The organism is Moraxella sp. HMSC061H09, assembly GCF_001809255.1.
GTDB classification, from domain to species: Bacteria; Pseudomonadota; Gammaproteobacteria; order Pseudomonadales; family Moraxellaceae; genus Moraxella; species Moraxella catarrhalis.
The window spans coordinates 41,590-85,785 of record NZ_KV796839.1; the positions used below are offsets into that span (position 1 = coordinate 41,590).

37 protein-coding genes, 1 tRNA gene and 3 pseudogenes are annotated in these 44,196 nt (G+C 41.4%); 24 read left to right on the plus strand and 17 right to left on the minus strand.

The window, feature by feature from the left end; translation table 11 throughout:
• The 3 genes and pseudogenes from HMPREF2573_RS02905 to aroC form a co-directional block, all read left to right on the plus strand.
• A pseudogene (locus HMPREF2573_RS02905) lies at nt 1-573 on the plus strand (RNA degradosome polyphosphate kinase); the annotation flags it as partial.
• Between the two features lie 6 nt (nt 574-579).
• Nucleotides 580-1,068 (plus strand): YchJ family protein, encoded by a 489-nt coding sequence (locus tag HMPREF2573_RS02910; RefSeq protein ID WP_003660143.1) that lies wholly within the window; start codon nt 580-582, stop codon nt 1,066-1,068.
• A 116-nt stretch (nt 1,069-1,184) separates the two neighbouring features.
• Nucleotides 1,185-2,291, plus strand: a complete 1,107-nt coding sequence (gene aroC / locus HMPREF2573_RS02915; RefSeq protein WP_003660142.1) for a chorismate synthase — start codon at nt 1,185-1,187, stop codon at nt 2,289-2,291.
• Between the two features lie 119 nt (nt 2,292-2,410).
• Here aroC and HMPREF2573_RS02920 read toward each other — a convergent pair whose 3' ends face one another.
• Both HMPREF2573_RS02920 and lipB read right to left on the minus strand, forming a co-directional pair.
• Nucleotides 2,411-2,941 carry an inorganic diphosphatase gene (locus HMPREF2573_RS02920; RefSeq protein WP_003660140.1) on the minus strand — a complete coding sequence of 177 codons (531 nt, stop codon included), beginning with the start codon at nt 2,939-2,941 and terminating at the stop codon, nt 2,411-2,413.
• A gap of 40 nt (nt 2,942-2,981) precedes the next feature.
• Nucleotides 2,982-3,725 (minus strand): lipoyl(octanoyl) transferase LipB, encoded by a 744-nt coding sequence (gene lipB, locus HMPREF2573_RS02925; protein WP_070472507.1) that lies wholly within the window; start codon nt 3,723-3,725, stop codon nt 2,982-2,984.
• A gap of 212 nt (nt 3,726-3,937) precedes the next feature.
• Here lipB and pncB point away from each other — a divergent pair, with 212 nt between their 5' ends.
• A complete protein-coding gene (gene pncB, locus HMPREF2573_RS02930) occupies nt 3,938-5,170 on the plus strand; it encodes a nicotinate phosphoribosyltransferase (RefSeq protein WP_003662569.1) in 1,233 nt (410 codons plus the stop codon).
• Nucleotides 5,171-5,273: 103 nt separating this feature from the next.
• Here pncB and xseB read toward each other — a convergent pair whose 3' ends face one another.
• On the minus strand, nt 5,274-5,504 hold the full coding sequence (gene xseB, locus HMPREF2573_RS02935) for an exodeoxyribonuclease VII small subunit (RefSeq protein WP_003660134.1): 231 nt from the start codon (nt 5,502-5,504) through the stop codon (nt 5,274-5,276).
• A gap of 227 nt (nt 5,505-5,731) precedes the next feature.
• Between xseB and HMPREF2573_RS02940 the strand changes: the two genes are divergently transcribed.
• Nucleotides 5,732-7,177 carry an SLC13 family permease gene (locus HMPREF2573_RS02940; protein WP_003660133.1) on the plus strand — a complete coding sequence of 482 codons (1,446 nt, stop codon included), beginning with the start codon at nt 5,732-5,734 and terminating at the stop codon, nt 7,175-7,177.
• A 136-nt stretch (nt 7,178-7,313) separates the two neighbouring features.
• On the opposite strand, the gene HMPREF2573_RS02945 is transcribed toward HMPREF2573_RS02940, so the two are convergent.
• The gene (locus tag HMPREF2573_RS02945) at nt 7,314-8,258 is read right to left on the minus strand and encodes a LysR substrate-binding domain-containing protein (RefSeq protein ID WP_003660131.1); all 945 of its coding nucleotides are present in this window, start codon (nt 8,256-8,258) and stop codon (nt 7,314-7,316) included.
• 204 nt (nt 8,259-8,462) lie between these two features.
• On the opposite strand from HMPREF2573_RS02945, the gene HMPREF2573_RS02950 reads away from it, so the two are divergent.
• The 4 genes from HMPREF2573_RS02950 to HMPREF2573_RS02965 all read left to right on the plus strand — a co-directional run bounded on the left by HMPREF2573_RS02950 (nt 8,463) and on the right by HMPREF2573_RS02965 (nt 13,092).
• A complete protein-coding gene (locus HMPREF2573_RS02950; RefSeq protein ID WP_003673219.1) occupies nt 8,463-10,007 on the plus strand; it encodes an AmpG family muropeptide MFS transporter in 1,545 nt (514 codons plus the stop codon).
• A 3-nt stretch (nt 10,008-10,010) separates the two neighbouring features.
• Nucleotides 10,011-10,898, plus strand: coding sequence for a peptide chain release factor N(5)-glutamine methyltransferase (prmC, locus tag HMPREF2573_RS02955; protein WP_003664668.1), 888 nt, complete (start codon nt 10,011-10,013; stop codon nt 10,896-10,898).
• 23 nt (nt 10,899-10,921) lie between these two features.
• Nucleotides 10,922-11,683 carry a HesA/MoeB/ThiF family protein gene (locus tag HMPREF2573_RS02960; RefSeq protein ID WP_003660127.1) on the plus strand — a complete coding sequence of 254 codons (762 nt, stop codon included), beginning with the start codon at nt 10,922-10,924 and terminating at the stop codon, nt 11,681-11,683.
• An 83-nt stretch (nt 11,684-11,766) separates the two neighbouring features.
• The gene (locus tag HMPREF2573_RS02965) at nt 11,767-13,092 is read left to right on the plus strand and encodes an ABC1 kinase family protein (RefSeq protein WP_003662577.1); all 1,326 of its coding nucleotides are present in this window, start codon (nt 11,767-11,769) and stop codon (nt 13,090-13,092) included.
• A 79-nt stretch (nt 13,093-13,171) separates the two neighbouring features.
• On the opposite strand, the gene HMPREF2573_RS02970 is transcribed toward HMPREF2573_RS02965, so the two are convergent.
• The 5 genes from HMPREF2573_RS02970 to tusD are packed head-to-tail and all read right to left on the minus strand — an operon-like array spanning nt 13,172 to nt 16,105.
• The gene (locus HMPREF2573_RS02970) at nt 13,172-14,566 is read right to left on the minus strand and encodes a DUF3482 domain-containing protein (RefSeq protein ID WP_070472510.1); all 1,395 of its coding nucleotides are present in this window, start codon (nt 14,564-14,566) and stop codon (nt 13,172-13,174) included.
• Nucleotides 14,567-14,571: 5 nt separating this feature from the next.
• Complete coding sequence (locus HMPREF2573_RS02975) at nt 14,572-15,054, minus strand: acyl-CoA thioesterase (RefSeq protein ID WP_003660020.1); 483 nt, start codon at nt 15,052-15,054, stop codon at nt 14,572-14,574.
• 22 nt (nt 15,055-15,076) lie between these two features.
• Nucleotides 15,077-15,397 carry a TusE/DsrC/DsvC family sulfur relay protein gene (locus HMPREF2573_RS02980; protein WP_003673217.1) on the minus strand — a complete coding sequence of 107 codons (321 nt, stop codon included), beginning with the start codon at nt 15,395-15,397 and terminating at the stop codon, nt 15,077-15,079.
• Nucleotides 15,398-15,412: 15 nt separating this feature from the next.
• Entirely contained in the window at nt 15,413-15,718 is a 306-nt protein-coding gene (locus HMPREF2573_RS02985) for a hypothetical protein (protein ID WP_003673216.1), read from the minus strand.
• 9 nt (nt 15,719-15,727) lie between these two features.
• A complete protein-coding gene (tusD, locus tag HMPREF2573_RS02990; RefSeq protein WP_003660017.1) occupies nt 15,728-16,105 on the minus strand; it encodes a sulfurtransferase complex subunit TusD in 378 nt (125 codons plus the stop codon).
• Nucleotides 16,106-16,220: 115 nt separating this feature from the next.
• Between tusD and glnE the strand changes: the two genes are divergently transcribed.
• From glnE to HMPREF2573_RS03005, 3 genes are all read left to right on the plus strand, one after another.
• Entirely contained in the window at nt 16,221-19,034 is a 2,814-nt protein-coding gene (glnE, locus tag HMPREF2573_RS02995; RefSeq protein ID WP_003664504.1) for a bifunctional [glutamate--ammonia ligase]-adenylyl-L-tyrosine phosphorylase/[glutamate--ammonia-ligase] adenylyltransferase, read from the plus strand.
• A gap of 169 nt (nt 19,035-19,203) precedes the next feature.
• Nucleotides 19,204-20,136, plus strand: coding sequence for a branched-chain amino acid transaminase (locus tag HMPREF2573_RS03000; RefSeq protein ID WP_070472513.1), 933 nt, complete (start codon nt 19,204-19,206; stop codon nt 20,134-20,136).
• Between the two features lie 152 nt (nt 20,137-20,288).
• The gene (locus tag HMPREF2573_RS03005) at nt 20,289-20,474 is read left to right on the plus strand and encodes an oxidoreductase-like domain-containing protein (RefSeq protein WP_003666498.1); all 186 of its coding nucleotides are present in this window, start codon (nt 20,289-20,291) and stop codon (nt 20,472-20,474) included.
• A 22-nt stretch (nt 20,475-20,496) separates the two neighbouring features.
• On the opposite strand, the gene HMPREF2573_RS03010 is transcribed toward HMPREF2573_RS03005, so the two are convergent.
• Nucleotides 20,497-20,581 (minus strand) — tRNA-Leu (locus HMPREF2573_RS03010).
• A 327-nt stretch (nt 20,582-20,908) separates the two neighbouring features.
• Between HMPREF2573_RS03010 and HMPREF2573_RS03015 the strand changes: the two genes are divergently transcribed.
• A complete protein-coding gene (locus tag HMPREF2573_RS03015) occupies nt 20,909-21,985 on the plus strand; it encodes a DUF475 domain-containing protein (RefSeq protein ID WP_003660013.1) in 1,077 nt (358 codons plus the stop codon).
• 55 nt (nt 21,986-22,040) lie between these two features.
• Here the strand turns inward: HMPREF2573_RS03015 and maiA are convergent.
• The 5 genes and pseudogenes from maiA to HMPREF2573_RS03050 form a co-directional block, all read right to left on the minus strand.
• Nucleotides 22,041-22,541, minus strand: a pseudogene (gene maiA, locus HMPREF2573_RS03020) (maleylacetoacetate isomerase); the annotation flags it as partial.
• A gap of 109 nt (nt 22,542-22,650) precedes the next feature.
• A complete protein-coding gene (gene cysG / locus HMPREF2573_RS03030; protein WP_070472515.1) occupies nt 22,651-24,000 on the minus strand; it encodes a siroheme synthase CysG in 1,350 nt (449 codons plus the stop codon).
• Between the two features lie 24 nt (nt 24,001-24,024).
• The gene (locus HMPREF2573_RS03035; RefSeq protein ID WP_013108012.1) at nt 24,025-24,402 is read right to left on the minus strand and encodes a DUF934 domain-containing protein; all 378 of its coding nucleotides are present in this window, start codon (nt 24,400-24,402) and stop codon (nt 24,025-24,027) included.
• Nucleotides 24,403-24,463: 61 nt separating this feature from the next.
• Nucleotides 24,464-26,140 (minus strand): nitrite/sulfite reductase, encoded by a 1,677-nt coding sequence (locus HMPREF2573_RS03040; RefSeq protein WP_003660008.1) that lies wholly within the window; start codon nt 26,138-26,140, stop codon nt 24,464-24,466.
• Between the two features lie 175 nt (nt 26,141-26,315).
• Nucleotides 26,316-27,908 (minus strand): aminotransferase class I/II-fold pyridoxal phosphate-dependent enzyme, encoded by a 1,593-nt coding sequence (locus HMPREF2573_RS03050; protein ID WP_275297039.1) that lies wholly within the window; start codon nt 27,906-27,908, stop codon nt 26,316-26,318.
• A gap of 143 nt (nt 27,909-28,051) precedes the next feature.
• Here HMPREF2573_RS03050 and msrB point away from each other — a divergent pair, with 143 nt between their 5' ends.
• The 9 genes and pseudogenes from msrB to HMPREF2573_RS03095 all read left to right on the plus strand — a co-directional run bounded on the left by msrB (nt 28,052) and on the right by HMPREF2573_RS03095 (nt 37,762).
• Nucleotides 28,052-28,465 (plus strand): peptide-methionine (R)-S-oxide reductase MsrB, encoded by a 414-nt coding sequence (gene msrB / locus HMPREF2573_RS03055; protein ID WP_003669496.1) that lies wholly within the window; start codon nt 28,052-28,054, stop codon nt 28,463-28,465.
• A 348-nt stretch (nt 28,466-28,813) separates the two neighbouring features.
• A complete protein-coding gene (gene carA, locus HMPREF2573_RS03060; protein ID WP_036378783.1) occupies nt 28,814-30,034 on the plus strand; it encodes a glutamine-hydrolyzing carbamoyl-phosphate synthase small subunit in 1,221 nt (406 codons plus the stop codon).
• Nucleotides 30,035-30,182: 148 nt separating this feature from the next.
• Nucleotides 30,183-31,069: pseudogene (locus HMPREF2573_RS03065) on the plus strand (restriction endonuclease).
• A gap of 91 nt (nt 31,070-31,160) precedes the next feature.
• Complete coding sequence (locus tag HMPREF2573_RS03070; RefSeq protein ID WP_003659996.1) at nt 31,161-31,460, plus strand: hypothetical protein; 300 nt, start codon at nt 31,161-31,163, stop codon at nt 31,458-31,460.
• Between the two features lie 130 nt (nt 31,461-31,590).
• A complete protein-coding gene (locus tag HMPREF2573_RS03075) occupies nt 31,591-32,100 on the plus strand; it encodes an isoprenylcysteine carboxyl methyltransferase family protein (protein WP_003659995.1) in 510 nt (169 codons plus the stop codon).
• 54 nt (nt 32,101-32,154) lie between these two features.
• Complete coding sequence (gene carB, locus HMPREF2573_RS03080) at nt 32,155-35,391, plus strand: carbamoyl-phosphate synthase large subunit (RefSeq protein WP_003673201.1); 3,237 nt, start codon at nt 32,155-32,157, stop codon at nt 35,389-35,391.
• A gap of 280 nt (nt 35,392-35,671) precedes the next feature.
• The gene (gene greA / locus HMPREF2573_RS03085) at nt 35,672-36,148 is read left to right on the plus strand and encodes a transcription elongation factor GreA (RefSeq protein ID WP_003659991.1); all 477 of its coding nucleotides are present in this window, start codon (nt 35,672-35,674) and stop codon (nt 36,146-36,148) included.
• 15 nt (nt 36,149-36,163) lie between these two features.
• Nucleotides 36,164-36,526, plus strand: a complete 363-nt coding sequence (locus tag HMPREF2573_RS03090) for a SirB2 family protein (protein ID WP_003659989.1) — start codon at nt 36,164-36,166, stop codon at nt 36,524-36,526.
• A gap of 267 nt (nt 36,527-36,793) precedes the next feature.
• Nucleotides 36,794-37,762 (plus strand): M23 family metallopeptidase, encoded by a 969-nt coding sequence (locus tag HMPREF2573_RS03095; RefSeq protein WP_003659986.1) that lies wholly within the window; start codon nt 36,794-36,796, stop codon nt 37,760-37,762.
• A gap of 129 nt (nt 37,763-37,891) precedes the next feature.
• Here the strand turns inward: HMPREF2573_RS03095 and HMPREF2573_RS03100 are convergent, their stop codons facing one another.
• Both HMPREF2573_RS03100 and HMPREF2573_RS03105 read right to left on the minus strand, forming a co-directional pair.
• A complete protein-coding gene (locus HMPREF2573_RS03100) occupies nt 37,892-39,196 on the minus strand; it encodes a peptidylprolyl isomerase (RefSeq protein WP_004463026.1) in 1,305 nt (434 codons plus the stop codon).
• A 151-nt stretch (nt 39,197-39,347) separates the two neighbouring features.
• The gene (locus HMPREF2573_RS03105; protein WP_003659983.1) at nt 39,348-42,128 is read right to left on the minus strand and encodes an LPS-assembly protein LptD; all 2,781 of its coding nucleotides are present in this window, start codon (nt 42,126-42,128) and stop codon (nt 39,348-39,350) included.
• A gap of 289 nt (nt 42,129-42,417) precedes the next feature.
• Here HMPREF2573_RS03105 and HMPREF2573_RS03110 point away from each other — a divergent pair, with 289 nt between their 5' ends.
• Together HMPREF2573_RS03110 and murU are read left to right on the plus strand one after the other, a co-directional pair.
• On the plus strand, nt 42,418-43,458 hold the full coding sequence (locus HMPREF2573_RS03110) for an aminoglycoside phosphotransferase family protein (protein WP_070472518.1): 1,041 nt from the start codon (nt 42,418-42,420) through the stop codon (nt 43,456-43,458).
• Nucleotides 43,455-44,174 (plus strand): N-acetylmuramate alpha-1-phosphate uridylyltransferase MurU, encoded by a 720-nt coding sequence (gene murU / locus HMPREF2573_RS03115; RefSeq protein ID WP_003659980.1) that lies wholly within the window; start codon nt 43,455-43,457, stop codon nt 44,172-44,174. Before HMPREF2573_RS03110 ends, murU begins: the two co-directional genes overlap by 4 nt.
• Nucleotides 44,175-44,196: the final 22 nt, after the last annotated feature.

The window sequence follows — 44,196 nt, forward strand, 5'->3', positions numbered from 1 at the left end:
ATGGGTAGACCACTGCCATCAAAACAAATTTTACATGCACCATTTACGCTCCATGATACCTTGATGCGTTTGATTGATCATGAGATTGCCCATGTCAAAGCTGGCAAAAAAGGGCGTATCATCATGAAATTTAATGCACTCACCGAATGCAAAATCATTAATAAATTATATGAAGCAAGTATCGCAGGCGTTCAAATTGATTTGATCGTGCGTTCTATTTGCTGCCTTCGTCCGCAAGTGGTCGGTCTGTCTGAGAATATCCGTGTTCGCTCAATTGTCGGGCGTTTTCTTGAACATACCCGAGTATATTATTTTGCCAATGGTGGGGAAGAGCGTCTGTACTGTAGCTCAGCGGACTTAATGGATCGAAATTTATTGCATCGTGTTGAAGTGGCATTTCCTATACTTGATAAAAAGATATTTAAGAAAATCTATGAAGATGGCTTGATGAATTATCTAAAAGATGATGTACAGGCTTGGGAGCTGTTGGGTGATGGGAAGTGGCAACCGCTTTTAGTATCAGGTGGCACACACGATGCCCAAAAAACCTTACTTGAGAAAATCACCTTGTGAAAGTAGATGATAAAAGTAGATGATAACTGCCCGTGTGGCTCACTAAAATGCTATACTCACTGCTGCCATCGATATCATGGCGGTGATGAGTTTGCACCCACTGCCGAATGTTTGATGCGATCTCGCTACAGTGCGTTTGTCATTCAAAATATTGATTACATCGTACAAACCACTCTACCAGCTTTGCAACCGCTTTTGGATGTCGCTGCACTAAAGGCATGGGCAGAGCAAACTTGGTGGACTTATCTTAAGATAATATCTACTACGCCTAAAATTGGTAAGCGTCATGCCCAAGTGCATTTTTGTGCGTATTTTGAAGAGTTGGGCGTTCAAGGGTGTCATAATGAGTGTTCGGCATTTGTTAAAATCAATGAAAATGGACAAAATCGGTGGTATTTTCTTGATCCGACATTGCCAATCACTTTGAGTGGCAAGCAGCCATGTTTATGCGGTTCTGGCGAAAAATTCAAGGTCTGTTGCGGTAAATTTTTATAAATCATTGTTTATTAATCATCATGATATCTAAAAGGCAAGGTATCAATATCTTGCTTTTTAATTACCCAAAATATGCTAAAATAACGCATTTATATTAATCCGATAAAGGCAGCATCATGGCAGGTAATACCATTGGGCAACTATTTACTGTAACAACCTGTGGAGAGTCGCATGGCACAGGTTTGATGGCGATTGTGGACGGCGTGCCACCAGGGCTTAAGCTTGATGCTAAAGATTTACAATGTGAGCTCGATCGCCGAAAGCCTGGCACATCCAAATTTGCCACCCAGCGTAAAGAAGAAGATAAGGTTGAGATTATCTCTGGTGTCTTTGAGGGACATACAACAGGCACACCGATTGGGCTTTTGATTTATAATACTGATCAAAAATCCAAAGATTATGGCAATATTGCCAATACATTTCGCCCAAATCACGCCGATTATACTTATACCATGAAATATGGTTTTCGAGATTATCGTGGTGGCGGTCGTTCATCAGCTCGTGAAACAGCCATGCGTGTGGCAGCAGGTGCAATTGCCAAAAAGTACCTCAAAGAGCGTTTGGGCATCGTGATACGAGGGCATGTTACCCAAATTGGTACACAAAAAGCCCATGCACTTGATTGGGACTTGGTGAATACCAATCCGTTTTTTTGTGGTGATAAAGATGCCATTCCCAGATTTGAAGCACTGGTGACATCGCTGCGTGAACAAGGCACCAGTTGCGGTGCTAAGCTTGAGATATTTGCCGAAAATGTCCCTGTCGGGCTTGGTGAGCCTGTTTTTGATCGTCTGGATGCCGATATTGCTCATGCCATGATGTCAATCAATGCCGTTAAGGCGGTAGAAATTGGCGATGGTTTTGATGTGGTAGCTCAATTTGGGCATGAAAGCCGAGATGAGCTAACGCCTGATGGATTTACTGGCAATCATGCTGGCGGCATTTTGGGCGGTATCTCAAGCGGTCAACGCATTCGTGTTGCCATCGCTCTAAAGCCGACCGCCAGTATCACCACACCTGGTAAAACAATCAATTTGGCTGGTGAAGCGGTTGATGTGATTACCAAAGGTCGCCATGATCCTTGTGTGGGTGTGCGTGCCACACCAATCGCTGAGGCGATGCTTGCAATGGTGATTTTAGATCATTATTTGCGTCATCGTGCTCAAAATGCTGATGTTGTGCCACCAATTGAACCGATCAATAAGCCAGCAACATCCTATTAGTCAAACTTTGTAATATCAATGGGTAACAAATCAATAAAATGGCTAAAAACTCATCTTTTTTAGCCATTTTATTTATAATGATATTATTTAAAGAACAGTAATTTTTTTTAATGTATGACTTATTGCTCTGTCCAGCGTTTTTGGCTTTCTTTGATGACCTCTTTGGCAGTGTTGGCATCAAAAAAGCCCTCAACCACAGTTGAGCCTGGTTTTTTTAAGTCTTTATAATGACTAAAATGAAATTCAAGTTGCTTTATTAACTGTGGTGGTAGGTCGTCAAGACTATTATAGGCGTTGCCATTATTACGATCATCGGCAGGAACAACGATGACTTTATCGTCGACCTCGCCATCATCCACAAATTTCATTACCCCGATGACTTTGGCTTTAAGAAAAATACCCGTCGTCAAAGGCTGTTCTGTGATGATTAAGGCGTCTAATTCATCACCATCTTCATCTAAGGTTTGGGGAATAAAGCCATAGTTGCATGGTTTGGCAAAGGCAATTGGCTCAACACGATCAAGCTCAAAGCATGCCAAATGACGATTCCACTCAATTTTATGATTTGAGCCAGTCGGAATTTCAACAACCACATTGATGATACCATCATCAACATTGCCAGCATCTAGAATTTTATTAAAGTCAGCCATGATTTGCTCCATAAAGTAAATAAGATAATAAAAACCAAGCTCATTTTAGCGTATCTTGGGGTCGTAATTCAACCAAACCAGCGTGCCGACGAGCAATATTTTTAATCAACTGGGTGATAAATACCCCCATATCATCTGCTGTAAATTGCCCAAAACTTGATAATTTCGCCATTGGCATCCCTGCATAGCCACAAGGATTGATGGCATGAAAGGCACTTAAATCATTGATAAGATTAATGGCGATACCATGATAGCTAAAACCTTGCTTAATCTTAAATCCTAAGCTTGCAATCTTGCCAAGCATATCGCCTGTATGATTATAAATATATACACCGGGTGCATCACGGCGTGCTTTGACGGTGAGTGTTTTGGGTAAATAGTGTGCCATAATATCAATGATGGCTTGTTCGGCATGGCTGACCAAGTCTCTTACGCCAAAATTTAAACGATGTAAATCAAATAGCCAATACACGACCAATTGACCATCTCCATGCCAAGTGACCTGACCGCCTCGATCTGTTTGAATGATGGGCGTGTCTGTACGATATAAGATATGTTCAGGTTTGCTTGCTTGCCCAAGTGTGTAGACATTTTGATGCTCAACAATCCATAGCTCATCAGCATGATGCTGATTAATTTTCTTATTCTCAATGCGTTTTAATGTGTGGTTTAGCATGGATTCATGCACGGTCTGATAATCGGCATTATCCAAAAGACGCACCGTCAGCGTATCGGTGGACAAAGCAAGTAAATCAAGGTATGAAGATGGAGTGATTTTATTCATAATAAAGCGATTTGGTTTGTCAGATGGTTGATGTTATATTGCTTTTATTGATGATATTAGATTGGTGTCAAAGTTTGTGATAATATGCTAAAAACGAATGTAATTATGATAAGGTGTTTGGGATAAGAATGCAAGATGATTGATAAACTGATGCACAATCAATAGTTTTTGTGTATGATAGGCTGACATTTACCTAAACTTGGATAAAACTTATGAGCGTGATTTTAAATGATAATCAGCCCATCATCACCTCGCTGCTTGATAATGATTTGTATAAATTTACCATGCTACAAGCCATGTTACACCAATTCCCACAAACGCATGGCGTATATCGATTTCGTTGTCGTAATAATCATGAAACCGCCTTTGCTTTGGGTGAGATTAAAGCAGATCTTGAGCAGCAGCTGGATTATTTGTGTCAGCTAAAATTTACTCAAGACGAGCTTGATTATCTGCGTGGCTTAAGATTTATCAAATCAGATTTTGTGGATTATTTAGAATTATTTTCACTCAAACGCCGCTTTATCACCGTTTCAACTGATGAAAATCATTTTTTAAATATTGACATTGAAGGTCCAATGATCCAAGCGATGTTTTTTGAGATTTTTGTACTTTGTCTTGTTAGTGAGCTGTATTATCGCCGCTTGGCAACTGATGATATCATGGCAGAAGGTCAAAAACGACTGGATGCTAAGATTGCCTTATTGCATGAGTATCACGCCAAACAAAGCACGCAGCCAATGCCTGCCGATAACGCTTTTACGGTGGCTGATTTTGGGACACGCCGCCGATTTAGTAAAGCTTGGCAATATCATGTGGTCAAATCGCTTCATGAGGCTTGCCCTTTTATTGTTCGTGGGACTTCTAATGTTTATTTGGCAAAACAGCTTGGTATTACCCCAATTGGCACCATGGCACATGAATTTTTACAGGCATTTCAGGCATTGGATGTCCGCCTAAGAAATTCTCAAAAAGCCGCTCTTGAAAGTTGGGTGAGAGAATATCGAGGTGACTTGGGTATTGCATTGACCGATGTGGTTGGTATGGATGCGTTTTTGCGTGATTTTGATTTGTATTTTGCCAAGTTATTTGATGGTCTTCGCCATGATAGTGGCGACCCATACGAATGGGGTGATAAGGCGATCGCCCATTATCACCAACTAAAAATTGACCCAAAAACCAAAATCTTGACTTTTAGTGATGGTCTAACCCTACAAAAAGCATGGGATTTACATCAGTATTTTAAAGATAAAATCAAAACGGGATTTGGAATTGGTACAAATTTAACGAATGATTTGGGTGAAGTGCAGTTAAACATTGTTCTAAAACTGGTTGCTTGTAATGGCCAGCCTGTTGCCAAGTTGTCAGACAGCCCTGGTAAGACAATGATTGATGACGATACTTATTTGGCATATCTTAAGCAGGTCTTTGAAATCAAAGCATAAATATAAATATAAACATTAAACAGCCAAATACTGACTCAGTTTGCCATTTGGCTGTTTAAATTTTATGTATTGTTCAGTCAATCTATGAAATATGTATAAAAAATTATTCAGATGATTTATCTTGCGTGGCGACTTCTGCTTGTTCAAACGCTGATTGCAGTGCCTGCTCTACCGCTTCAATACGAGATTGACAAACACGGTATGCCGCCAAAGACTCCTCAACCAGTGTTACTAAGTTATCAATATCTAAATTATCATAGTGTTCAAGTTTATCGGCATTAGATTGTAAGATTTGGTAAGCGTCTTTAAAGTTTTTGGGGGTCGTGTGGCTCATAGTTTTTATCATTTGGTCAAAGTATTTTGGTTATTGTAACGAATTTTTGGGTTGATGTTAAGTTGTTTGTTCATTTAAACCAAAAAGATAAGGTTTATCAAAAAGATGGATAAACCTTATCTATTATTATCACAAAATCATTGCAAATTATAGTATTTTTGTTATTATATTTTTATTGGTAATTATTGAATTTTAAATTGATAAAAAATTATGGTCAAGGATTTGGTATGGCACAATCAGATCAATCAAAACAAACAGACTTTACGCTAAGAACGGATTTTCAGCATGATGATGATGGCGTACCACCATCAGGTGAGGTACGACCCGATGCCATCAAAGGCATCGTGATTACCGTTATTGCAGCCATCATCGCTTATGTGCTGTATGCTTTTTTACCATTTGAGCCTTTGGCAAATAAAGGCTTGGCACTACTTTCATTCATTGGTATTTTATGGCTTACCGAAGCGATCCATGTGACCGCAACAGCGATTTTGGTGCCGCTGCTTGCGTTGTTTATTGGTATTCCTGATTTTAATACCAAAGCGGCATTAACCAGTTTTGCCAATCCCATCATCTTTGTCTTTTTTGGGGGATTTGCATTAGCAGCTACCTTGCATGTCCAAAAGCTGGATAAAAAAATTGCCTATGGCTTGATTGGGCTGGCTGGTGGGCATTTGGGGCGTGCTGTGATGATGATGTTTGGTGTTACAGCAGCGTTGTCCATGTGGATTAGTAACACGGCGACAGCTGCCATGATGTTGCCTCTGGCAATTGGTTTGCTGGCCCAAGTAGATGCCAACAAAGATCGTAATACCTTTTTATTTGTACTTTTGGGCATTGCTTATTCTGCCTCTATCGGTGGTTTGGGTACATTGGTTGGCTCGCCGCCTAATACAATTGCCGCCAAAGAGCTTGGTATTGATTTTCGTGAATGGATGAGTTTTGGTTTACCAATGGCAATTGTGCTGATGCCGTTTTTGATTGGTGCGATGTATGCCATCTTACGCCCAAATTTAGGTCAGCGTGTTGAGCTGGGTACTCAAGAAGCCATTCCGATGACTTTGCCACGCATTTTAACAACGATTATCTTTATTGCCACAGCAGCTTGCTGGATTTTTGGTAAGCAGTTGGGTGCTGTTTTAGGCTTTAGTAATCCTGATACGGTCATCGCTTTATTTGCTGCAGTGGCGGTATTGCTGCTTGGTTTGGTCAGCTGGAAGCAAATCTCGGATAATACTGACTGGGGCGTATTAATGCTCTTTGGCGGTGGTATTGCTTTATCAGATGTGATGAAAGATACGGGTGCGTCTGCTGTCTTGGGTGAAAGTATTGCGACATTCTTGGGCAATTCATCAACTTTATTGGTTATTTTTGTGATTGCAGCATTCATCATCTTTTTGACGGAATTTACCAGCAATACCGCATCTGCTGCCTTACTTGTGCCACTGTTTGCACCAATTGGCGTTCAGCTTGGGCTGCCGCCTGAAGTTTTGATTATGGTTATCGGTATTGGTGCATCTTGTGCATTTATGATGCCAGTTGCCACACCGCCGAATGCCATCATTATGGGTTCGGGTCATGTCAAACAAAAAGATATGATGAAAGTTGGCTTTTGGCTAAACTTAGTTGCCATCGTGATTGTAACCGCATGGGCGTATCTATTCTTGGCTTAATGTGATTGTAACAACAAATCCCCAAATGAGATTTTGGGGATTTTAATCTTTTTGATTTTTTGTAAATTCTCATTGACCCTTAAAATCAAACAACCATCACTCAAAGGTGGCTTAAAAAGGTTTTTTGGGGCTTGAATTAGTTTTGGTCAAACTGTGCTTGGCATAATTTGATAAACTCATGACCAAATTTACGAATTTCGCTATCGTCACGCACCGCAATCCAGCTGGTAAATCGCCCAAAATGGTTCACAGGAATGGCAACCAAATCAGGATAATGCTTAGGCTGATATGCCATCTCGGCAATAATACCAACGCCAAGCCCTGATGATACATAAGTGCTGATGACATCTGAATCAAGTGCTGCCAAAACAATGTCAGGATAAAATCCTGCTTTTTCAAAGACCTTATCAATCGTGCCACGACCCGTAAAGCCGCCATGATAAGTGACAATCGGATAACTGGCTAAGGTCGGTAAATCAACACCATCAGGCACATCGGCAAATTCTGCCAGTTCATGTGTTTTTGGAACAATCACCACATGCGACCAATCATAATAGCGATGACAACGAAGCACGGCATTATTAAGTAGCGACTCGGTGGCAATACCAATATCGGCTTGACCACGAATCACCATTTGAGCAATCGTTTCAGGATCAGCCTGCTGTAATACTAAGTTGACTTTATCAAATTTTTCACGAAATTCTTTGACAATTTGGGGTAAGACATAGCGGGCTTGGGTGTGTGTGGTGGCAACAGTCAAAGTGCCTGCTTGAGCATTATTAAAATCAAGGCTTAAATTCTCAATGGTACGAATTTCAGCAAAAATCGCTTCAATGTGTGGCAAAAGTGCCCGACCGATAGGGGTTAGACCTGTTAAACGCTTACCTTGACGCGTAAATACATCTGCTTTTAGCTGATTTTCAAGTGCAGCGATTTGCTTAGATAGGCTGGATTGACTGGTGTGCAAAAGCTCAGCTGCTTGGCTAAGATTATAGCCATTCACCACAGTATGCCAAACAGTCTCAAGCTGTTTGAGCTGAATTTGTAGATGACGCTGGTTGATGACAATGTCGATAGCCATAAAATTCCTTGAGTAAATAAGTTGTCAAGATAAATTGGCTCATCATACCGAATTTTTACCCAAAAAGGTAAAAAAATTTACTAAAAAAACAAGAAAAGTATACAAAATTCAGCTAATTCAGGTAAAATGCAAAGAAAGATATCTCCTATTTTTACGCCATTTTGGCATTATTATTTGATACCATTAAAATTGGATGACATGATTATGAGCAGGATAACTCAATCTTACACAAAACCAAGTGCATGGCAAGCATTTTATCACGCATATTTTAATAAACATTCAGTTGCACTGTTATTTTTAGGATTTTCAGCAGGCATACCCATTTTATTAATTTTCTCAAGTTTGGGGCTTTGGCTTCGTGAAGCAGGCATTGACCGTGCGACAGTGACGATGTTTAGCTGGGCAGCACTGGGCTATTCATTTAAATTCATTTGGGCACCGCTGGTAGATGCACTGCCGCTGCCGATATTAACTCGGCTGCTTGGCAGACGCCGCAGCTGGTTGCTGTTCACCCAAATTTTGGTAATTACTGCTTTGGTTTTGATGGCGATGACCAACCCTCAAAGTGGTGAGGCGATGTTAAGCATCATGGCGGCAGGTGCAGTTTTGCTTGGATTTTCTTCAGCTTCCCAAGATATCGTGATTGATGCGTATCGTATTGAGAGTGCACCTGCTGATATGCAGCCTGCTTTATCGGCAACCTATGTTATGGGTTATCGCATTGGGATGATTGTATCGGGTGCAGGTGCGTTGTATTTGGCAGATTTTTTTGGTTCAATGATGGAGGCTTACTCTTATCTGGCATGGCAAAAAACCTATTTGATTATGGCAGCTGTCATGGGTATTGGTATTTTGACCACGCTGGTGATTTCAGAACCAAAAACAGTGGTTAAGCCCATCACCCAAACCTCAAAAAACGACCTGAGACTTGTTGTTGTCTTTATATTATCTGTATTGGCATTCATCTTGGTATTTCGTGGCATGGGTAGTATCCTACCTGAGACTGATGATGTTTTACTGCAATTTGTCTATGGAACAGTGAGATTTATGCTTAGTATCATCGCTTTTGGTTTGGCAAGTTTTGGATTGGTCCAAGCCAAAATCGCCCCCAAAGAGATGGTTATAAAAACTTGGGTTGATCCTATGGTGGATTTTTTTCATCGTTATGGTCAAAAGGCAGTGCTTTTATTGGTATTGATTGGCTTGTATCGCATCAGTGATATTATTGCTGGTAATATCTCAAACATTTTTTATCAAGATTTGGGCTTTAGTAAAACCCAAATTGCCGATGCTGTCAAAGTTGTGGGTGTGGTTGCTTCGATTGCTGGCGGATTTGTTGGTGGCTGGCTTGCCCAAAAGATAAATATCATCAAAGCGATGAGTCTTGGTGCGATTTTGGCTTGCACAACCAATCTGTTATTTATTTTTTTATTTTATACGCCAACTGTGCCGATGATGTACTTTGCTGTCATTACAGATAATTTGGCAGCAGGTTTGGCCAGTACCGTATTCATTGCGTTTTTATCAGCATTAACCTCCATTCGGTTTACTGCGGTGCAATATGCATTATTTTCATCATTAATGACTTTGTTGCCCAAATTAATTGGTGGCTATTCAGGTAGTATCGTTGATGCAACAAACTACGCATTTTTCTTTGGATTTACCTTTGTGATCGGTATTCCTGTGTTATTATTGATTTATTTGGTTAATAAGCATATTGATATCAACCAACCACAAATTGATGAATGAGCGATGCAAGTATCCAATCGGTTAGCCCTAACAGGTCTAACCATTAAACAAATTCGTGCAATCTTTAAGCAGCTTCAGTCTGATGTATTACCAATGCATTGGCTTGATGGTTGGTTGATGCATGTGCTTGATAAACCCTTTATATTTCTGATGACGGATGAAGATTATCAGCCAACTTTGGAGGAATCATCAAAAATTACCGCAGGTATTATGCAGCTGTCAGCAGGTAAGCCTTTGGCATATCTGACTGGGCAACAAAGCTTTTGGGGGCGTCATTTTTTGGTGAATGCCCATACGCTGATACCCAGAGCTGATACTGAAATTTTGGTTGAGATAATCTTAAATTATGCCAAAGCTCAACAAAAAATCCGCCAAACAGACAACAAAAATTTGGTTAATATTTTGGATTTGGGTACAGGTACAGGTTGCATTGGTATTACGCTGGCACTGGAGTTGGAATTTGCTCAGGTAGTTTTGGTAGATATCTCTTCTGAAGCACTTAAAGTTGCTGAGCAAAATAACCATCGCCTGAATGCACGGTGTCAACTTTTGCAATCACATTGGTTGCAGAAAGTCAGTGGTCAATTTGATATTATCGTCAGTAACCCCCCTTACATCAAAGAAAATGACGAGCATTTGGTAAATCTTAAGCATGAGCCAATCACGGCACTTGTGGCAGCTGAAGATGGTTTGACAGATATTCGCCATATTATTGAAACAGGTAGGGCGTATCTCAAAGATGGCGGATTGATGGCAATTGAGCATGGTTTTGACCAAGCGGAGGCAGTGCGTAACTTGTATTTGTCATCTGGTTATCTTGATGTATATACGATCCAAGATTATGGGGGTAATGACAGAGTAACGCTTGGGAGATATAAAAACTGTGGATAAACTGCGGATCAATAAGGTGTGTTATGGACAGTCATACAGTTGATGGTCATCTTACTGATGATGAAATGATGCGATATGCTCGTCAAATCTTGCTAGATGATTGGGATGTCACATCACAAATTCGCCTAAAAAATAGCCATGCGATTATTGTGGGTATGGGCGGCTTAGGCTGTCCTATCGCACAAATCTTGGTGCGAGCAGGGATTGGCTCAATAGATATCATTGATCATGATGTTGTTGATGTCAGTAATTTGCAGCGACAGATTTTATACACTGCGTTGGATGTCGGTAAATCTAAAGCGATGGCAGCCAAAGATGCACTACAAAAGCAAAACGAATGGGTGAGTATCACCGCCATCACTGATAAAATCACCCAAACCAATACTGATCAATTCATCAAACATACCGATCTTGTGATTGATTGTACGGATAATTTTTTGATTCGTGATATATTAAATCGCACTTGTCATCAGCACAAGCTTGCACTGTTATCAACATCTGCCATCGCTCAGACAGGTCAGATTGCGCTTTATACGACTGATACGGCGTGTTATCAGTGCGTCTTTGGTGATGCGTTAGGCGATGAGATGAACTGTAGTACCTCTGGTGTGTTGGCAAGTACCGTATCTGTGATTGGTGCTTTGGCATCACAGGTTGCACTTAGTTTTTTGGGCAAGCATATCAATCCGATTGCCAATGAATTGCTGATTTGGCAAGGTGAGCAATTTCAATTAAAAAAACTAAACATTTGCCGTGATGAGCATTGTTCGGTTTGTGGCGCATGACCGCCAAAGCAGTTTAAGTATTTTTGTGGTACTCTTGAATTTACGGTCTTTGATGACCATTTCAATTATTTCATAAAAAAACGATGATTATGCCAACATTTTTACCAAAAAATCCAGTATCTACCGCCAAAAAAGCACTGAACCAAAGTGTGCATGTTTTAGGTCGTATTCAAAAAACTGCCAGTGTTGCAGGCTTGTCAGCACTTAGAATGGCTAAGGGTGATAAAATGGATGCGTACCTTTTGCGTGAAGCGTTTGAGCAGATGGGCGTAACTTATATCAAACTTGGGCAGTTTATCGCAAGCACGCCTTCTATTTTCCCTAAAGCGTATGTTTTGGCTTTTCAAGGGTGTTTAGACCAGACAGCGCCAGTACGATTTGAACAAATCCGCCAAGTGTTGATTGATGAACTTGAAACGCCTGAGCGTGGATTGGGTGATATTTTTTCTTATATTGACCCTAAGCCTCTGGCATCTGCCAGTATCGCCCAAGTGCATAAAGCGGTACTTGCTGATGGCAGACAAGTGGCACTAAAAATCCAAAAACCAGGTGTAGATACGGTCATGCAAACCGATTTGGGGGTGCTGCATAGTGTATTTTGGGTGTTAGAAAAAGCAGTGCCTAGCCTAAAAGCGGCAAATCTTGCACCAATTATTGATGAAATGCGTGCCAGAATGTTGGCAGAAACTGACTTTTTGGCGGAGAGCCATCATATTGATAAATTCTTAGCACATCTACATCAAGTGGGTAATACCCAAGTGACTGCCCCCAAGGTACATCATAGATTATCCACCAAAAAGGTGCTGGTCATGGACTTATTAGTCGGTAAGTCATTGGTCGATGAGTCGCTTGTTTGGGATGGTACAGTAGGCAAAGACAGTAAAAAAATCATGAATGATGTTTTGGATACATGGTTTTTATCCTTGATGATGACGGGTGAATTTCATGCTGACTTGCATGCAGGCAATCTGATGCTACTTGATGATGGACGAATTGCTTTTTTAGACTTTGGCTTAATGGGGCAAATTCAACCAAGTAGCCTGCAGGCATGTTTTAATTTGGTACAAAGCCTACAAATGAACGATTATCATGGTATGGCACAAGCGATGGTCAATATTGGTATGACGCACGCACCTAATAAGATGAACATTGATCATCTGGCAAATGACTTACGGCGGATGCTTGGTAAAATCATGCCTGAGTCCACGCCTGCACCAGCCAATAACGACAGCCTAAATGTCATGATGCTAGAAATGGTCGATATTGGTAAGCGTCATGGCATCCATTTCCCTAGAGATTTTGCATTATTAACCAAGCAGCTTTTATATTTTGACCGCTTTATGGTAACTTTGGCACCAGATATGGAGCTGTTTGAAGGCAATCGCTTGGACTTGGTTAAATTGAATTAATCTGTCTGCGTGCATGTGATTGGGCTAGATTTTAAATTTAATACATGGACTTAAAAATTTGGACATTGATCAAACTTTTTTAGTGATTTATGTCCAGTCTTTGTAAGTGCATCACTAAAATTTCTGCCAAATGTTGTGCCAAGTCTGATCTAAGAGCTGTCTTATCGTCATCATTGTCAGTTAAGCTTGAGTAATTGGGATGGCTGCGTGCTTTTTTGATTGGGCTTGGTAATTTATCGCTCTGCCAAGGCAGGTTTTTATCGCTGGCGGTAATATCTAAGAGACTGGCATGCCCACGATGTCTTAGGTGGTGGTGCAGATTTTGGGCACGAGCGGCAAGTAAAGTCATCGTCGGTGCATTAATCATGAGTGTTTGTACGCCCATGGCTTTATCTTTGAGTGTGGTGGAATTGGGCAGCAGTCCACCAATCACACCGCCGATGGCTGTGCCAAGCCCAAGGCTTGCACCCAAAGTCGCCACATCAATGCCTGCACCGATAATCATTCCCGTGACGCTACCGCCTGCTGTGCGTATGCCATACTGAGCCAATAGCTCGCCATCAAACACATCTTGGGTTTGGCTTTTGATATCTGGGCAATCAGAGACGATATTTTGATGATAAAACTGATACAAATTTAATAAGTGATCATGCAAGACAGATTCAGCTTGACGCACTGCATTTTGCATCTGTCTTAATGTCGGTGTCGTATCAGCACCGCTTGCAATTTTTTGGCGATAAGCGGCGACATTGATTAAAAAATCAGCGATCATCTCAGAGCCAATTTCCAGCAGCTCATGCCATGTATCACTGCGTTCTTGCTTGAGCTTTTCGATATTTTGATCGTGGTTGGACAGTAGGCTAAGATTTGACCATAACGCCATTTCATTTTCAAAGTCAAAAGCAACCGTATCAAAGGCATTGACCACATGTAACGCACGCCGTGACAGCATTTCTCGCCAAGCCTGCATATGATGATTGGGGTCATTGATGAAGTTAAAGACTGGCAAAATTGGCGTCCCCGAACCAGCCAAGATGGCAAGCTCATCTTTATATTTACCAAGTACGGGTTCTTTGGCATCAATGATATAAAGTGCAATATCTGCCTCAAGTAAGCTTTTGATGACCTTGGCTTCTTGGCTAAAATCACCCTCTAATCGTGCATCATTATGATGAATTGCTTGTAAAAACACAGATAAGCGTTCCATACCATCTGCACGGCCATCGGTATGATTCTGCAAAAAATCCATCACACCTGTGGCGTCCTCTAATCCTGGTGTGTCATGTAAAGTAATTAGTGGTACATTGTCTTTGCTTAGTATATCAACAGCGACGACATGCCGTGTAGTCGCTGAGGCGTTTTTTACTTCACCAAAATCGCTGTCTCGTAATAAGGTTCTTAGTAGCGATGTTTTGCCGACATTAGTGTGTCCAATGATAGAGATGGTGGTCAGATGAGATGGCGTGGGCATCATAGGTTTTACCAGTCGTGTTGCTGAAGCTTTATGCGTAACTCTTTACGCTTTTTTGCCATTTCGTAGCGTTGTTTGGCAAGAGAATCATCCACAACCAAAGGCGGTACAGGCACAGGCTTACCCGCTTGGTCGACAGCCACCATGCTAAAATAACAACTGTTGGTATGACGTGCTGTGCGAGTTTGGATATTTTCTGCTTCTACGCGTATGCCCACTTCCATCGAAGTGGTGCCGACATGGTTAATACGCGCCAAAAAAGTTACCAGCTCACCAACATAAATCGGCTCTTTAAAAATCACTTGGTCAACCGATAGTGTCACTACATAGCCACCAGCATAACGACTGGCACACGCATAGGCGACTTGGTCAAGCAGCTTTAAGATAGTACCGCCATGCACATTACCTGAAAAGTTCGCCATATCGGGTGTCATCAATACTGTCATGGTCAAATCAGTAGAGGCGATATTTAGGGTGCAAAATCCACTCATAGTAAATCCTAATATTAAGTAATTATAAACAATTTGGTGGCTTGGGTAAGCCTGCAATGCGGTTGACATGCCGAGCAACCAAGCCTGTATTAAACAGTTTTTGTAGCTTTTGATTGCTAATATCAAGGTTGGGCAAGCTTGCCATCAGATGCTTAATTAATGGGCGTGTTGATGGACTGTGGTGATAAGTTTCAAAAAAAACACGCACCTCGCCAATGATTTGATAATGCTCGCTTTCAAGCGTTACCCCAATCGTATCCGCAAGTCTTTGTGCGATTTTGGGTGTCCAATCGGTATGATTTTTTAGGTGACCATCGTCATCTAGGCTGGGTAAATGGTTCATAGTGGTGATAATTATCTACTGAAAATAAAGTTTTGAGTCATAGTCATCCAATGCCAAACTGCCTGATTGTAATGATAATTGAATGACCTTATCTAAGGCGTCAACTGCTTGAAAATTATGGTATGCTTTGGGAAGATCATACAGTGCCAAAGACTGTATCATGCCATATATTCGGCTTTTGGGATTATTTAGTAAAACTAAAACTTTTTCACCCAGCTCAATCTGAATATCATGATCAAATGTCGCCAAAGTTAGTGCCAAAGCAATTGCTTCATAGCTGATTAATTCGCTGTCGGTATTGATATGAATTAAAAATTTCATACATTATCCTTAAAACTGTACCACTGATGTTGTATCATCAATCATCATAGCAAGCTCAGACAGTCCAACCAAAGAAAACGGTGGCAACAGATTATCACCGATTAGCCCATGGCGAGTGGCATTTTGGGCATCACAGACACCTCGAGCTAAAGCGGTACTAACGCAGACGGGCAGGGTGATGCCATGATTATTTGATAATGCTTGCCATTGCTTAGCAACGCTTGGTACATCGGCAGTTTGCCACATCAGTCGATTGGCGGTATAAGCCCCATCGCCATAAAAAAATACCGAAATCTGATTACCCAAGTGTAATTGCTTGGTTGCGTATTCAACTGCAAGTTTGCCTGCATGGCTGTGCGGTGATGAAGTAACAAGTAGTAAAATCATAAATTAAGGTCGCTTTTTAATCAACAAATCATGATAATCGTTTATTATAGCCCAAAAATTGGTGTAAAATAAGCCCAAGTCATTTTTTATTGATATATGATTTTAAGGCGGCTGCATGGTTTCTTTGCATTTTATGCCCAATCAAGCTCAGCTTGACTGCTTATCACTGGCAAGCCCATTTGCATCTCAAATTTATCAAAAACACAGCGATGACGCCCAAGCATTTTTGGGAGAATATGGTTTTGAGCGAAGCTTGTCAAGGTCAGATTTTGATGCATTGGTTCGTCGTTTTGTTGGGCTTGGTAAGACCAATTATCTTGATTTTACCAATGAAGAGATGGTCATGTCAGGACTGCGTAAGCTACGCCAAATGCTGATGCTTAAGTGGATTTGGCAAGATGCCTTGTCGGTGATTTCTTTGGAAGAGTTGACGCATGAGCTGTCTGATTTTGCCGACAGCTGTATCCAGTTTTCAAAGGATTTTGTGTATCACAAGCTGACCAAACGCTATGGCGAGCCTATGATTCGCCAAAAAAATAAAACACTCAAAGATGAACTTGCCATCATCGCTATGGGGAAATTGGGCGCACAAGAGTTGAATTTATCCAGTGATATCGATCTAATTTTTGTGCATATCAATAATGGTGAAACGAACGGCAAAAAAGTCATTGATAATTATAAATTCATGCGTGATCTTGGGCGTGGCATAATTAAGCTTTTGGATGAAAATACCGAACATGGTTTTGTCTTTCGAGTGGATATGCGTCTGCGTCCTTGGGGGGATGGCTCACCGCTGGTGATGCATATGGCGGCATTGGATAAATATTTTAGCCAACATGGGCGGACTTGGGAGCGTTTTGCTTGGTTAAAGGCGCGTGTGGTCAATGACATTAGCGATGAATTTGAACAAACGCTTAACCAATTATCAAGAAATTTTGTGCATCGCTATTATATTGATTATAGTGCGTTTAGTGCATTGCGTGAAATGAAAGCCATGATCATCAATCAGCAAATCCAAAGACAGGATTTGGATAATGTCAAGCTTGGCGTAGGCGGTATTCGTGATATTGAATTTATTGTTCAAGCGTTTGCCCTGATTTATGGCGGTCACCATATTCGTATTGCTGAAAATCCTGCATGTCTTGACTGTTTGACGGTATTAACCGAGCTTGATTATATTGATAATGATGAAAGCAAACAACTGGCAGCGGCGTACCGATTTTTACGCCGTTTAGAACACGCTATCCAAGCACGATATGACCAACAAACCCAGTGCTTGCCAAGTGATTCTGATGAGATGCTTGCCATAGCAAAGACCTTAGGCTATGAGTCGGTTAAGGCATTTCGCTCGGTGCTGGATGCCCATCGTTATAATGTCAGCAGACCGTTTGGACGCATGGTAACAGATAGGCAAGCCCCCAAGCAAGAAAGCTTGGATACTGCTCAGATTCGGTCGTCATTGGATGATGTGTTGGGGGATAATTCAGCAGTCGTGCTCGATGAGTTTATGAGTTCTCGGCTGGTGATGGGGCTTGATGATGTCGCAAAAGATCGGCTTAATCAAGCCTACCCCATTATTTTGCATGCTTTATTGGCACATGCCCAAAAAGATGGTGCAGAGTCGGCAAAAATCGCCTTACCCAGATTGATTGCGTTATTAGAGGCCATTTGTCGTAGGTCAATTTATTTGGTGATGTTGAGCGAAAATCCAGATGCAACGGTGCGTTTAATTCCAACACTATCAGCAAGCTTATGGATCGCCCGAGAGCTTGCACATTATCCTGTACTGCTTGATACATTCCTTCAAAAGCGTTATCTACATCTGCCTGATAAAGCTGAGCTTACCGACATTCTAAGACAAAGCTTGCTTAGAATAGAGCCTTTTGATGATGAGGGCTATTTGACCACCATACGATTATTCAAAAAAACTCAAGTTTTAGCAGTAGCCACCGCCGATGTATTAGGTTTGCGGCACACCATGAAAGTATCTGACAGTTTGACTTATATCGCTGAAGTGGTACTTGAGTCGGCATTGTATCGAGTATTTTATGAGTTGTCTGTCAAGCACGGTTTTCCTTTGTTAAATACTCATGAGCGTGCAAGCATCGCTGATTGTGGCTTTGCAATCATTGGTTATGGAAAATTAGGCGGTCTTGAGATGGGTTATGCATCGGATTTGGATTTGGTGTTTTTGCATCGCATTGACGAAAAAAGCGAAACCGATGGCGAAAAGCCAATCAGTGGCATGAAATTTGCTTCTCGCTTGATCCAAAAACTCATGAACTATCTGGCAACCCAAACCCGTGATGGTCGCGCTTATGAGATTGATACACGCTTACGCCCCTCGGGCAATGCTGGCGTGCCAGTGATTTCTGCCCATGCTTTTAAGATGTATCAAACAGACAAAGCTTGGGCTTGGGAGCATCAAGCTTTGGTTCGGGCAAGAGGGCTGACGGGCGATGTGTTGGTACTACAAGCATTTGACCGTATTCGCAAGCAGGTCTTAACCACGCCCAGACAAGAGACACAGGTACGACAAAATGTCATTGAAATGCGTCAAAAAATGCAACATCATTTGGGTACAAAAACAATGCGGCGTGCGTATGGCGAGACTGAGCAGTTTAATCTAAAACAAGATTTTGGTGGCCTGATAGATATTGAGTTTTTGGCTCAATTTATGGTGCTTGCCTATGCAAATAAGTACCCAAATTTGGCAATTTGGCCAGATAATGTACGCATTTTTGAGGAAGTTGAAAAAACGGGTATTTGGACCGCCAATCGCTGTCAAAAGCTGACACAAGCTTATTTGGACTTGCGTAAAAAAACCCACGAACTTGCCTTGTCTGAACAAAAAAATATCGTCGATGATCAAGCGTGGCATGAGCTACGCCAATTTGTGCGAGAGGTTTGGGAAGATGTCTTAGGCTGATCAATAACATAGCGGTTAATCCAAAAAATTTATGATGAAAAGTGTGTTTTGACATAATAAAAAGCAATCAATTTGGCTAAGAAAACCATTTTATTATTTTTATGGCATCTGATATAATCGCTTGAGATACTAAATGGTAATAATTTTAACAACCGATATGGAGTAATTTATGAGCATGGCAACCCAAGAAGGCAAAATGTGGCTAGATGGTGCCTTGGTAGAGCAGTCAGATGCTAAGGTGCATGTGCTGACTCACAGCTTACATTATGGCTTGGCGGTGTTTGAAGGGGTGCGTGCGTATCAGACGCCAGATGGGCGTACAGCGATTTTCCGTTTACAAGAGCATACAGAGCGTCTATTAAACTCTGCCAAAATTTTTCAATTAGATTGTACTTATGGCTTTGATGAGCTTGTCCAAGCTCAAAAAGATGTTGTGCGTCTAAATAATTTGGCATCAGCATACATTCGCCCATTGATTTGGGTGGGTTCTGAAAAGCTTGGTATCGCTGCCAAAGATAATACCATTCATGCTGCGATTGCTGCATGGCATTGGGGGGCTTATTTGGGCGAAGAAGGTATTAAAAAAGGTATCCGTGTTAAAACCTCAAGCTATACCCATCATCACCCAAATGTCACCATGTGCAAGGCAAAAGCTGCCAGTAATTATCCTGTCTCAATCCTAGCCAACCAAGAGGTGACTCGTAATGGCTACGATGAAGCCATCTTAATGGATCCACAAGGTTTTGTCTGTCAAGGTTCTGGTGAGAACCTATTTTTGGTCAAAAATGGCGAGCTACATACCCCTGACTTGTCAGGCGGTGCACTTGATGGCATTACACGCCGCACAATTATTGAATTTGCCAAAGATTTGGGCATTAAAGTCATTGAGCGTCGTATTACTCGTGATGAGTTTTATTTGGCAGATGAGGTGTTTATGACTGGTACAGCGGCTGAAGTGACACCGATTCGTGAATATGATGATCGCATGATAGGCAATGGCGGTCGTGGTGAATTGACCGAACAACTACAGACTTTGTATTTTGATGTTGTTCAAGGTCGCAGCGATAAGTATCAGCATTGGTTAAGCTATATCGATGAATGATCAGCCATTGCAATCATATCAATCATCTTGAGATTGGTCTTGACAGATTTCTTAATAGTCTTATTAACAGTTAAAAGGCGCTTTGGGTAACTTAAGCGCTTTTTAACTTTAATCAAATTTTAAAATACAAAGGTTAAAATACAAACAGGTTGATGATGAGTCAAAGTGATTTTAATGAAATATTGCTACCTAAACCTGAATATCCTGAAGCATGGGAATGCTGCGGCAGCGAGTGCGGAGATTACTGTGTTTATGAGATTTATCGGCGTGATAAGATAGACTATGATGCACAACAAAAACGCCTTAAGGAATTTTTGGACAAAAAAACAGCTGAATGATTTGCTGTTTTTATTTAATCAATGGTGGGGACGGAGAGACTCGAACTCTCACACCTTGCGGCGCTGGAACCTAAATCCAGTGCGTCTACCAATTTCGCCACGTCCCCAAATTTGGTTATAAGCATTACGCTTTTGTGCGTGCTATTATAGCGGATTTTTATCATTTGACAAGCTTTTTATGCAAATTTTATTTTTTCAGGGATTTGATATATTGTTATGCTTAATTTTGACAAGTCATCGTGGTATTGATGATAGATCTGACATATTCGTCGATTGATTGGTATGGAATTTAGCGGTATAATTATTCTTAAGCCAATTGCAAATCCTGTCGCTCGGTAGTGATGTTCTCTGGGCGATTTTTTGATAATTATTTTTAATACAATATAAATAATTATTTTTAATATAATATTTTTTAATATAATATAAAGGCAGTTATGCGACATTTTTTATTTGATATCATTTTTACTTTTGTCTGCTTGGTGATTGCAGCATGGTGGGGGTATAGCCATGGTGGCATCTCTGAGATGTTTTTGGCACTGGGCATTACAGCAATTTTGGCAATCATGGAGATTTCATTATCATTTGATAATGCCGTGGTGAATGCCTCTATTTTAAAGGGTTGGAATGATTTTTGGAAAAAGATTTTTTTGACCGTAGGTATTTTGATCGCAGTTTTTGGGATGCGATTGATATTTCCAATCGCCATTGTCGCAGTAACTGCCAATTTGGGTATGGGTGAGGTGATTCATCTGGCACTGAATAATCCAGTCCAGTATGCCGAGCATCTTAATGCACATCATGCCGAAATCTCAGCATTTGGAGGAATGTTTTTATTGCTGGTGTTCTTAAATTTTATGTTTGGCGATAAGGATGTGCATTGGTTTAAGTGGCTAGAGTCTCGCTTGGTCAAGTTTAGTAAAGTAGACGCCATGAGTGTGTTTGTTGCGTTGGTTGTTTTGATGATCTCTATGAGCTGGGTAGAAGAAGCAAAGCAAGGTGTCGTCATGGTCGCAGGCATTTGGGGGATTTTGGTCTATTTGGGGGTGAGTGTACTATCGGCACTCCTAGAGGGTGATGGTGACGATAAGGCGGCGGTATATGACGCAAAAGGCCGTGAGATCACAAATACCGCTGGCGTATCATCCACAATCCTAAAGGGTGGTATTGCAGGCTTTTTATATCTTGAGGTGCTTGATGCGTCTTTTAGTTTTGATGGTGTCATTGGTGCTTTTGCCATCACGAATGATGTGATCGTCATTATGATTGGCTTGGCTATCGGTGCGATGTTTGTTCGTTCTATGACGATTTATTTGGTAAACAAAGGGACTTTAAGCGATTTTATTTATTTGGAACATGGTGCACATTATGCCATCGGGGCGCTTGCCATCATTATGTTGCTATCGACACGGTTTCATGTGCCTGAGATTATCACTGGATTGATTGGCGTTGCATTTATTGTGTTGTCAGTATTTAATTCGATTCAATACAATAAAAGACATGCCAACAGTTAAGCCATCAAAAGCCAGTGTTTTACTGGCTTTTTTAATTGGATTTTTAATTAACCAATCATTCAACAGCATCTTCTTGATTTTTTGGCATAGCAGCAATAAAGGCAGGCTGAGTGTTGGCATATTCATAAATTCGGCAAAGTGTTGGATAGGCACTCAGATCCACATTAAAGCGAATGGCGTTGTACATTTGAGGAATTAAAAAACAATCAGCAAAGGTTGGTGTATCACCAAAGCAATATCGGCCCGCTGTTTGGCTTAATGTTGTCTCTAAGGCATCAAAACCCAACTGTATCCAATGTGCGTACCAAGCATTAACACCAGTTGCATCCAAGTGTAGCTTATTTTTTAGATAATTTAATACTCTTAAATTATTGAGTGGATGGATATCGCAAGCGATGTGCTGCACCACACTTAAAATCTCGGCTTTTTTGGCAGGGTCGCTGGGCAGTAGGGCGGGTGTGGGGTGCTTATCCTCAAGAAGTAGCATGATGGCAAATGACTGACCATAGCTACCAGAATCATCCTCCCATGCAGGTACAAGACCTTGGGGGTTGGTTTGGTGATATGCTTTTCAAGCTGTTATTATTACTGATATTGATGAATTTTTCAATCAAAATCAACTCAGTTTTTTATGAGTTACTCAAAACTTGGGCAAATTTGGATGATTATGGCTGATACAAATCGACCACATGACCGACAATAATAATGGCAGGTGCGATAAGATTGGATTGATGCTTTTTTTCAATAATATCTGTCAGTGTACCTGTTAGCACCTGCTGGGTGGGTAGGCTGGCATTTGAGATGATGGCGATGGGTAAATCATTTGGCAGGCCAGCACTGATTAAAGAATCAATAATTTTAGTCAGTGCGTGCAGACCCATATAAAACACCAAAGTCTCATCAGTTTGGTAAGTACTATTTAGACCATTAAACGGCTCATTTGTTTGATAACAACCCGTCAAAAATCGTACAGAAGTTGCGATACCACGGTGTGTGAGTGGTATGCCTGCATAACTGCTTGCCGCCAACGCAGCTGTAATCCCACTGACCACCTGATAGGGTATATGGGCAGCTTGGCAGGCGAGCATCTCTTCACCGCCTCGCCCAAAGACAAATGGATCACCACCTTTTAGGCGTAATACCCGATGCCCCTGTTTGGCATAATCAACTAATAGTTGGTTGATTTCATCTTGAGTTTTGGTGTGATCTTTTCTTTTTTTGCCCACAAAAATCTTTTGGCTATCACGGCGACAAAGCTCTAAAATGTCATTTGATACCAGTGCGTCATAAAGTACGATATCTGCTTGTTGCATGAGCCTGAGTGCCTTAAAAGTCAATAAATCTGGATCGCCTACCCCTGCACCCACAATATAGACCTCACCCAAGCGGGTATCATGATTTTTAAATTGATTAAGCTCATCGCTGAGTGTGCCAATTGTTTCATCTTTTAAGGCACGATCAAAAATTGACTCCCAAAAATATCGGCGTTCAGTGATGGTGGGTAGAGAGTTTTTGATGGTATCTCGAAATTTACCTGCTTTGTCTGCAAGCTCTCCTAAGCGACTGGGCAATGATGATTCAATTTTGGCTCTAATTAAGCGTGCAAGTACAGGCGCTTTGCCATTACTGGATACACCAATCACGATTGGGTTTCTATCTACAATAGCAGGAAAAATATAATCACACAAATCTGGCGTATCGACAATATTAACTGGCACACCATACGCTTTTGATGCACGATGAATGGTCAAATTTACTTCATGGTCATCGGTTGCACCGATCACTAAAGCGGGTGTATGCTGATTAAGATCGATTGGTTCAAAGGATTTTTGAAAAAATACATGATGATGAGACTGTAAAAAATCCAAAAATTCAGCCTCAAAATGTTTCGCAATCACCACAAGCTTTGCTTTAGCCTTTGCCATTAATTGTGCTTTTCGGTAGGCGATATCGCCCCCACCGACAATCAGCACGGTTTTGTTATTTAGGTTAAAAAATAATGGCAAAGTATTCATAATGCTCACTTTATTATTTTAATATTAACTAAATAACGGTAAGTGACTAACAGCCTTACCATCATAACCAGTTGCCAAATCTTGCAAAGTTTTTGTTAGTGTCTCAACATTGGTTTCATCGACCAAAAATGCCGTCGCACCAGATTTGACAAAGTAATTGGCCTGATCAAGGGCAAATTCACCGCCTACAATAATCTCACCTTGAAAACCTTGATGTCTAGTATGGCGAATTAGGCTAAAAATACGACCGTCCATAAAGTTAGCAACCAAAAAAATAAGGCAATCTTGGTGAGCGATGGCAGATTTAATGTCATTGGGCGTTGCGTCAGCTGTCAGTGCTTGGCTTAGATCAAGCGTGGCAGGTTCTGAATTGGTATGGCGATCAACTTTGATTGTACTCATGATTTATCCTGAATATAAAAAATTTATATATTTTATATTATCTTAAATATTTATGAGATAATTAGTGATAGACAGCTGTTTTAAAGGGTGTTATACCAAGTCTTTCAATGACTTGAGCGAAGCTTTCGATATGTCCATGGCTTTCTATACGCTCATTTTTATAGACATTTACAATGGTGGCGATGGTTTGAGCAACTTCGTCAGCAGCGACAGCACGCCCAAGGATTTGCCCCAATTTGGCATGCTCGCCTGAATTGCCGCCCAAGCTAATTTGATACCAATGCTCGCCTTTTTTATCAACACCTAAGATACCAATATCGCCCACATGATGATGTGCACATGCATTCATACAGCCTGACATATTTAAGCGAATGTTGCCTAAGTCATACAGATAGTCTAAGTCATTGAATTGTTTTTCGATGGATTCGGCGATATTGTGGGTGGTGGCATTGGCAAGCGCACAATAATCAAAGCCAGGGCAGACGATCATATCGGTTAAAGTGCCGATATTGGCACGAGCAAGGTCAAGTGCACTTAATTTTTGCCAAAGTATGTATAAATCAGTTATTTTAACATCGCTAAGTACCAAATTTTGCTGATGTGTGGCACGAATCTCGCCCAAGCTGTATTCATCTGCCAAATCTGCCAGTGCAAACATTTGTGCATCGGTAATGTCGCCTGCAGGCACATAGTTACCATCAACAACGCCAGCCTTTAATGAGATGACAACGGCTTTATAGCCATTGATTTTGTGGGCAACAGTGTTATGCTCATACCAATTGTAAAAATCCTTATCAGCCAAAAACTCATCTAACTGTGTTTGTACTGCCAAGCGATCAATCTGCTCATAAGCTGGGGTAGTAAAATAGCTTTCGGCTTTAGCAAAATGTGCCTCACTTAATGTCAAATCACCATCTTTTAAAGTTTGCCATTCATCATTGACTTTTTGGATAAAGGTATCTTTGCCTAAGCTTTCTACCAAAATTTTGATGCGTGCTTTATATTTATTATCTCGGCGACCTTCTAAATTATAAACACGCAAAATGGCATCAAGATAACTCAGCAAATGCCTGCGTGGTAAAAATTCATGAATCAACTTCCCGATAATCGGTGTGCGACCCAAGCCACCGCCAACAATGACCTCAAAACCGATTTCGCCGTCACGCTCCACCAAATGTAGACCGATGTCATGCACCTGTGTGGCAGCACGGTCAGTTCTTGTGCCGATGACGGCAATTTTAAATTTGCGTGGCAAAAAGGCAAATTCAGGATGAAAAGTACTCCATTGGCGGATAATTTCGCAATAAGGGCGTGGGTCGGCAATCTCCTCGGCATGAATGCCAGCATAAGGGTCGGTGGTGGTGTTGCGAATACAGTTACCTGAAGTTTGAATGGTATGCATTTGATTGGCAGCTAATTTTGCCAAAATATCAGGCACTTCTTCAAGTTTTACCCAGTTTAATTGTAAATTGGTGCGTGTGGTAAAATGCCCATAACCTTTATCATAATCACGTGCAATCTCTGCCAAAGTACGCAGCTGATGACTGCTCATTAAGCCATAAGGAATCGCAATACGCAGCATTGGCGCATGACGCTGAATATAAAGACCATTTTGCAGACGCAAAGGTAAAAATTGCTCTTCAGGCAGCTCACCTGATAAAAAGCGTTCAGTTTGGCTGCGAAATTGTGACACTCGCTCATCAACGAGCTTTTGGTCGGCATAGCTGTATTGGTACATTCATATATCCTATTTTGGCTTAGCTGATTTGTTTTGCATTATGTTAAGTGTTTGATACCAAAAATTTAAATTCAAAAATGGAATATGGGTAGTGATTTTGGGGATATTATCGCCATGACCAATCATAAAAAACGCCCCATGTAAAAGCCAAGGCGTTTTTATCATGACTGATGGGTTAATTTGTTCCAAATTCTCGACGCTTTTTGGCAAAAAAACGATCCAATCTGTCCATGGCATCTTCTAAATCAATAAGATTTGGTAAAAATACGACTCGGAAATGATCGGGCTGATCCCAGTTAAATCCTGTACCTTGGATTATCAATACTTTCTCTTCAATGAGTAGATCCATCATAAATTTCATATCATTATCGATAGGGTAGATATCACGGTCAATCTTAGCAAAGCAATAAAATGCACCTTGGGGCATGGTGCAGCTGATGCCTTTGATGGCATTCAGACGCTCAACCGCTAAATTACGCTGCTTATATAAGCGTCCTGTCGGTGCAGTCAAAGCTTGCATTGATTGATAGCCGCCCATGGCTGTTTGGATGGCGTATTGGGCGGGAACATTGGCACACAGACGCATACTTGCCAGCATGGTCAGCCCTTCAATAAAATCGGTGGCATGGTGTTTTTTGCCCGAAACCATAAGCCAGCCTGCGCGATAGCCTGCAATGCGATGCGACTTGGATAGCCCATTATAGGTTAGAACCAAACAATCATTTGTGATTGTACACATGGGGGTATGCGTGACGCCATCATATAAAATGCGGTCATAAATTTCATCTGCCATAATCACCAAATCATATTTTTTGGCAAGTGCAGCAATGCTTTTTAGGATTTCATCAGTATAGACCGCACCTGTTGGATTATTGGGGTTAATGATAACAATACCCTTGGTGCGTGATGTGATTTTGCTTTCAATGTCTTTTAAGTCTGGTTGCCAATGATCATCTTCAAGACAGCGATAATGTACCGCTTTACCGCCTGCTAAATTTGCCGCTGCCGTCCACAAAGGATAATCAGGCATCGGAATTAAAATCTCATCATCGTCATCAAGTAGCGCTTGCATGGTCATGACAATCAATTCACTGACACCATTACCGATATAAACATCATTGACATCTATCGCAGATAACAGCCCCTTGCCTTGATAATATTGCAATATCGCTTTTCTGGCGGAAAAAATTCCTTGAGAATCAGAATATCCAGATGCTTCAGGCAAATTAAGCGCCACATCACGAACAATTTCTTCAGGAGCTAATAGCCCAAAAGGGGCAGGATTACCGATGTTGAGCTTAATAATCCGCTGGCCTTCAGCTTCCATACGGTTGGCGGTTTGTAGTAACTCACCACGAATATCGTAGCAAACATTGGCAAGTTTATTGGATTTTTTTAAGGGCTTGGTTTGGGGCATGATGGCGTATTCCGATGATAAAATAATGGGCGTTTGATTAACAGATGATTTGATGAGGGTTGATTTTGGCCAAATTTCATTAACGGTTTTTTGTTTGGTTGTCTGTAAGGTCAAATGATCACCACTTATAAGATAACTTTCACTGACACCTAAAGCTACCGCTAATATGGGTAATTTACTCATGACAATGCCATTTTTACCGCATTCCCAATTGGCGATCGCACCACGACTGACAGGCACGCCAAGCTCACTCATCTTAGATGCCAAGGCTTCAGCTGATAGCCCCAAAGCTTTTCGCCGTAATTTTAGTCGCAAACCTTGTTTTATGATGGTATTTTGTGGGTCATTCATGGTAATATATCCTGTATTGCAATTGATGATTTTATGCCATAAAATCATCAATTGCAAGTTATACTTTACAAATTTGATTAATGAATTAAGATTTTGATATGCAAGTAAATCTTGCATACTGATGAAATTTGAAGGAGTGAGTGATGAATCCGCTTGACAAAGCAGTGATAAATACGATGAGTGAGGCAGATTGGCAAAATCGCTTGGATGATTTGTCGTATTATGTCCTAAGACAAAAAGGCACCGAGCAAGCTTTCACAGGGCTTTATACCGATACCGAAGTGGAGGGTATTTATCGCTGTAAGGGTTGTCATACGCCACTATTTGATAGCAGTGCCAAATTTCATTCAGGTTGCGGCTGGCCAAGTTTTGATAAGGTTATCGGCGATAATGTCGTTGATGAAACGCTGGATTTATCGCATGGGATGCGTCGCATCGAAGTCACTTGCCATCATTGTGGTGGGCATTTGGGTCATGTTTTTCCAGATAATTATGTCACCGATACGGGGCTTAGATATTGTATTAATTCAGCAGCGGTTGTACTTGATAAAACCTAAAGCGATTTTAATCTATATGTTGAGTAAAAATTTTTAGTCAAAATATGGATTAAAATATAGATTTTTTGTATTTTTTTATATATAATAAGCAAAATCTACGATGAGCGAGTGATTATGAATCCACATAACTTTATCTTGGCAGAGACGCAGGGTGAGTTATTTGTTTTAATCATTCGCTTTTTTGTGGAAAAAATCAGACAGTAATGATAATTTTTTAGCGGTCAATCGCTAAAAAATTTTATCTAAAATTTGGTAAATTGCAAATTGCTTAATAATTAATTTATAATATTTTATCATATAAAAGTTTAATACTAATAAAAAATTCGGGTGAAATTCATGACAGCTCAAATAGCAAAAAAAGCCATTTTAGCCCTCGCTGACGGTACAATTTTTCACGGCATCAGCATTGGTGCAATGGGCAGTAGCGTTGGCGAAGTGGTATTTAACACCGCCATGACAGGCTATCAAGAAATCCTAACCGACCCAAGTTACGCCAAACAGCTGGTTACCTTAACCTACCCACACATTGGCAACACAGGCACCAACAGCGAAGATGGCGAGTCTGGCAGTGAACATCGCATTTGGGCATCAGGGCTGATTATCCGTGATGCCACCATCATCAGTTCAAGTTTTCGCAACGATGAATCACTCACCGACTTTTTACAACGCCATGACACCGTTGCCATTGCCGAAATTGACACCCGAAAGCTGACCCGAATTTTGCGTGATAAAGGGGCTCAGCACGGTTGTATTTATGCCATAGACAGCGACACGGACATCACAGCTGACGATGAAAACAAAGCGGTGCAACTTGCCAAAGAGTTTGCAGGCTTGACGGGGCTTGATTTGGCAAAAGAGTGCTGCCACCCACAAGGATTTGAATGGACACAAGGCACTTGGGAACTTGCTGACAACCCTGCCACCACCGCCAAATATGGCAAAACAGACAGCCCAACAGGCGGGTATTTTAAACAGCTTGGCAAACACATTAGTAAAAAATTTCATGTGGTTGCCTATGATTTTGGCACAAAAACCAACATTCTACGCATGCTGGTGGATAGGGGTTGTCATGTGACGGTTGTCCCTGCCCAAACACCAATTAGCGAGGTTTTGGCAAAAAACCCTGATGGTATTTTTCTCTCCAACGGCCCTGCTGACCCTGCCGCCTGCACCTATGCCATTGACAATATCAAGCACATCATTGAGCAAACGGAGATTCCAACTTTTGGTATCTGTTTGGGGCATCAATTATTGGGCCTGGCCAGTGGGGCAAAAACCATCAAAATGAAATCGGGGCATCATGGGGCAAACCACCCTGTGCAAAATTTGGCAGATGGTACGGTGATGATCACATCACAAAATCATGGCTTTGCCATTGATGAAGCGACCTTACCTGCCAATGTTAAAGCCACGCATCGCTCACTGTTTGATGGCACAAATCAAGGCATTGAGTTGACCGATAAACCTGCATTTGGCTTTCAAGGACACCCAGAAGCCAGCCCCGGTCCACATGATTGTTCGGTGTTGTTTGATAGATTCATTATGGAAATGCAAAAGGCGAAAGTGTGAATTTGGGCAGTGACATTTTGAACGGTAAATTGGGTGAATTTGCTTTATGGAACGCACCATCTAAAATAACTTGCTCTTTTGGAAAGCTGTTATGAATTTTAATAATCGTGAATACCGTGATAAATGCCGTGCTTTAACATTAAAGCTGATGAGTGATAATAAAGTTCGTAAACGCCAAGAGATTTATCAAGGTGTCATTCAATTGGGGGAATTTTCTGATGAAATTTTAACTTTGCGTTTTAATAGTGGTCAGCCAAAAGTAGAAAATGCCATCGCTTGGTCAATCAGTTCTCGAACCAAAGCAGGCATCTTAAATCGCATCAGTAAAGCCACCTATCAAATCACACCCATTGGTTTAAAAATGGCGACACTGTGGCAAAATAAAACACACATTAGCGAAAAACTGTATGATGAAGCTGATTTACCTGATTGGAAAAGTTATTTAAAAAGCAGAGCAGAAATTAAACGCAAGAAAAAACTGTCAGATAAGACCAGCATTGAAACTGATGATAATGATGACATGGATTTTGAAACCCAAGCCAAAAATGCCATTAAAAATCTTGAAACAGAAATTTCAGTTGAACTGTTAAATAAATTACAAAAAGGCACGCCTTTATTTTTTGAAAAATCGGTATTAAAGTTATTGCTTGCCATGGGATATGGCGGTAAAGAAAACTTGTTTGAACATACTGGCAAATCACACGATGGTGGCATTGATGGGGTCATCAAACAAGACCCATTAGGCATTCAAAATATCTACATTCAAGCCAAAAGATATGCCAGTGATAACATGATTGGTTCAAAGAATTACAATCCTTTTCAGGGGCATTACAGGGCAATGGCGTGGAACGGGGTGTGTTTATCACCACATCATCATTCACCAAATCCGCCCAAGGATTTTCTCAAAAATTATTGGGCAGAATTGTCCTGATTGGTGGACAAGAGCTGGTTGGTTTAATGATTAAATATAAAGTGGGCATTCAAGTCAAAGAAGTGCTTGAAATTTGTGAAATTGATGAAGATTTTTTTGAATGAATATGCCCATCATGTTTGCTGACAAATTCAACCTAACTCTTGAACAAAATCGGTTTTTGGCGAAAAAAACATCGTTGAAGTCATTCACAGCATGTCACGCTTGGAAAATGTCAATACCACTTTTCCCCAGAGCAAAACCATTATTGATGGCATGAGTGTGAGTGGCATTTCAACCCATGACATGCAAGTGCTGTTAAATCTAAAAAATGCGTGGCAATTTATTTTATCATCGGACAGTCAATTTGACTTGGCATTTGCGTGCAAAGTCAATGGTTTTGTGGCATACAATGAAAGTTTGGCGTGGGGCGAGCTAAGAACTGGCAATGTTTGCATTAGTGGCGTGAGTTTTGTGCCAGACATTCTGCTTAAAACAAGGTTGAACAAGCGTTAAATGAATTGCATAGCAATGATTTGTGCCAATTACGAACTTATCATGGCAGGTTGTGGCATGTTAAATATCAATGAAAATCAACTTGAAACATGGCATATTTATATTTTTAATTTCAATGGAAAAAACATCAATGACAATGATTTTAAGCATTTTAATCCTATTTTTTATCATCAGACTGTTATTTTTAGCCGTCTCCATTAAACATGAAAAAGCCTTGATTGCCAAAGGGGCAATACAATACGGAAAAACCAATTCTACGGTGCTTGCGGTGGTTCATACGCTTTATTATTTGGCATGCTTTATCTCGGTATGGCTTTCTGACACTGCTTTTAATGGCATATCCTTGGTTGGCACGCTGATGGTAGGTGCTTCATTTGTGATATTGGCGTTGATTATCAAGCAGTTGGGGGAGATTTGGACGGTTAAAATCTATATTTTGCCAGAACATCAAATTAATCGTTCGTGGTTATTTAAAACATTTCGCCACCCCAATTATTTTTTAAACATCATACCTGAACTGATTGGCATCGCCTTATTGTGTCAAGCGTGGTATGTTTTATTGATTGGCTTGCCCATTTATTTGCTGGTCTTATTTAAGCGTATCCGTCAAGAAGAACAAGCGATGGCAACACTTTTTTAACCCATTTTATCAATCAAAAAAATTATCAATAATTTATCAACAAAGAGAACCGCCATGCCAAAGCGTACCGACATTAAATCCATTCTTATCATTGGGGCAGGTCCCATTGTCATCGGGCAAGCCTGTGAATTTGACTATTCAGGCGCCCAAGCCTGCAAAGCCTTAAAAGAAGAGGGCTATCGGGTGATTTTGGTAAACTCAAATCCTGCCACCATCATGACTGACCCGTCCATGGCTGATGCCACTTATATTGAACCGATTACCTGGCAGACGGTAGAGCAAATCATTGCCAAAGAGCGTCCTGATGCCATTTTGCCAACCATGGGTGGACAAACGGCACTTAACTGTGCGCTTGACCTTGACAAACATGGCGTGCTTGCCAAATATGGCTGTGAGCTGATTGGGGCGACCAAAGAAGCCATTGAAAAAGCCGAAGACCGTGAACTGTTTGATAAAGCCATGAAAAAAATCGGTCTGGAATGCCCCAAAGCAGAAATTGCACAGAGCATGGATGATGCTTTTGCCATTCAAGCTAAGGTTGGTTTTCCGTGCATTATCCGCCCATCATTCACCATGGGGGGTTCTGGGGGTGGCATTGCTTATAACCGTGAGGAGTTTATTGAGATTTGTGAGCGTGGGTTTGACTTATCACCCACCCACCAGCTGCTCATTGATGAGAGTTTAATCGGTTGGAAAGAGTATGAAATGGAGGTGGTGCGTGATAAAAAAGACAACTGCATCATCGTCTGTTCCATTGAAAACTTTGACCCCATGGGTGTACATACAGGCGATTCCATCACCGTCGCCCCTGCCCAAACCTTAACCGACAAAGAATACCAAATCATGCGTAATGCGTCCATCGCTGTGTTGCGTGAGATTGGTGTGGAGACAGGTGGTTCAAATGTCCAATTCGGCATCAATCCAAAAACAGGGCGTATGGTGGTGATTGAGATGAACCCACGAGTTAGCCGTTCATCAGCATTGGCATCTAAGGCGACAGGCTTTCCCATTGCCAAAATCGCTGCCAAACTTGCCGTCGGCTATACCCTAGATGAGCTAAAAAATGACATCACAGGGGGCAAAACTCCAGCGAGTTTTGAGCCTGCCATTGACTATGTGGTTACCAAAATGCCACGCTTTAACTTTGAAAAATTCCCCCAAGCTGAGAGCGTGCTAACCACTCAAATGAAATCGGTTGGCGAGGTGATGGCAATCGGGCGTAATTTTCAAGAATCCATGCAAAAGGCACTGCGTGGTCTGGAAATAGGGGTGGCAGGATTTGATGAGCAATTAGACTTTGAACAAAATGATGACAGCATCATCAGCACCTTAAAACTCAAACTCAAAACCCCCACCCCAGAACGCATTTTTTATATCGCTGATGCACTGCGTTTTGGCTTATCGGTTGATGATGTTTTTGCTGACACCAACATTGACCCATGGTTTTTGGTGCAGATTGAGGACATTGTTCATACAGAAAATCAGCTAAAAACCCTTGGCATGGGCGACTTAACCCCCAATTTGCTACGCCGTCTTAAACGAAAAGGACTCTCTGATGCACGCATTGCCAAATTGATGGGCGTGTCTGAAAAACAATTTCGCAAAACCCGTTGGAACATGGGCATTTATCCTGTGTATAAACGGGTGGATACTTGTGCCGCTGAATTTGAAACATCAACCGCTTATATGTACTCAACATATGATGAAGAGTGCGAGGCCAACCCATCAAATAAAGACAAAATCATGGTCATCGGTGGCGGCCCGAACCGTATCGGACAAGGCATTGAGTTTGATTACTGCTGCGTCCACGCCGCCCTTGCCATGCGTGAAGATGGCTATGAAACCATCATGGTGAACTGTAACCCTGAGACCGTTTCAACCGACTATGACACATCAGACCGTTTGTATTTTGAGCCAATCACCCTAGAAGATGTGCTTGAAATCGTACGCACCGAACAGCCCAAGGGTGTGATTGTGCAATATGGCGGACAAACGCCACTAAAACTTGCCCGTAGCCTAGAACAAGCAGGCGTTCCCATCATTGGCACAAGTCCTGATGCCATTGACCGAGCCGAAGACCGTGAACGCTTTTTGCAGATGATTAACAAGCTAAACCTAAGACAGCCCAATAACAGCATTGTCAAATCATCAGAAGAAGGCATTCGTGAGGCGGCGAAAGTGGGCTACCCCTTAGTTGTACGCCCATCATATGTTTTGGGTGGTCGTGCCATGGAAATTGTCTATAACGAAGATGAACTTAAACGCTACTTGCGTGATGCGGTGCAAGCGTCTCATGAAGCGCCTGTCCTGCTTGACCATTTCTTAGATGATGCCATTGAGGTGGATGTGGATTGCGTATCGGACGGCAAAGAGGTGGTGATTGGTGGCATCATGCAGCACATTGAACAAGCAGGCGTGCACTCGGGCGATTCTGCTTGCTCCATTCCGCCTTACTCATTAAGTGATGACATTCAAGATGACATGCGTCGCCAAACCGTCGCCATGGCAAAAGAGCTTGGTGTGGTCGGCTTGATGAATGTACAATTTGCCATCAAAGGCGAAACAGTCTATGTCTTAGAAGTCAATCCAAGAGCGTCTCGTACCGTGCCATTTGTCTCCAAATGTATCGGCGTGTCTTTGGCAAAAGTCGCCGCTCGCTGTATGGCAGGACAGACTTTGGCAGAGCAAAACTTCACCCAAGAGATTGTACCAAGTCATTATTCAGTCAAAGAAGCGGTATTTCCTTTTGCCAAATTTCCAGGCGTTGACCCCATTCTTGGCCCTGAGATGAAATCTACAGGTGAGGTGATGGGTGTGGGGCAGACCTTTGGTGAGGCGTATTATAAGGCAACACTGGGCAGTGGTGATAGATTGACAGGGCTGCCACAAGAGGGGGAGACCAAAACGGTCTTTATCTCGGTGCGTGATAGCGACAAAGCGGGCGTGGTAGATGTGGCAAAACGCTTGGCAGGCTTTGGTTTTAACATCGTTGCCACAGGCGGTACACATGATATGCTGGTAGGTGCTGGCGTAGCGTGTAAGCGTGTTAATAAAGTCAGTGAAGGTCGCCCTCACATCGTGGATATGATGAAAAATGGCCAAATTCACCTTGCCATTAATACCACAGAGGGCAAGCAGGCATTAAAAGACTCGTTCCCAATTCGCCGTGAAGCCTTGCAAAATAAAATACTGGTTGCAAATACACTCAACGCAGGGCGTGCGGTGTGTGAAGCCTATGAGACGACTTTGCCGTTTGATGTTTATAAGCTGCAAGATTTGTATGCTTCATAAAAGTATTGGGATAAATTTGCTCACGCATTTGTGTTGAGCAAATTTATGTTACTTGATGCAACTTAATATTTGTACTTTGGAGTATTTACCAAATTAAGCTTGCATTTTTTCTAAAACTCAGTACAATATATTAATAAATCTGATTTAACAAAATCTTGCCAGATATCGTATTTGGCAAGTTTTTTTACATTTTTAATATTTTTATTTAAATGATTTTTTGGGTTAATGTTTGATGAATTAACTTAAATTGATTTAAATCATAAACATTGAAAGGAAAATTATGCAACGCTATCCAATGACGCCAGAAGGGCACAAAGCGCTTGAAGATGAGCTAAAACAGCTAAAAACCGTTGAGCGTCCACGCATTACCACCGCAATCGCCGAAGCTCGTGAACACGGTGATTTAAAAGAAAATGCCGAATACCACGCCGCCCGTGAGCAACAAGGGTTTTGTGAAGCTCGCATTCGTGACATCGAAGCCAAACTTAGTGGGGCTCAAATCATCGACCCTGCTAAACTGCCCAAAGAGGGACGAGTGGTATTTGGGGTGACTGTTGTGCTTGAAAACATGGATGATGGTGCTAAGCGTCGCTATAAAATTGTCGGTGATGATGAAGCAGACTTTAAAGTCGGTAAAATCTCGGTCAATTCACCGATTGCGCGTGGTCTTATCGGTAAATCTGAAGGTGATGAAGCCAAAATCCAAACGCCCAGTGGACTGGCTGAGTTTGAGATTTTGGAAGTGATTTATGCATAATCATTAGAGATTTTTATGAAACATTTACACATGCTTTTGGCGATTATTGTGCTGTTTATTTTTATATTACAAGCATTACCAATGTTTATGGGCAAAACACCAAAAGCATCCAATACCCTCAAAATCTTAAATCATGTATTTTATACAGCGGTTATTTTGACTGGATTGGGATTATTTTGGCAGATTTATCAGGTTGCAGGTACTCAGCATTGGGCACTTGCCAAGTTGGTTTTACTGATTGTTGCTGCGTCCGCCACCATTAAGGCACAGCGTCATTATACCAATACCCCATCCCAAGCCAAAGCAGGACTGATGATTGCTTCGGTGGCTTATGTGGGTATTATTGTATTGGCGATTACTAAGCCAACGCTATTTTGATTGAGTCATCTGAATTTACAGTTAAAACGGCTAAAGGTTTTTAGTCGTTTTTTGATAATTATTGATTTATAATATTAATTTAAAATATTATAAATTATATTATGCTGTTATTTTTATTTTGGCAAAAAACTTTGACAAAAAAATACAAAAGCTCAATTATTGTGGGTTTTGCGTTAACTGCTCCCATGTTACAATAGGGTATTTGTCATTCAAATTTGGACAAAATCATTTGCCAAATCTGCTTAATAAATCATTCGGTACTGGAGTATGACTGTGACGATAGCAATCAATTCACAAAATCAAAAACCCATCAAGCGATTGGGCTTGATTTTTGGTGTGATCACCACTTGCATTTTGGCAGGATGTGCCAGTAAGCCAACCTATAATAGCACCTCAGGTTCGGGCAGTCATCGTACTTCAGGTTCAGGTGGTTTGGCAATAGGTTCACAGGTTATCACGGACAGTCAGGGCGTACCAAATCGCTATCAGGTGAAGCAGGGCGATACTGTCAGTAAGATTGCTCAGCGTTATGGATTAAATTGGCGTGAGATTGGACACATTAATAATCTAAATAGCAGTTATACGATTTATACAGGTCAATGGCTGACTTTATGGTCAGGTGATCTCAAGGTGCGTGAGCGTAGTATCAGCTCTGGTGTGAATACAGCTCACACACCTTCGCCTGTGGCGGTTCAGTCAAGCAGACCACCAGTACAGCAGCATCCTGCCGTACAAAAACCCACGCCACCTGTTGTTGTGGTAAAAAAACCCACACCGACTCCGCCTGTGGTTCAGCAGCCAGCACCAGTTGCCCCACCAGTGACAGAAGCACCATTTGCCACGGGTAGCTCAGGGGTGATGCAATTTCGCTATCCTGTTGGTGCGACCAATCCAGTGGTTCGACGCTTTGGTACGGCGACAGTGGCCGGCTCAACTGTTACCAGTAATGGCATGTGGTTTTCTGGACGAGATGGCGATTTAATTAACGCCAGTAATGCAGGCACAGTCATTCAAGCTGATCACAATATGGACGGGGCGAGTATTGTGATTCAGCATACCAATGGATTTGTTTCAAGCTATATCCATATTAAGGACGCTCAAGTTAAAACAGGCGATACGGTGCGTACCGGTCAGCGTATTGCAAGCATGAAAAATCAGCCAAGCGGTGCGGCACTATTTGAATTTAGAATTTCTAGAAATGGCGTGTATGTTGATCCATTGACAGTACTTAAATAGCTTTATATATAAGCTAGCCAGATTTTATATCTTAGTTAGCTTTGCTTAAATTCCCAAGATGATTTTATTTGCCTTAATAACCTGAGTAAAAAATACCGAAGTATAAATCTTCGGTATTTTTATTTTTATTCATTCATAAATTTTAATATAAGCACTTGAGCGTAATTCTTGCAACCAATCTTCTTGAGCCTGTGGTGCGCTGCGCAAGAATAGATATTCGTGTGCAGCGTTGCGTCGATATTGCTCGGTAATATCATGTTGTTTAATATCGTTGACTTTTAGGATATGCCAACCAAATTGAGAGCGAAATGGTGTTGAAAAATCACCTTTTGCTGTATTTTTCATCATGGTTTCAAATTCTGGCACCATATCGCCTTCATTAACCCAGCCTAAACTGCCATGTTGTGAAGCTGAACCTGTGTCATCTGAATAAGTTGCCGCCAAGGTCCCAAAATCGGCACCTTGTTGTAATTGTTGATAAATGGCATTGATTTTTTGTTCAGCGATATCACTGCTTTGATTGCTATCAATACGAGCCAAAATATGGCTGGTTTGCCATTTAGGTACGATGACTTGATTTTGTTGTTGCTTATTAACCACTTTGACGATATCAATACCATTTACGGTAACGATCGGCGTTGATGTTTGTCCAATAGTTAGCTTATCTACTTTGGCAGCAATGGCTGGCGGTAGAGCGGTGGCATTAATCAGCCCAGTATCAGCACCTTGAAGATCGGGCGTATAATCACCACGAGCATTTTGCATGGCTTGATCCAAATTCATGCCAGCATCTAAAGAAGATTTAACACGCTCAGCAACTAAGGCGGCCTGCTGGCGGTTTTGCTCGCTGGCAGTATTATCAAGATAAGGCACACGAATATGTAAAAGGCGGTACTGAACTTGATTTAAGCGTGCTGATTCAGGACTGCTTAAAAAAGCATCAATCTGATCGTCGGTAATACGTACACGGCTTTGAATCTGATTTTGCCATAATGCTTGTATGGCGGCATCTTGAATTAAGTTTGCACGCAACGCAGCATAACTGCCTGCACGCTCGGCATCAAGTTTGGATTGAAACTCTGATAAACTATTCACGCCTTGGGATTGGGCAATTTGTAATAACTGCTGATCAATCACCTCATCATTTGGAACGACACCAGCACGATTAATGATGGCAAGCTGAAGTTTTTCATTGATTAGCTCATCTAAAGCCAGCGTTTGTGCTTGATCTTGAGTGACATTGCCGCCGTTTTTTTGGATTTCAGTTGCGACCAGCTCAGTGGCTTGATTGAGCTCACTTTTTAAAATAATTTCATCATTGACAACAGCGACAATACCGTCATGACTATTTCCGCTGATTGATGCTTGTGACACAAGGCTTGTGCAGCTGATGACAGCAGCGGTTAAAGTTTTGATGATAAATTTACCTTGCATTGGATAATCCTTAATTGTGAATAATAAAATATCAACTTAAATGCGTAGAGTTTAGCACTTGTCTGCTTGAGCGTCAAACCAAACGGCATAGTATTTGCTGATATGGTGGTATGAATTTTAGGCTCTATTTGAGGCTACGGCTGGCATGCATTTAGTAATCATGTCTCCAAGCATTTTGAACCTGATCATAGCCTAGTACCTTTTCGCTCAAAAGTCGATTCAAACGACCGCCGCCACCGATACCGTTTAGGCGAACTTCTGCCATTACTGCAGTATCAGGTGATAAATGTGGATTGAAAGCATCACGATAGCGTCTTGCATAGATTGACAAACCATAACAGCAATCTTCATAATTTAGCCCCATCAAAGAATCCATGACATAATCTAAGTTGTAGTCGTATTGTAGTTGACCCATCATACGCCAGCGATTATTGATTGGAAAAATGGCGGAGGCAGTATATGCTGATAATGCTGATTGATTAAAAGCACGATTTTCTTTTCTTTTGACAATACCTAGGTTAAATAACTTACGATCACTTGGACGATAGCGAATTTGTGCCACAATACTGCTCAAATCATAATTTGTTCTAAATGAACCTGATGCATCAAACCATAAATTGTCTTTTGGCTGTAGGCTGGCTTGCCATGCCAAACCAGAGCTTCTGCTGCTATAGCTTTCGCTGTCATTGATACCAACACGGATATGACTCAATAAAATCTGTTCTGCGATCCCGCCTTCAAAGCGTGTCCTGCCCATTTTATCTATATAACGGTAGCTGACTGCAGGCGTGACGGCGTGTAAATCTTGAATGCGATCATGACCCAAAAACCAGTTATTGTTCAAAAGCTGCTCATAGCTAAGCTGTGCAATTTTTGTCTCAAAATTTGGTACATTGTGTTGATCTTTAAAAGGCGTGTAAGTATAGTGTAATCTTGGTGTCAGTACTTGATAGCCACCTGTATCTTGATGCATGCCAAATGGTGCACCCGCTTTTTCAAAAAATAGCCCAGCATCCAAGCTGACCGTCGGTGCAAATACCGAATGGCGACCATTTTTCTTAGCGATATTTTGGTCGGCTAAGCTGTCTTCGTCATAGCTGGTATATAGATGTGTCAGGCTAAGTTTTGGCGTCAAATAACCCCAAGAGCGAAGCAGTGGATAACTGGCTGTGAATTGGTTAAATATTCTACCACCGCTTTTTTCTGGTTCAGAGTTATCTTTAATGGATTTTTTGAAATAGGCAGAATTATGAATACCACCCAGTTCAAGACCGCTGGGTGTACCCATCCATATGCGAGGCAAACGATAGTTGACCGATAGCTGTGGTAGGCGTGCATATGGTCTATCTTTGTCTGTAATTGGCCGACCATCTAAGCCAAAACCGTCTAAACGCTGAAAATCTTCAAATCTTAAATCAGCTGAGACATTTTCATCCAAGAAGCTTGTGCCGATGCGTCTTGGTAGATTTAGCTTAGCACTCTCAACACCCAAGGCATTAAAGTCTGATAAATAATTGGCATCAGAAACAGATTGATATTGTGCGTAAGTGGTAATTTTATCAAACTGCTTGGGTTGCCATGTATGATCAAATTGTATTCGGCTACGGTCTTTATCATGATATTGCTGATCTTTTGGAAGGTACGAAGCAGTCAACACCCCTGATCCATAATCTTGGGTCAGATAACGAAATTCGCCAGTCAGCATAGGATTGCGGTTAGTAAATACAGTTGGCGTAATGGTTGCATCATAATTTGGTGCCAAATTCAGATAATAAGGCGTACTAATTTCAAAACTGTCCGATGCACCAAATCCCATTGATGGTAATAAAAATCCAGAAGAGCGACGAGCATCGATCGGAAAGTTAAAATAGGGCAGGTAAAAGACAGGTACTTTTTTGATACGCAAGGTGGTATTTTTGGCGATAGCACGACCTGTATCGGTATTGATATCAATGCTATCAGTATCTAAGTACCATTTGCGTTCTGTGGGTGGACAGGTGGTGAACATGACATGTTGAAGCCGATATTCGCTACTGCTTATTTTATCCATTTGACTGGCATAACCGTGAGCATTGATGGTAGTGCTTGCAAAAGCAACATCTTGTGCGGTCGCTGTCTGACCATCTGTATGGTATACTAAGTTTTCAGCCATGCCAATAATGCCAGCACTGTGATCACTTGCACCGCCATCACTAAATTGTACTTGACCTGACGCAGTGGCTTGCCCTGTTTGGGTGTCTAAAGTAAGCTTATCAGCGGTTACACGCCGACCGTTTTGTTCCATAATGACATTGCCAGACAGTTCGGCATAAGTTTGAGCGTCATAATATCCATAATCAGCTTGAGCAAAAATACCATCTTCTGTAATCGGATTACCATTTTCATCCAGTTTTGGGGTGGTAGGGCGGTTTGTGTGTGTTGCTTGGTGGATTGGCTGCATCCACATACCCTGACAACGATGAGCGTCTGGATCGGACTTAATATGGTAGTTTTCGGCTAATTTGGCTAAGCTTTTACTGGCAGAGGGTGTATCATGCTTATCCGTCAGCCTGGCAGTGTTTAAACTTGGATTGTCTGACTTACTAGCAAAGGCGTCAAGCTGACTCATCTGATGATTGCCTTGATTTGCTTGACTGCTTGTCTGCTCGGCTGCCTGCTGTGTGATAACTTCAAAATCAAAGCCATCAAAGGCATTGGCAGTATCATCATGACTTTGTAGATGGGCGTCTAAGGCTAAGACAGTATTGGGTTTGGTATTTGGTGTATCAGGCAAATTTTTTGAGCTGTCAGCACCAACGACTGTCAGTGAACGGCTGGTATTGAGTTCTGCATAAGTTGGTATGACAAATGGCAAACTGGCGATACCAAATAGTGCGTAACGAATAGCGGTAGTCAAATATGTCTTTGAGCGATGGTGATGAGCGGTGTGCATTAAACTTGCACAAAGAATACGAGAGCGAATCACAGCCAAACCTTACGAATACAGATAAATTTTTGCTATTTTACACCATTCTGAGCGTTTGGTGCGATTATTTTATCGGTTTTATGGATGAAATTTTAATCTAGGTATGATGAGATACTTGGTAGCGCAATCAATGTTTGACGACGCTTTTTAGACAAAAGTTTGTCAAATGCTTGATTATTTTGTATAACGATACTGGTTTAAACCACCAAAATCCGCTAAACTGTCATTTTGATATCACCAACAGTTGAGAAAATTTATGAGCGATGTACGCCACACTCAGATGATGGAATTTTTAAATGCAAATTTGGCGACCGACTTTCGTGTAGAAAGCTTATCGGGAGATGCCAGTTTTCGTCGTTACCACCGCATTTATTTACCCATGCGTGGCGAGGTGGGCGGTCATGAGATGACATATCTTTTGATGGATGCACCACCTGATAAAGAAAGTATTCAAGATTTTATCCATGTGGCAGGTATCATGAGCGAAACGGTAAATGTACCTGATATTATGGCGTGTGATGAAGCGATGGGATTTTTGCTTTTACAGGATTTTGGTACGGTGGAGTTTGCCCATGCCATTGCCAAAGACACTGATAACAAAGATGGCTATTACACCAAGGCGTTACAGACATTGGCTCAGCTACAGACGATTAAGGGAGCTGATTTGCCTAAGTATAGTAATGAAAAATTAGCCCAAGAAATGGACTTATTTAGCGAGTGGTTTTTACCTTATTTGGGAATTGGGCTAACTCAGAAAGATGCTCAAAAATGGGAAAGTTTAAAACAAACACTCATCATGCAGATTAATAAGCAGCCTCAAGTGATTGTACATCGTGATTACCACAGTCGTAATTTGATGATGGATAAGGACAGTGATCATCTTGGTGTGATTGATTTTCAAGATGCGGTGATTGGTGCGTATACTTATGATTTGGTCAGTCTAGTGCGAGATGCATATATTGATTATAATGAGGTGTGGGCCCAAAAGCGTATGCATGAATTTTATCAATTGATTAAACCCAGCGTTGATTTGGGAACTTTTATTTCACAAACCAATATAATGGGCATACAGCGTCATTTGAAAGTTTTGGGGATTTTTATTCGCTTGTCAGAGCGTGATGGCAAGCACCGCTATCTTAAAAACATCCCCAAGGTAATGAGCGACTTGGTGGCTGAGCTGTCTTGGCTGTCTGAGCGTAGTCATGATGCGATTTATGGTGAATTTATGGCATGGCTTAAAAATAGGGTACTACCTGCTTATAGCACCAAATTTGGGTACTTATCGGAGCGGTTATGATTCAGCAAGCGATGATTTTGGCAGCAGGTAAAGGCACCCGTATGCGTCCATTGACGCTCACAAAGCCTAAACCTCTGATTCCAATTGCTGGTAAGCCGCTGATTGTATGGCATATCGAGCGTTTGGCGACGGCAGGTGTACACCGCATTGTCATCAATACCAGCTATCTATCTGAGGTGTTACTCACAGAACTTAAGACACTCAATTTATCTAAAAAATTTGGCATTGAGATTTTACTTTCTATTGAACAAGGTGAGCCACTTGAGACTGCAGGCGGTATTAGATTTGCTTTGGATCAAGGTTTGTTGTGTGATTTGCCATTTATTTTGATTAATGGTGATATTTGGACGGAATTTGAGTTTGATCGGCTGGTTCATCATCAGCTTAATAAGCATTTGGCACATCTAATCTTGGTGGATAATCCCAAGCATCATCCTGAGGGTGATTTTGGGCTAATCAAAGAAAAAGTATGCTTAAAAAGTGATGATCATACCGCATTAACCTTTGCAGGGATGAGCGTCATGTCGCCTAAAATCGTGGCATCACTGAACCAAGGGCAAATTGCACCACTGGCACCCTATTTAAAATCTGCCATCAATCAGCAGTTGGTGAGTGGCGAGCATATGACAGATCACTGGATGGATGTTGGCACGCTTGATAGGCTTGCCAGGACCGAAGCCTATGTCCAAAATAAATATGCCAATGCTAAAAAATAACCCATTAAATATCAATAACTTA

Coding starts and splice junctions, on each gene's coding strand:
- HMPREF2573_RS02910 (WP_003660143.1), top strand. CDS start 580: ATGATAAAAGTAGATGATAACTGCCCGTGTGGCTCACTAAAATGCTAT.
- aroC (WP_003660142.1), top strand. CDS start 1,185: ATGGCAGGTAATACCATTGGGCAACTATTTACTGTAACAACCTGTGGA.
- HMPREF2573_RS02920 (WP_003660140.1), bottom strand. CDS start 2,941: ATGGCTGACTTTAATAAAATTCTAGATGCTGGCAATGTTGATGATGGT.
- lipB (WP_070472507.1), bottom strand. CDS start 3,725: ATGAATAAAATCACTCCATCTTCATACCTTGATTTACTTGCTTTGTCC.
- pncB (WP_003662569.1), top strand. CDS start 3,938: ATGAGCGTGATTTTAAATGATAATCAGCCCATCATCACCTCGCTGCTT.
- xseB (WP_003660134.1), bottom strand. CDS start 5,504: ATGAGCCACACGACCCCCAAAAACTTTAAAGACGCTTACCAAATCTTA.
- HMPREF2573_RS02940 (WP_003660133.1), top strand. CDS start 5,732: ATGGCACAATCAGATCAATCAAAACAAACAGACTTTACGCTAAGAACG.
- HMPREF2573_RS02945 (WP_003660131.1), bottom strand. CDS start 8,258: ATGGCTATCGACATTGTCATCAACCAGCGTCATCTACAAATTCAGCTC.
- HMPREF2573_RS02950 (WP_003673219.1), top strand. CDS start 8,463: ATGAGCAGGATAACTCAATCTTACACAAAACCAAGTGCATGGCAAGCA.
- prmC (WP_003664668.1), top strand. CDS start 10,011: ATGCAAGTATCCAATCGGTTAGCCCTAACAGGTCTAACCATTAAACAA.
- HMPREF2573_RS02960 (WP_003660127.1), top strand. CDS start 10,922: ATGGACAGTCATACAGTTGATGGTCATCTTACTGATGATGAAATGATG.
- HMPREF2573_RS02965 (WP_003662577.1), top strand. CDS start 11,767: ATGATTATGCCAACATTTTTACCAAAAAATCCAGTATCTACCGCCAAA.
- HMPREF2573_RS02970 (WP_070472510.1), bottom strand. CDS start 14,566: ATGATGCCCACGCCATCTCATCTGACCACCATCTCTATCATTGGACAC.
- HMPREF2573_RS02975 (WP_003660020.1), bottom strand. CDS start 15,054: ATGAGTGGATTTTGCACCCTAAATATCGCCTCTACTGATTTGACCATG.
- HMPREF2573_RS02980 (WP_003673217.1), bottom strand. CDS start 15,397: ATGAACCATTTACCCAGCCTAGATGACGATGGTCACCTAAAAAATCAT.
- HMPREF2573_RS02985 (WP_003673216.1), bottom strand. CDS start 15,718: ATGAAATTTTTAATTCATATCAATACCGACAGCGAATTAATCAGCTAT.
- tusD (WP_003660017.1), bottom strand. CDS start 16,105: ATGATTTTACTACTTGTTACTTCATCACCGCACAGCCATGCAGGCAAA.
- glnE (WP_003664504.1), top strand. CDS start 16,221: ATGGTTTCTTTGCATTTTATGCCCAATCAAGCTCAGCTTGACTGCTTA.
- HMPREF2573_RS03000 (WP_070472513.1), top strand. CDS start 19,204: ATGAGCATGGCAACCCAAGAAGGCAAAATGTGGCTAGATGGTGCCTTG.
- HMPREF2573_RS03005 (WP_003666498.1), top strand. CDS start 20,289: ATGATGAGTCAAAGTGATTTTAATGAAATATTGCTACCTAAACCTGAA.
- HMPREF2573_RS03015 (WP_003660013.1), top strand. CDS start 20,909: ATGCGACATTTTTTATTTGATATCATTTTTACTTTTGTCTGCTTGGTG.
- cysG (WP_070472515.1), bottom strand. CDS start 24,000: ATGAATACTTTGCCATTATTTTTTAACCTAAATAACAAAACCGTGCTG.
- HMPREF2573_RS03035 (WP_013108012.1), bottom strand. CDS start 24,402: ATGAGTACAATCAAAGTTGATCGCCATACCAATTCAGAACCTGCCACG.
- HMPREF2573_RS03040 (WP_003660008.1), bottom strand. CDS start 26,140: ATGTACCAATACAGCTATGCCGACCAAAAGCTCGTTGATGAGCGAGTG.
- HMPREF2573_RS03050 (WP_275297039.1), bottom strand. CDS start 27,908: ATGAATGACCCACAAAATACCATCATAAAACAAGGTTTGCGACTAAAA.
- msrB (WP_003669496.1), top strand. CDS start 28,052: ATGAATCCGCTTGACAAAGCAGTGATAAATACGATGAGTGAGGCAGAT.
- HMPREF2573_RS03070 (WP_003659996.1), top strand. CDS start 31,161: ATGTCACGCTTGGAAAATGTCAATACCACTTTTCCCCAGAGCAAAACC.
- HMPREF2573_RS03075 (WP_003659995.1), top strand. CDS start 31,591: ATGACAATGATTTTAAGCATTTTAATCCTATTTTTTATCATCAGACTG.
- carB (WP_003673201.1), top strand. CDS start 32,155: ATGCCAAAGCGTACCGACATTAAATCCATTCTTATCATTGGGGCAGGT.
- greA (WP_003659991.1), top strand. CDS start 35,672: ATGCAACGCTATCCAATGACGCCAGAAGGGCACAAAGCGCTTGAAGAT.
- HMPREF2573_RS03090 (WP_003659989.1), top strand. CDS start 36,164: ATGAAACATTTACACATGCTTTTGGCGATTATTGTGCTGTTTATTTTT.
- HMPREF2573_RS03095 (WP_003659986.1), top strand. CDS start 36,794: ATGACTGTGACGATAGCAATCAATTCACAAAATCAAAAACCCATCAAG.
- HMPREF2573_RS03100 (WP_004463026.1), bottom strand. CDS start 39,196: ATGCAAGGTAAATTTATCATCAAAACTTTAACCGCTGCTGTCATCAGC.
- HMPREF2573_RS03105 (WP_003659983.1), bottom strand. CDS start 42,128: ATGCACACCGCTCATCACCATCGCTCAAAGACATATTTGACTACCGCT.
- HMPREF2573_RS03110 (WP_070472518.1), top strand. CDS start 42,418: ATGAGCGATGTACGCCACACTCAGATGATGGAATTTTTAAATGCAAAT.
- murU (WP_003659980.1), top strand. CDS start 43,455: ATGATTCAGCAAGCGATGATTTTGGCAGCAGGTAAAGGCACCCGTATG.